Genomic DNA, 57,671 nt, shown 5'->3' with positions numbered 1-57,671 from the left:
CTCGGCATGGCGACAGCGCTCGCCGGTGCTGGCTTCGGCGCGATCTGCGGCACCTCGACCGCGTCGGCTGCGACGCTGTCCTCGACCAGCCTGCCGGCGATGATCCGCCAGGGCTACGAACCGAAGATGGCCGCCGGTGTGGTTGCGATCTCAGGCACGCTGTCGATGCTGCTGCCGACCAGCGTTGCGCTCGTGATTTTCGGCCTGCTGGCGGAAGTGAATATCGGCAAGCTGCTGATCTCTGGCATCATCCCGGCGATCCTCGTCACCATCACCATCATGGCCACGATCTATTTCCTGGTCTGGCAGGATCCGTCGCGCGCACCTGCAGCGAAGTCAGTGTCGTGGCGCGAAAAGTTCGCGCTGCTGTGGCAAGTCTCGCCGATGGTGGTGCTGTTCTCGATCGTCACAGGCACGATCTATCTCGGCGTCGCGACACCGACCGAGGCCTCCGCCTTCGGTGCGTTCGGTGCCTTCCTGCTCGCGATCGTCAAGGGCAAGATCACGCCGACCTCGCTCTACAAGACGTTGCTGCGCGCCTGCCACGGCACCTGCATGATCATCATGATCCTCGTCGGTGCCTCGATCTTCGGCTACTTCTTCACGCTCACCCATGTGACGCAGGATCTCGTCGCCTGGATCGGCTCGCTACCGACCTCGCGCTGGGTGATCATTACATTGATTTTGTGCGGCTATATCGTGCTTGGCTCGTTCATGGACCAGATCGCGATCCTGGTGCTGACGGTGCCGATCGTGCTGCCGCTGATCAAGACGCTCGGCTTCGATCCGATCTGGTTCGGTGTCATCAAGATCGTCACCGCCGAAGTCGGCATGATCACCCCGCCGGTCGGGCTGAACTGCTTCATCGTCGCCCGCTACGCCAAGCGGCCGGTGGCGGAGGTATTCCACGGCACATTCCCGCACTTCATTGCGCACCTGATTGCGATCGCGATTCTGGTGGCGTTTCCATCTATCATCCTCTGGCTGCCCTCGCAGATGGGGCGCTAAAGTTTAACGAGCCTCCAAAAGGAGACCATTATGGATTTCGCGCTCACCGATCAGCAGGAAGCCATTCGCGATGCCATCGCAAAGATCTGCGAAGGCTTTCCCGATGCCTATTGGCTGAAGAAGGACCACGACGGCGGCTTCCCGCATGACTTCCACAAGGCGCTGGCCGATGCCGGCTGGCTCGGCATCTGCGTGCCGGAAGAGTATGGCGGCTCCGGGCTCGGCATTACCGAAGCGGCCATCATGATGCGCGCGATCGCGGAATCCGGTGCCGGCATGTCCGGCGCGTCCGCGGTGCACATCAACGTGTTTGGCCTCAACCCCGTCGTGGTGTTCGGCACCGAGGAGCAGCGCAAGCGCATGTTGCCGCCGATGGTCGAGGGACGCGAGAAGGCGTGCTTCGCCGTCACCGAGCCCAACACCGGCCTCAACACCACTCAGCTCAAGACCCGCGCGGTCGCCAAGAACGACCGCTACATCGTCAACGGCCAGAAGGTCTGGATCTCGACCGCGCAGGTCGCGCACAAGATTCTGCTGCTGGCGCGCACCACGCCGCTGGAAGAGGTGCGCTCGCCGACCCACGGCCTCAGCCTGTTCTACACGGACTTCGACCGCAAGAAGATCAAGGTCCACGAGATCGAGAAGATGGGCCGCAAGATCGTCGATTCCAACGAGCTGTTCTTCGAGGATTTTGAGATCCCGATGGAGGATCGGATCGGCGAGGAAGGTAAGGGCTTCCAGTACATCCTCGAAGGCATGAACCCCGAGCGCATCCTGATCGCGGCGGAAGCTGTTGGCCTCGGCAAGGTCGCGCTGTCGCGCGCGAGCGAATACGCCAAGACGCGCGTCGTGTTCAACCGGCCGATCGGCAAGAATCAAGGCATCCAGCATCCGCTTGCGGTGAACTGGGTCGAGCTCGAGGCAGCCTGGCTGATGGTGATGCAGGCGGCCTGGCAATATGACAAGGGCTTGCCCTGCGGGCCAGGCGCGAACGCCGCAAAATATTTCGCTGGCGAAGCAGGGTATCACGCTTGCGAGCAGGCGGTGATGACGCATGGCGGCTTCGGCTACGCCAAGGAGTTTCACGTCGAGCGTTATTTGCGCGAGATCCTGATCCCTCGTATCGCGCCGGTGAGCCCGCAGCTCGCTCTCAGCTTCATCGCGGAAAAGGTGCTCGGGCTCGCAAAGTCGTACTAGGCTGGACGCGGAGGATAGTCATGAATCTCGCTCACCACCTCCTGCGTGCCGCCAAGGCAGATGCATCCGCGCCGGCCTTGCTCAAGGGGCTTACGCCGGTTGCCGACTACGGGCGGCTCGCTGCGAACGTGGCGTCGCTGGCTGCGTCGCTGCAGCGGCGCCTAGGTCTCGCCAGAGGCGGCCGTGTCGCGCTGCTGATGAAGAACGTGCCTGATTACGTCGCCTGCCTCTATGCCTGCTGGCACGCCGGCCTCGTCGCAGTTCCCATTAACGTAAAACTGCATCCGCGCGAGGTCGCGTTTATTCTCGACAACTCCGGCGCTGCCGTCATTTTCGTGACCGAGGACATGGCGAGCGTCGCTTCGGAAGCTCTGGTGCTCGCCACGACCAAGGCGCGGATCGTCGAGATCGGCTCGGCCGAGCATCGAGCTCTGGAGAATGCGGATGGCATCGCTCTCGCCGATGTCGCCATAAGCGATCCTGCCTGGATCTTCTACACCAGCGGCACCACTGGCCGGCCCAAGGGCGCGGTGCTGAGCCATCGCAATCTGCTTGCGATGTCGCTGAACTATCTGGCCGAGATTAACCCGATCATATCAGGTGAGGCGCTGCTGCACGCCGCACCGATGTCGCACGGCTCTGGCCTCTACATGGTTCCGCACGTGCTAGCCATGGGCGCACAGATCATCCCGGAGAGCGGCCGCTTCGAGCCCAACGAAGTTTTGGAGCTGACGGCGAAGCGCGAGAACATCTCCTTCTTCGCTGCGCCCACGATGGTGCGACGCCTGACGGTCGCGGCGGATGCGGCGAGCGCCGTCGCGCCCGGGTTGAAGACCATCATCTATGGCGGCGGCCCGATGTACGTCGCCGATTGCAAGGCAGCGCTTTCTATGTTCGGGCCGAAGCTGGCTCAGATCTATGGTCAGGGGGAGACGCCTATGACCATCGCCTACCTGCCGAAATCCATGCATGCCGATAGTGGGCATCCCCGCTATGAGCAGCGCCTCGCCTCGGTAGGCATTGCGCAAAGTGTCGTTCAGGTCCGCACCGTGGACGAGTTGGGACGCGACGTCGCGGCGGGCGAGATCGGCGAGATCATCGTGCGCGGAGATACCGTGATGTCCGGCTACTGGCAGAATACAGAGGCGACCGCCAATACCTTGCGCGACGGCTGGCTCTACACCGGCGACATGGGTGCGTTCGACTCGGACGGATTCCTCTCGCTGAAGGACCGCTCCAAGGACGTCATCATCTCCGGCGGAACCAACATCTATCCACGCGAGGTCGAAGAGGTATTGCTGCTGCACGAAGCCGTTGCCGAAGTCTCCGTGATCGGCCGGTCGCATCCAGAATGGGGCGAAGAGGTTGTGGCGATCGTCGTTCCCGTTACGGGGCGGGACGTGACGCGGCGCGACCTCGATCAACTTTGCAACGCGTCGATCGCGCGCTTCAAGCGGCCGAAGCACTATTACGTCACCGGCGAGTTGCCAAAGAACAGCTACGGCAAAATCGTGAAGACAGAGCTGCGCGCGCTCCTGACCGAGTCCTCCGCACGCCTTGCGCCGATGGACTAGCTGAACATGCCGGAGGATCCCACATCGATCGAATTGCCGGCCGTGTTCCAAGCGGCGACCTCGTGGTGTGTGCGCAGGCGACCGTGGAGCCTGTCACGCTGAGCGAGGCGCAGGTCCTGCCGCGGCGCACTTGCCGCCCTCCTGCTTGATGGTAGAGACGTTCTTCTGGGAGACGTTGTCTGATTGGGTCCTATTGTTCCTGAGCTGTGATCGGCAATGCGCGACGGTGTCCTCAACCAGAAGTTCGCAACACCGGGGCGTGTTTTGCCGGGGCATTGTAACGGCAGAATCGGTCGATGGAAGCAAGGATGTCATCGGCGGGTTTGGTGACGGTTTGGGATGGGCGTTGTGTCCTCTCGATGAACGTGCCGATGCCCGCCCTGGGGTAAGCTTACCTGTGAGAACGAAGAAGCGCTCGACTTGGTTGAGCCATTACGGACTTGGATCAGGTGCACATGCCAACGCGCCTTTTAGCAAGCCATCTCCAGATCGATGGCGTCTTGTGCGTGACGCAATTGTCCATGATGAGATGGACGCCGAGTTCGCGCGGTACGACAATGTCGTCAAGGAACTTGCGGACTCGGCGGTGCGCCGGCGCCCGTAGCACTTGCCAATGACCCATCCGGTCGCAATGTCGAGCCAGCGAACAGGAGTGTGGTGCCATGCTCATGCAGTCATAACTGCTTCGGGCCGCCTGGCCGAGATGCATTGGCGGAATCGGCTGGCTGCGGTCCAGCGCCTGGATCTGAGACTTCTCAACCACACACAGAACGATGGCGTGCTCCGGCTCTCGAGCGATACGAACTTGGAGGCCAAAGTGCGCGATGTCGTAGCCTCTACGTCTCAGCGTCGCCTGCCCGGGCTGCACGATAGCCACGCTTCGGTGCGCCAAGCACGATTGACGTTGCCCGCAGCGGAGCCGTGGTGTTGAGACCTTGCACTATGAACTCTGCCGATTAGAGCCCCCGCGACATGCCGAAGGCAGCGGCTATCATTATCGCTCAAGGGGCCAAGTTGCCGGGCCGTCATTGGAGGCTTCGTCGCTGTTTGGCTCGATCCTTGCAGAGCGACGCGAATATACTGCGCAATCTAGGATTGCGAACTTGTGCCTCGGCACACTAGATCGATAGAGGTAGGAAGGGTGGGGTTACGGCAAATGACGTCGCCGCTTTCCAGCCCGCTATGTTGCGCACGACTTACGGTAGGGCTAAAGGCATGCACAGTGTTGAAACTTTCCGGGACCTGCAGGTTGAGGCGACTGAGTGGCGTCACTATCTCCACGAAAATCCAGAGCTCGATTATCGATTAAGCAACACGGCGAGGTTCGTGGTCGAGAAGCTGGCTTCTTTTGGCATCGAACACATCGAAACCGGAATTGCTGAAACCGGCATCATCGCTCTGATTCATGGCACGCACGGACACGGCCCGACGATCGGGTTGCGAGCTGATATGGACGCGTTGCCACTTACGGAAGCACCAAACAAGGCTTGGTCGTCGAAGATACCCGGCAGAATGCATGCGTGCGGTCATGATGGACATACAACCATGTTGCTGGGGGCTGCGAAATATCTCGCGAGTACACGCAATTTCAGGGGAACCGTCGCTTTGATCTTCCAGCCGGCAGAAGAAGATGGTGGGGGTGATAAACTGGGCGGTCAGAAGATGGTCGAAGCCGGAATCATGGACCGCTTCCGCATTTCCCAGGTTTTTGGGATGCACAACGACCCGGGAATGGAAATCGGCACTTTCGGTATTTGCACTGGGCCGATGATGGCCGCACAGGACGATTTCGCAATTATCATCCACGGTAAGGGCGGCCATGCGGGCAAGCCTCACAACACGGTCGATCCAGTTGTTATCGCAGCACAAATTGTCGTTGGCCTGCAAACTTTGGTTTCACGCAACACGAATCCGATCGAGTCGCTCGTAATTTCTGTTACTAGATTTGAGGCGGCCCAAGCTTACAACGTCATCCCTGACAAGGTTACGTTGGGAGGGACCGTCAGGACGTTTGTACCCAATTTGAGGGATTTCGCCGAACGGCAGATGCAAGTAACAGCGGAAGGCATTGCGCGAGCATTCGGCGCAGATGTGGAATTCAAATACCGTCGATACCTTCCTGTCACCGTGAACCACGCGAAGGAGACCGATTTGGCTGTCAAGGCGGCGCGTGGTCTCGTTGGGCCTGCATCTGTAGACGACAAACTGCCCTTCAGAATGGGTGGGGAGGATTTCGCGTACATGCTTGAGGCTCGCCCAGGAGCATACATTTTCATTGGGAACGGACCTACCGCCTTTCCGCACCATCCGGCATATGATTTTAATGACGAAGCACTGCGATATGGTATCGGCTATTGGGTGAACCTCATTGAAATGGTGCTGGCTCCGTGATGGTCCTCGCAAAACTGAACATGAGATCATCCGCGGGCCGGGCGACCGGCGTGCCCCTCTAAGATTAACATAATTTCACGCCCGCTTGTCGCTTCGCCAGCGAAGACGCGCGGTGAACAGCGCTCGTGGAACTGGGCGATTCGGAAAGCCCGTTACGAACGACCAGGCTCGTTAGTCGACATAAACAATGATCGTTCTTTGGCCGGCCGATTCAGCGGATAGCGAGAAATGTGAGAGTGGCATTGCTGCAAGTTGCTGGAAGTTGGATCCGCGCAATCGTTTGCTATTTGCTTAGATCTCACCCAGAGGTCCGAGGCCGGAATACACCAAAACCGTGCCGTTTACGGGGAGGCCCCGATGAGCTCAGCCCAAACATCGGGTTGACTTATCAATTGGTGTTGGAGCGCAGCGCGCAGAATACCCCGCGGATTGGAGGCAGCAATGCGAGGCAATCTAGCAAGTATTCAGAGTTGACAGTCGCGTATCATTTTGGGCAAAGGACTCGACTAGCGGATCCCGTTCAGCTCGGCGCATCTACCGCTGTGTTCCCTGCACCTCACAACCACACGGTCGCATTGCAGGAGGTACAGTTTGTTTAGAAGCGCCGACGTCCGGCCGCAATCCCGCTGCCGCTTGGCAGGCCAAAGTCATGCCGCGTCGAACGAAGCGGCAAAGTGCTTCATAGCGACCTCCGGGAGTGCGGGCGGCGAATATCCGTGCCTTCAATCATTTGGGTTCGGCGGTACTCCCCGAGCCAGGCTTTCAGCAGCGGTTATTGAGCGTCTCATAGATGGTCGAGGCGTCGAGCATGGCACGACGACAAGCGCTTGTACTTCCGCCGCACTATCAGGCTGCTGACCAAGCCCTTAAAGGCGCACGATGAATGCGATGTTGTCGCCATTAAGGCATTGAGGAGGCGGATCTCCCCTTCAAGTGGGCCGCCATCCTTTTGTTCGGCCAGCCATGACCTCGGCTGGGTGCCGCGTCGTTTCTTTGCCGACGCGAAAACGCTCGTGCATGGGGGCGCGTCACTCGTTCGCCGAAAACGCTTCCAAACCATTGAAGCCCGAGGCAAATCCCAAGAATCGCGATGCGCCTGGAAAGCTCGCCGATAACGGCCGTAGATGCTCCGGCCTGCTTGGAGTGCAGGCGCAGGAGAGAAGAACGATCGCGCGAGGATTAAGGTTCATCAAGTCGGCAACGCTGATCGCATCGCTCCTGACAACCTCGGTTGGTTCGCCTAGCCTCTGAAAATACCGACCGATGTTGAAGACTAAAGAGTCGCAGTTGTCGATAATGAGGATCACAGCAGACTAGGTACTCCGACACCAATTTTCAAAGACTCGCTGTGCCTTCGCGGGCGTCTCAGCACTTAGCTTGCGGATCCGACATCTCTGTTATCCGGCCTCCTGCATGAAACATGGCTTATCACCATCAATAGTTACCGCCGCGGATCGCGATGTTGCTATCTATATGCCCGATGAAGCAGGTTGCCTCGCAATAGATCTGTCGAGCTACTCGCTCGCCTTCCGTGATTATCTCTATCGATCGCACTTTTGGCTCCCCCGTGATCTAGCCACCTGGAGAGCAAGCTCGCAGCAGCATGATGACGGCGTCTTGGTTCTCTGAAAGTTCAGCGGTGACGATTGAGACGTGTCATCTCCGCGTTGGATTTCGGGGTGCAGACCTGGATTTTCGATCGAGTGCACAGTGCAGACCTGCGGCAGATCGCTGCGAAAAAGATCGGCAACCATGCAGTTTTCTTAGCGGTCATTTTCGGACGCGACCAGGCCCTGCGCTCGGTGCGATTCTCCGCCGAATCATTTGCAACGCGCTATCGTGCCTTTGATGGGGCGTGTTTCGACGTTTCGTGCGTCGATCTTGAGGAGAGGTTCCGGTGAACTTGCGGCAATGGTGATCTCGCCATAGCACAACAGGGCCGCAAACGGCGCCGGAATGAGTGACCGAAGGCGGCAGCAAAAGCTAATCGGGTCAAATGAGGTCGGCATCAAACGCTGCGCGCTGTTCGCTTGAAAGGCGTCTCCTGCCAAAATGAGGCCGATCACGTGCTGTAGGCGGCGATCTAGCCGTAAAGGCTGAAATTGGACTGCCGCGCCGCAGAATTCGTCAGGAGCGCGTCGCCAGAGCAACGAACTGGCCAAATCGGAACCTGTCCCCTTGTCCGACATCCTCGGCCGTTAACTCCTCACCGTCGTGGAACCGAACCTCTTTCCGCAGAGACACGCGATAGGTGGTGCTGTCGAGAGCCTCGTGGCCTCCGCCCTGACCAGCTGGACGACGTGGTCACGCCACATCTCGCCGAGCTGTCCAAAACCGGCCTTCGACTTGCCAGGCATACTTCTTCTTTTCCCAGTGAGACGCGCGTTTCATCGGCCGGGCTGGCCACGGGCGGACATAGCTCGGCCCATGGAATCATCGGCAACGGTTTTTTGGCAAACGGCCGGTCGATCGACGGATCTTCGCTCTCGGCGCTCCTCACGCTAGGCTGCGAGCGCGGTGGCGTCCTCACCGCCACGACGATCGGCGAAGTCCTGGCGGCTCATGGCCGTGCGATGCTCTCGATCGGATCTCAGTCGCAGGGCTCTTTTGGACTTTCGAGCTGGGGAGTTGGCAGACAGGTGCGCCGGCGTTCTGGGTTCATGACCCATCAAAATCGGAGACAACGCGGCCGTTAGCCGGATTGCGCCACATTTTCCGATACTTCCTCCCAAAGAGGAACCCGCGCGCGCGACCATTGCACGCGTTGTCGATCTATTCTTCTCGTTCCTCAAGGAAGAAGCACGCCTGCTCTGGGTTTCGGAGCCGGACATTACCTACCACATGTTTGGACTTCAGCACCCTACGGCACGTGAGGTGCTCCACGAGGTCGATCGACAGTTTGGGCGAATTTTCGCCTGGTGGAGCGACAAAGGAGAGGGGGAAGGCGTACAGCTTATTGCCGCATCCGATCACGGACACGCCATCATAGGAGAAAAGGTCTCCGTATTGGACCACCTGCAGCGCTCGGGATTCAAGGTCGGCCACGAACTTACATCCGACATAGACGCTGCCATAACAGCTCAAAGGGTCGTCAACATTTGGGCCCGGGACAGAGAAGGCCATCTTCTGGAAGAGATGTATCACAGTCTTTCCGAGCAGCCATGGTTTGGCGTGGCGTTCTCACGTCAGGCTGCTGATGGCTCTCCACTTATCGCGAGCACCCTCCCGCTTGCGTCTGTCATGGCCGAACACCCACGAAGTGCAGACCTGTCGTTCGTTCTCGCCGATTGCGGAATGGTCAACCAGAGTGCTTCGCGCGATACTGTATACTACGATGGGACCTATCCAATCGGGGTCGGCATGCACGGAGGGCTTTCGGCGCAGGAGCTATCTTCATTATGCGTCCTCGCCGGCAATGCCTTCAAAAGCGGAGTGGTTGATGCCCCAACCAGCATCGTTGATTTGGTACCCACAATCCTTTCCGGCTTGGGATTGCCGTTACCGTCGACTGCGCAGGGCCGTATCATCGATGAAGCTTTTCAAGATCGTCAGGACTCAGGTCAGCCTGATGCTGAAGATGCGAGCGTCTCAGTTGCCTCTTCAGCGCGCCGGGCAACTGTCTTCCGGGAGCTCTACCGGCAACGACTTTATCTAAGGGCCGCGGCCGTAACCCGGCTGGCTCAACCGAAGAACGATCAGCCGGGCGCTGACCGGGCGCAATTGAAAGCCTGAGCCACGGACGATTTGACCTATGTATCAAGGAAAGCGCTGAGAATTTGTTCGAATATCGAGGAAGCCGTTGCCTCAAGGAGATTTCGGCCAGGTGAAAAGCTTCCGAACGACGTGGAGCTTGCTCTCGAATATGGCGTCAACCGCCACACCGTACGTTACGCCATTCGGCCCTTGAGCAGGACTTCGGCGCCGGTCTTCGTCAAAGAGAGCCTTGACTGCACCGGCCGTGTTCCAATCAAATTCGGCGAGAATGTCCTTTGCGCACCGAGAATCAGCTTCAGATTCGACTTCAAGGAGCTAAGTTCCCTGGAGCAGTTGCCTGTTGAAAGGGCTCGATCCGGAAAGGCCAAGGCGAGGAGATCAACGTCATCTGGGTCCAAAGGCTAGGCGTTTTGTCCCACTACTGCCGTCAACCCCGCCCTAATTGGTGTCAGACGACCACCTTCGCTGGAGAGTGTGTTTGCGTCCGCTGAGCCATCGCCAGCAGCTTTGGTTCCGACACTCAGCTTTCGAGCCTTGAGCATTGTCAGGCGGCGGGCAGCAGAGGCGCTCGGGAGTGTCTTGGATGGGCGCGTAACCCGTGATCCTCGTGAATCTCAGCCCCGGCCGGATGAACCAGGTGTATTGGCTTTTGCGAAGATGCGCTCGGCAGCACGAAGATCTTCCACATCATCGATTTCGTACCACCTGAGATGATCGCACCTCACGGCAGCAAACTGCAGACCCTGTATTTCCACGAGATAGGAAAGAAGCTCCTCGGTGTAGGCTTTGGTTGCGCCGGCCCTGATCATGTCGTCTAAGGTCGGCACGACCTCCGCCCGCAGAGTAGAGGCGGACAGGCGCAACAGATTCATCGTCTTGTAAAGAGGCGGCCCATTCCCAATGAGGTTTTTCGCCGTCTGTTTCAAACGAAATTCTGAAATGAAGCCAAGATCAGACAACAAGACTGCTGATCCCTGCATGAGCTCATCGAAGGGAGCGACAGCAGCCGCGTCGGGCGCTTCACTGACGATCAGCTCCCGCAACACATCTTCCTCGAAGAAGACCTCGCCCTCAAGAAAGAAATGGTCACCTGCAAGGAGCGCCTCACGCGCTAGCCAGAGCGAATAGGCGCTCCCAGTCCGTTCGTAAACAGGGGACTCGACGTAGCTGATTGAAACACTGCCAAAGCGACTGCCGCAGGCATGTTTGATTGCCTCTTTGCGATACCGACGACAATAGTCACCTCTTTCACGCCGAAACGCCCAAGGTTATGTAGCGCGTTGTTCAGGACGGGAGTGCCGTTGACTGGGATCAGGGCTTCGGGCTAAGATACGTTAGCGGCCGCGGACGAGATCCCACTTCCGCGGCAAGAATGAGTGCATGCTTGGAAGCATTCAACGGCATTTTATCGCTCATTTCATCCCGAATATGACTCCTCAAGCATCCTGATTGCCTCCGTTCGCTTCTCCGCAACCATGCCCACCCTGCTGTTTGAAAGAGAAGCGCAAGATCTGTTGTCGACCGCTATGCTGGCATCAGCGAGGGCATCCTTCCGTATGAACCGATGCTCCGCCGTGTCCAAAACGTTTACGTCGGAGCCGTTTGAGGGACCCCGCAGCAGAACCGATGAGAGGCGAGGGCGCATTGGGCATGCCTTGATGAATGCAAATTCAGGTTTCCGCCCTGCTGTCTTGGCCTATCGAGCCTGCAGATATCGCTTCTCGGACGCGGCGAGTTCATCATATCTCATAAGTGCGAATATCTCAGTGAGCGGCGCGATATGAGCTTCGATGTTTGTAACGCTCTCTTGGGCTACGATTGCATCGCAGACACGGCGCATTGCAGCTGCTGCAGCTCGCATCGAGTGATTGGCCCAAACGACCGTGGAGATGTGCGCATATCGATAGGCGGAGACTGGCGTTCGGTAGTATGTCGTCGGAACGATCACGACAGGGAGGCGGTTCTCCCAAGCGGTAGCGAACGAAAGCACCTCGTCCGCGCTGCTCTTTCGTGAGTGGATCAGGACAGCATCGGCCCCCGCATCGGCATAAGCGTGGGCTCGAACGATAGCTTCGTTTAGTCCGTGCTCGGCGATCAGCGCTTCGATTCTGGCGACAAGAATAAGAGTTTCGCCGACGACATCCTTTACAGCCCGCAAACGACCGGAAAACTCATCGACATCGGCGATCTCATGCCGCTCTCCAACGAGGGAGTTCAGCTTTGGAAAGCAGCTGTCCTCAAAGCAAACGCCCGCAGCTCCAGCCTGACGAAGCTTGCGAGCGAGAAGGCGCGCATTGTTGAAATTGCCGAAGCCGCCATCCCCGTCAACGAGCACCGGCAGCTCAGTCGAATCCACAATGCGTTCGACGCTCTCGACGAGCTGGCTCCATGACGCTTCGTTGGCATCGCGAAAGCCGAGCGAGCTGGCGATCGACAAACCGGACGCCCAGAGACCCTTGAAGCCAGATCGCTCGGCAATTCGAGCCGAAAGGCCATCATGCGCCTCCATCAGAAACGAGAGCTCACCAATTGAGCATATCTCGGCGCGAAGCTCTTCGACAGGCGATCGCCGCGCGGCTTGACGGCCTGCCGCAGGTCGATGGCCTTGTGGTTGATCCTGCATGCACAAATCCTAAAGGCCGAGCTTCGATTGACGCAAAGTCGCTGTTCATATCCTTATGTGTTGACGGCGCTCAATGACCAGCTTTGGTAGTTTATCTCGAGGCAAACGGCTTGCATGATTACCGCGTATCGACGTGAATTCGAGTCGACCTAGATCATGGGCGTTGCTCGCGCGCTCTGGCGTGACGGAAAGCAGTGAAGGGGTAACGTCAAATTCACACAGACTTTGACGCACGCATCGAGCCTACGATTGTCGTAATGCTGCTGTTGCGTTTACGACAGATGGCGAGAGCTCCTCGATATTGCTGGTTTGAGATGGCAGCTTGGCGAGAGTGGAAGCGCCAGCTTCGACGAACTTGTTCTGATTCTGCGTGAGTTTGCCTCGGGCGAGTGAATGGTATGGCATTTGCTGGTGTCGTTCCTGTTCTCTCAAGCCCAGGAGAAGGTCATGTCGGATGTCGATGAGAGAGTGGTTGTGCTATCAGAGCGGGAAGTAGAGTGTTTGAGATGGGTCGAGAACGGGAAATCATCTTGGGCAATCGGGGTCATCCTGAAGGTCAGCGATAACACCGTCAACTTTCATATCAAGAATGCGATGCGAAAGCTCGACGCGAGCACCCGGACCCAGGCTGTCGTCAAAGCGCGACGGCTGGGACTTATTTAAGCCGTGGCTCGCGGTGGGGCTAACAAGACCATGGATTGCTGTAGCGAAATGCTAATCGTTCCGCGCTGGCAGCTGTAAGTCGATGAAAAGGCGCTGGTACCATGAACGTCGCGTGCGTTTATGTCGTTGCCGACCGCAGTGGTGAGGTCCAACGCTGACGAGCGAGCCCGCGTCGCGCCGCCGGCGTACAGGCTCTCCAAAAGGCTGGATGGTGAGCCAAGCCCTGATGACGGTTCCCTGTTGCGCGCTTGCTGGTCGTCAATGGGTCGCCGCTTGTAGTCCGGTGTTTGGAGCGGCGGACGTCCGAAGTCCCGGCCAGCCAACAGCGGGGCAGACGCCCTGGGGCGGCAATGACCGTCAGCAGCCCAATTTTCAAGTGCGCTGCCCGGGGGGACGTTGCCGGAATTCCATGGCTTGCACTTCTAACCGAGTTCAAGCGGCTTCCAAGAAGCATTGGCAGCTAGCGAGCGCTCTTCGCGAGCCACAATGCCGTGTTCGAGTTTGGGGCAAGCGCGGCGGCGTGTGCCGCGCATTCAGCTGCCCCGTGAACTGTTAGCCGCAACGACTGAAGCAAAGGCAAAGCGTCAGCTGGATTGCCACCGCAGCACGCGATAGTTCTTCGCGTCATCGGAATCGTTGTTGTTCGCATATCGGAGCGAAGGCTGGGAGATCCGATAGAAAGCGACAGGATAAACGCCGCATGGTGTTTGCCGTTGCTCTTGATGGCCAACAGACTCTTCGGTAGATCACACAAGTTCACTATGGAGGTGCCGAAGTGGCAATAGGTATTGTGAAGTGGTTCAACTCGACCAAGGGTTACGGATTCATCAGGCCCGAGGATGGTAGCGCCGATGTCTTTGTGCACCTGAGCGCCGTGGAAAGGGCCGGTTACACCACTCTCGAAGAGGGAGCTCGCGTAAGTTATGAGCTCAAGGAGGGGCGTTCGGGCAAGGTGTCAGCTGAGGATCTAAGAGTGGGTTGATCCGAGCGTTCGGATGAGGTGTGTTCGATGGTCGTACAGCCTGTCTTGGAAAGATGAGGATAGCTGCGGGGGTAGTGGTTACGCGTTGTTGACGTTACCACTCCCTATCTCAGCGGAAACGACAAAGAGGGCAATGTGCGATACTCAGATATGCCATTGCGAGACGATGAAGCGCTCTTAACGCGGTCGTGCTCGTCCTCGCGGCCGAAAGGCTCTCTGCGCGCGCCGATCGACAATTATGGGGCCGGCGAAGCGTTCATCGCATCGCGAGATCTGACCCGGAAAAGTGCTCATTAACTCCGATGGTGCTCCGCCTTGGGACGTTTTCTATCGCTGGAGCGCCTGCTGAAGATGCCTCGCACATGATCGCTTGGCATCCGCCGCCCGAGATGCGGGCGATGCTTTCGGCAGTTCGGGAGCATTTGCCAATTGGAGATCAAGGGGCTCTTGCGCACGCCTCGCCTTCGACACGATCGTCCCGCAGATTGGTCTTCATCAAGCCCGCCCATAGATGAATGATTGTTCCGCGCTATCATCTTCCGTCAAATAATGAAGCTCCCGCTACGCGGGAAGGCTTGCGAGAAGCTGACGGGCTTCCGCCGGCTGCAAAAGAAGGCGGCGCGGGTAGTTGTTCCTCCGGTCTTTCCTGCGCGGTCTTCGATGATCCCAGGGCGATTGTTTGAACCGCTGCCGGCGGTGCGGCCAACCTGCCTGCGGGGGTGGAACGTACAGACGCGCGGGCATGTAGCCGACTGCGTTGCGCGTGTTTTTCTCGTGATTGGCGTTCAGCGCAAGACCTGGGTAAAGCCAGACCGGCGATATTGCGTTGCGTGAAGTCCGCCAGATCGAACTGAAAGCCGCTGGTCAGCAGCGGCAGCAGGCCAAGATCACCCTGTATCCTTCTCGGATCGGCTGACATGAGGCCGCAACCGCCGTTCGAGCCCGTTGTGACCATGTGCTTCATGCCGGTGATCATGTTGAGCTTGCCGGGGAAAAGTCCTGGTCTCTTGTGTTACCCCGTCAAGCCCTCGCTTGTGCGCAACGTATCCGAGGCGAGCAATCATGCCCGAAGAGCGCCAGGGGCTTTTCGGTAGTTTCAGTCTCGGTAGACCCCGCCTTCGGAATTCCCAGTGTCAGCGTCTTCGGATTTCTTGTCGCGCCGAGCTCCGGCCCATGCTCGGCTTGTTGGTTGTTATCCACTCATTATTGCGGCGGCGCTGCACAGAGCATGGAATTCGCATGGCTTCGCGGTACTTCGCGACCGTGCGACGGGCAATATCGATGCCCGAAGCGCGCAAGCGTTCCACAATGGTATCATCCGACAGCCGCGCGGACGGCTCCTCCGAATCAATCAGCTGCTTGATGTGGTGACGCACGGCTTCCGCCGAATGCGCCTCGCCGCCGTCGGCCGAGGCGATTGAGGTCGTGAAGAAATATTTCAACTCGAATGTGCCGCGATTTGTCGCCATGTATTTGTTGGCGGTAACGCGCGACACCGTTGATTCATGCATCTGAATGGCGTCGGCAATGGCCTTCAGATTCAGTGGCCTCAGATGCGCGACCCCATGGGTGAAGAAGCCATCCTGCTGACGCACGATCTCGGCCGCAACTTTGAGGATGGTGCGGGCGCGCTGATCGAGCGCCCGCACCAGCCACGTCGCATTCTGTAGTGCGTCAGTGAAATATGATTTTTCCCCGTCCTTGCCGCTCCTCTTCGACAGCTCAGAATAGTAGGTCTGGTTCACCAGAACGCGCGGCAAGACGTCGCTGTTGAGCTCGACATGCCAGCCGTCATCAGGACCCGGGCGGACATAGACGTCAGGCACCATGGTCTGGAGCCGCGCCGAGCCGAACTTCATGCCGGGCTTGGGATTGAGCCGCCTGATCTCGTTGATCATGTCGGCGATGTCCTCGTCGTCGACGCCGCAGAGCTTGCGCAACGTCGCGATGTCGCGCTTGGCGAGGACGTCGAGATGTTCGACGAGGGCCTGCATCGCCGGATCGTAGCGATCGAGCTCGCGGAGCTGGATCGCCAGGCATTCGCTTAAAGATCGCGCGCAGACGCCGGGCGGATCGAATCTTTGCAGCACGGCAAGAACGTCCTCGACGTCCTTTTGCGTTGCGCCAAGACGCTCGGCAGCCCCGCCGAGATCGGGCGGCAGATAGCCGGCTTCGTCGACGAGATCGATCAGGTACTGCCCGATCATGCGCTGCGCGGATGCGGTGAAGGCGACCGAGAGCTGCTCAGTGAGCGAGCCCCACAATGTCGTCTCGGCGGCGACAAAAGCTTCAAGATTGTAGTCTTCGTCTCCCGAGGCGCCGCCGCCCCATTCCGTGTAGCTGGTCGGCGCGGTATCCTCAGCGTTGCGCGTGTCCGCTTCCGCCGGCTGTTCGGCGATGACGTCACCGACGCCTGTCTGGGATTCGACGCCAGCCACCTCGCCACCGGCGCGCTCGAGCAGAGGATTGCGCTCGAGTTCTTCCTCCACGAAGGTCGAGAGATCGAGATTGGACATTTGCAGCAGCTTGATGGCCTGCATCAGCTGTGGCGACATGACCAGCGATTGCGATTGCCGGAACTCTAACCTCTGCGCGAACGACATGGAGTAAGAACCAATACTGACTGAGCTGCGGTTTCTTCATCTAGTCAGGAGCTGATCCTCCCGCATTGATGCCGCGCAAAAGCAGAGGCGAGATGGGTTTCTTGTGTGCACGATTGGAAGGACGGTTGGTATGCCGGAAGAATTGTCCAGTAATTGAAATCCTCTTGGAATGGTTGTGTCGTTGCAACATGAGGCGGATCGTCGCTCTTCCGATCACCGCCCGCATGTTTGACACTGAATGCGCTTTGGCAATCGTTCCGCGGCGGGGGGGCTTTCCCTGGTCCGATTCCCGTTTTATCGTCGTTCTTGATGGCACTGACGGGAAGCGAGTAGGCTGGCCACTTGTCCCATGAATCAATTTTCGGAACGGTGGTCCGTTGCGACCTAAGCCGGCCAAGGCAGTGAGTACGTCTTCAGCTGCGTGAATCCGCGCATCGCCTCGAGAATACCCTCCTTATAGCCGAGCCCAGATTGCTTGATACCGCCGAAGGGCGTCATTTCGGTCCGATAACCGGGGACTTCCCATACGTTCACGTTTCCGACGTCGAGACCATTGATCAGTCTGGTAACCTGATCAATCCTGTTCGAGCAAACGCCTGCGGAAAGTCCAAACTTGGTCGCGTTCGCGATTGATATGATCTGATCGATATCGTTTGGGCAACGGATGATTGGCAATACGGGGCCGAATGTTTCTTCAACAACAAGTTCGGAGGTTGCGCGAACATGATCCAGGAGCGTAGGTGGATAAAATGCCCCGTCAGGCTGGCTGCCGAATAGCCGAACCGCACCCTCATCGATGGCGCCGGCAACACGTCGAGCGATAAGCTGAGCGGCCTCTTGGCTGATCACGGTCCCGACGTTCACCAAGGGGTCGCTGGGGTCGCCCGTCACGAGCTGCCGCGTGTAATGGAGCGCACGATCGGCAAAATCGTCCGCGATCGTTTCGGCGACCAAAGCGCGCTTGACGGCTGTGCATCGTTGCCCCGAATTCTTGATTGCACCTTGGACAGCCAACTGCGCGGCACGTTCGGGATCAGCATCCTCAAGAACGATGATGGGGTCATTGCCTCCGAGCTCGAGGATGAGCTTCCGGTATCCGGCCCGCTCGGCAATGTATCGCCCGACGCAAACTGACCCTGTAAATGTGACCAGCTCCGCGTCCGGGTCGGTGAACATGGCATCTTCCAGCGACTGCGGAGTTCCCGTGAGAATTGAGAGCATCTCCTCTGGCAGTCCCTGTTCCAACAGGATCCTGCCAAGTGCCAGGGCCGTTAGTGGAGCTCGCTCGGACGGTTTGAGAACCACCCGGTTGTTTGTCGCAATGGCGGGAGCAAGTTTATGGCTGACAATATTGAGCGGATGATTGAATGGCGTGATGGCTGAGATCACACCGACAAGGGGCCTACGCATGGAAAAGATGCGTCGCTTATGAGGCGTTGTGCCGATATCACATGGATAAATCTCGCCCTCGCTCTGAACCATCGAGTGGGCGGCGAACGACCAGACGTCGTAGGCGCGTTTGGTCTCATGCAGGGCGTCTTTCAGGCAAAGACCAGTCTCCGACGTAATGAGCCGAGCAAGCTGATCTTGATCTCGTCTCACCGCGTTTGCGGTTCCGAGTAGAATATCTGTCCGTTCGCGTCGGCTCAGCTGAAGTCGAGTTCGGGCCGCGGCCTGAAAGGCTTTCCGTACATGTTCCGGTCGTGCCTGCGGCACTTTGCCGACCAGCATCCGCGTGAAAGGATTCCTCACTTCGATCGTCAGATCCGAATGGCAAGGCGAACCTGCTATGAGCATCGGATGATAGTCGTGATCGATATCAGGCATGGGATAGCTCAAGCAGGATGTGACAGAGGGATTGCTGGAATGTGCCGCGACTTCGTCGGATTGGAAGCCCTGGCCGCGGGGAGCCGACGGAAGTGGCTAATTGCTGGCAGGTTGCTTGGGAGAAGCCTGCCGATGCAGACCAGGCGCGGCAAGGCCCGTCTCGAATATGATGGCTCCCGGTGCATCACGATTTCCTTCTACTGTGCTGCAACTGGCTCGGCGCCGCGGTTGTAGAGCGCTCGCTGGAATGCGGTCTTGTTCTGAAGCGGCGAATAACGAGACGTGACGCGAGGAAGCAGTGAAGGATGTTGCCGATTGACCTTGCAAACGATGAAATGAGGGCCACGCGTACTCAAGCATTGCTGCGTCACTGCGATGAGATGATCTGACCGTTTGCAAAGAGCGGCCGTGCGATACCCGCAGGCAGAGGCAACTACGTCGAGAGATGATGTTCGCGAGGTCGAGAGCTGACCACCTGTTGAAACATAGCCTTCGTTGTCGAGCACCACGTGGATCAGATTGTTTGGACTTGCGTAGCCAATGGTCGAGAGAGCGCCCATATGCATTAAGACGCTGCCGTCTCCATCCAGTGCCAGGACGGTTCTCGCGGGCGCTGCAAGCGCGAGCCCTGCGGCGACCGCGCCACAATGGCCCATCGCGCCCTGGATATAGAGATTCAGCGGACGATCCTGGACGCGGAACAGCTCGCGAGAGATGAATCCGGACGTGGAAACAATGACGGTATCCGGGTCGATCTGCCTGCAAATCGATTCGATGGCCTCCCCAACACTGAGGCCATAGTCAGTCGTGCGAGGCGGTCGGTTTACTGCGCTGCAACTGGAAAGCTGGCCATTCCGAAAGAGCAGCGCAAAGGACGCCCCTTTTCGAATTAACTCCCCGCCACGCGCGATGGCGCGATCCGCGCCGGGATCTGTCCCGTCGAAGTCCCACCACTCAATAGAGAGCAAGTCCAAGAGAGCCATTGTCTTGGCCCCCATGATCTTGTGTTGTGGCTCGTCCGCAGGCTCGTCGGGGTGACCGCGGACTGATAGCAGGAGCAGGACCGGTATTTCGCTGACCATTAAAAATGACGTCAGCGGGTTGATGATGTTTCCGAAGCCGGAGTTCTGGAGTGCCACCACGGCTCGGCGGCCAGAGAGCACCGCGCCGGCGGCCAGGGCAACTGCACTGCCTTCGTTGGCTGCAGGGATCGCCAGGAATCCAGGCTGACGAGCCGCTTCGTCGAACAGGTCAGCAAAGTATGAACAGGGGACGCCGGAGAAAAGAGTGTACCCAGCCGTCCGGAGTTTCGACAACAGAACGTTGGTCTGAATCGGCATGTCGCACTCACAAATTGGCGAAGAGCAGCGGCAGCATCAGCGGCCGCCTCAAGCTATCCTAAATGTCAGGTGGGCTTTCGTGCGACAACGAGGCTGCGGTTGCAGATTGACTTATGGTAATCGACCTGCTGGAAGCCCGCCTTCTCAACCATCGCGCGCATGTCCTCGAAGCTGTAACAGCAACCCTCGTACCCTGTCGTCAGCAGCACGGAATATTCTGCTTCAGCAGCCGGAGAGGGCGCTCCTCCACGGTCGTCGGGGTGGCAGCTGAAAATTGCAACGCGCCCGCCGGCATCAAGAGCGTCGTAAGACTTGTTCAGGAGCAGGCGGACCTTGTCTGATCCCCAATTATGAAGAACGTGCGAATAAAGATGGACGCTTGCGCCCCTTGGCAGGGGATCAACGAACATGTCTCCAGCAATCACTCGGGCGCGATCCGGGTAAAGATTGCGATCCGTGAGGCATCGCCGCGCGAGCTGGTCAACGGGTGGCCGTTCCAAAATGGTTGCTGTGAGTGCGGGATAGCGCATGAGCAAATAGGCGGAATACACACCCGATCCACCGCCCAGGTCGAGGACAGAACTGTCGTTCGTGCAGTCAAGAAGAGTTGCAAGGTGAGGAGCAAAAACTCGTCCTCGTTCTTCCATCCCGCGTGTATTCAGGTCAGCGAACTCGTCGGTCTGCATCAGCGCGTCCCAGCTCTTCGTCACCCCACTTTCGACGTGCCAGGTGTTGGTGCCGCCATCTCGCAAAAGTTCGTAAAGTTCGCGCACCGAAGGCTTGTACTTCATCGTAGCGATATAGGATGCGACGCTATCCGGGGAGTTTCCACTCAGATAACGAACGGCCGCGGCGGTTGCGTGCAGCCGGCCGGCCTCTCTGGTGATGAGGCCCCAGGATTCGAAGAGGCGAAGCATGGTTCGCGTCGGACGGTCTCGAAGGGACAAATGGGTCCGAAGCTCCTCCTCCGTGACCGGGTGACCATCAAGGTAGGTAAAAAGATCAAGCCATGAGACTGCCGCGATATAAAGATCCGCGGCATAGGAGCTGTCGCGCCACTTGATGATCTGCGCAATGTTCGGCGCGCAGTCCAGGTCATCGGGCGAGCCTTGGGACTTCAAAGCGGTTCCAGATGATGCAGCAGATGATTGCATGGTCGCATGTCTCTTTAAATGAAAGTGCATTCAGCAGCAGATGATGTCGCTCATCAGGCCGGCAAACCTCTCATCGCTGAGAAAGCTGGGGCGGCAACGAACGACACTAAAGGCGCGGTAACTCGGGACAGACCGATCGGCAGACCGAGAACAAGGATCTCCGGTGGCATCTGAGGCCTGCGATCGGCGAATGCGCGTCCGATTCAGTATACGTTTCCATGAGGTGGAGGGCTCCTGTTTGCATGTGGACCGCTGACGGCGCCTTGTTGTAGCGCTCGTCTTAGTCTGCAGTGACACACGTCTTTACGCGCGATCAATTGCGAGCGTTGGTAGTTGACGACGAGGTGTGGAGCGACAGGCTGCCACCATCTGAGAGTGGTGCTACATTCGTCCATTTTATCCTGCGCGGCAGATAGCCGAACGCAAGCCGACGCTTTGTCTCGTTTCGAACGGTTTGTAATAATCGGTCCAATGTGCTTTTGCGTCGAGCGAGATGCAGAGTCTATCCGCCCTTGTCTTGCGTTATGAATCGCGCGCGACGTGATTGGTACGATTGTTGCTGTGTTGGCGTCCTCTACGAGCGAAGAGATCGCAAATGGTTTTGTCTGCATTGAGGTATTCCCATGTTCTACATAAATTCGGCAATTCATTCAGCCGTGGACAGCCAAGCGCCGGCCACTTGATGAACATTTTGAGTCTTCGAGCTGGATGTTGAGTGTCCTCGTCATTGTCACTCGGGTTCACGTGTTTTCCGCAATGCTCGGGCGCGGTTCCGAGTGCCGGTTCAAGAACGGGCTCTTGATCGCTCTACCACGATCGCCGGAATAGCCATGGCCTGCTAGGCGGCGGCAACGCTCGCTCGTCGAGACGCGAATTCGGCGAGTGAAGTTTTGGGGCATGGTATGGACAACAAAAGGAAAAAGTCTCCGGGGGTATTGTCGCATCTGAGGGTGATCGAGATCGGCAGCTCCGACGCAAGCAGCTATTGCGCGCGATTGTTCGCAGATTTTGGCGCTGATGTTCAGAAGATCGAGCCGCCGGGAGGAGATCGAATCCGCCGTACTGCGCCACTCACTCCCAAGGGCCAAAGCGCGTGGTTTGCATTTCTCAATTTCAACAAATCGAGCACGATCATCGATCCTGCTGAGGCGGGCGCGATCGCCCGACTAACCGCACTGATCGAGGATTGCGATGTCCTGATCGATGGTCGGGATGTTGATCCCGCGGATTGCCCGCCCATCGATATCGTTGCGATCCGTGAGCACCACCCCGGCTTGATCCATTTGGAGGCGAGCTGGTTCGGCCGTTGCGGACCCTATGCAGACTTTGCAGCAACGGACTCGACAATCCGTGCTCTTGCTGGCCTCATCAAGCTGATTGGACCGGCAGAGGGACCCCCTTCACACGCTCCAGATTTCCAGACCGGGGTTCTTGCCGGCCTTTGGGGCTTTATTGCCGCTGCTTCTTCGGTGATGGCTCGAATGCGCGGGAAACAGGGCCGGAGGTGGTCACTCAGCATCTTCGAATCGAGCCTTGCTCTTAGCGAATACCTCATCTTTGAAGCATCAGCGCACGGCGACGTCGTACGCCGTCTTGGCCTCAATCGGTTCTGGCCGGTCTTTCCGGCGGGAATTTACGAAACAAAAAGCGGATGGCTCGGCGTCACAGCCTTCACACCCGCTCAGTGGAGAGCGTTTTGCGATATGCTTGGGCTTTCCGAACTTGGAAACAATCGGGATCTGCTCCTCGGCAAGGATCGTCTGCAAGACATTGAACGGATCGAACAACAGATCGTACCGCGACTGCAAACGCGTACGGCGCAGCAGTGGTTTACCGAGGGGCTTAAACGCAAGATCCCTATCGTCCCGGTTCCCCAGATGTCTGGTCTTCTCCGGGACACCGAGAAGAAAAGCCGCGGGGCGATCGTTCCGGTTCCCCTTGGCGAAGAAGATGGCCTGACCGTCGGCTCGATGCAGCGGTTGACGTTAACGCCGCCCCGCCAAGGAGGGAGGGTACCGGCTCTGGGCGAACGGCAGGCTATCGCGAACGTACGGAGGCGTCTGCCTTCACCTTCAGCGGCCTCCGATGGCGCCGGACGGCCCCCGTTGGATGGGGTTCGGGTGATAGACTTCTCGATGGGCTGGTCAGGACCGTTGTGTACGCGCATTCTGGCCGATCTTGGTGCAGACGTCATCAAGATCGAGAGCATCCAACGTCCGGATTGGTGGCGCGGCGTTGACCGACGCCGAGCTTTCGTCGAAGACAAGATGTATGAGCGGGCACCATGTTTTTGTATCATGAACCGCGGCAAACGCGGCATGACACTCGACCTCACGCGGCCACGAGGTCTCGCTCTTGTTAAGCGCCTTTTGGCGACGGCCGATATTGTCGTCGATAATTATTCAGTCGATGTCCTGCCGAAGCTCGGATTAGGCTTTGATGTGCTCCGAGCGCTCAACCCTCGACTGGTTCAGCTGTCGATGTCCGCGTTTGGCGCCGATAGTATTTATCGCGATTGTCGCGCTTACGGCTCGACTCTCGAACAAGGCTCGGGCTTGCCGACTGTGGTGGGAAAGTCCGACATGCCGCCCGTGATGAGCCATGTTGCCTTCGGAGATGCTATCGGCGGCTTGAACGGCTGCGCCGCAATTCTGATCGCGCTGATTTGGGCCCGTGATACCGGGCAAGGACAGCTTATTGATCTTGCCCAGATCGAGTGCATGCTGCCATTTGCTGCACCCTGGCTCACTGTCCAGTCGATGGACAGTGTACCGCCGAAAAGGTACGGCAACCGACATCCGCAGTTCGTGCCTCACGGCTGCTTTCGATGCGCGGGCGAGGATAACTGGCTTATCGTAGCCGCAACCGACAACGAGATGTGGCAGAGGCTTGCCATTCTTATTGGTCGACGAGACTGGGCCATGGACGCATCGCTTCATTCTGCGGACGCCCGCCGTCACATCGAGGGCGACATCGAAGACGCTATCGAAGCCTGGACGCGTAGCCGAGATGCCGATCAGTCGATGCTCGAATTGCAGAGGGTCAAGATTGCGTCCGGCGTAGCTCGGCACCCGGTCGACCTACTTTGGGATCCCCATCTCAGCTCGCGTGCATTTCTGCAGCAAGTCGAACGCCCCTTCATCGGCGCGCATCGACAGCCATCGATGCCGATCCGCGAAGGGGCAGGACCTTATGCCATTCGTGCAGCAGCGCCGACATTGGGGCAGCACAACAGCGAGATCCTGACTTGGCTTCTCAAGCTCTCCGACAGCGATGTGGCTGAGCTCGCGCGAGAAGGCATCATCGGGACGACAATGCTATGCGAGGGAAGCTGAAGCCAAAGGGCGCGTCTGCAGGATGATCGGCCAGGTATTGGGTCCGGGAGCGGCAGTCAGTGTGATGATAACGGCACGATCTCGCGTCCTGAGAGATAGCCGTGAGCGGACGACAAAAGATTCACATGGCCGGTGCGAAAAGGTTCGCCTGACATAGTCTGACCCAGCCTGTGCCGATCTCACGGGGTGCGCGCTTCAAGCGAGCAGCTGTGGGATCCTTGAAACATATAGCTAAGCGAGCATGCCATTATGTCAGATCGATCAGGCCCAAACCGCGTTATCATCGTTCTGTTTGGGGGGCTTCGACCCGATCTTATAAGTCCATCGCGGACGCCGAACCTGGATAGACTGCGGCGCCGCGGTACTATGCTCGCGCGTCAGCGCACCATCTATCCCAGCGAGACCCGGGTTTCACTGACGAGCCTGATCACCGGCGTGACGCCGGATCGTCATGGCATTGTCGGAAACAGCTTTCTCGACCGCGTGGCCGCAGCGCCGCGCTTGATCGATACGAGCGATGACCGCCTGGTCGAGGACCTCGATGCCGCGAGCTGCGGCCATCTGGTCGGCGTGCCGTCGCTGGGCGAGATCCTTGCGACAAACGGCAAGACGTTTGCGGTTCTCGCCTCCAATTCGGCCGGGGCAACTCGCCTGCTGAGCCATAAGGCTCGATCTCTCAGCCAAGTGACGCTGTCCGGTCATTTCCCTCGTGTCTCAACATCGGCCGCAATGCTCGAAAGGGTCGAGGCGCGGCTTGGGCCAACGCCCGCGCCGACGCCTTTCGGGACGCCCGATCTTTCCGCTCAAGCCTTTGTAACATCGGCGTTGCTCGACGAGGTCTGGCCTCAAATTCAGCCCGATGTCGCAATTCTCTCCTTTGGCGAGCCTGATACCACCTCGCATTATTGCGGAATCGGCGCGACGCGGTCTCTGGAGGTGATCGGCTTTCTCGACCGCCAATTTGGCCGGCTGCTTGAATGGTGGGAATCTGAAGGGGCACCGCAGGGCGTGCACCTCATGGTGGCATCCGATCATGGCCAAGTCACAGTGCATGCGCAGGCTGATCTCTTCGACACGTTGAAGGCGACTGGCGTGCGTTGTGGCCAAGTACCGGGACCTGGGATTGAAGCGGTCGTCCTATCAGGTCAGGTTGGTGCCATCTACCTGTCGGAGCCATCCGACCGGGCCATCTGCCGCACGGTCGCGGCAATGATGGAACGGCCTTGGTGTGGTCCGGTTCTTACGGCCGCGAGATGCGGGGAGGATGGGATAGCCCCAGGTAGCCTCGCTCGCCATCTGGTCTTCGCCGATCATCCCCGGTCGGCTGACATACTGTTTTCGTATCGTGCCGACGATGGTCTCGATCCCTTTGGCTTTCCCGGCCATTGCTGGAGCCCGAATTGGCCGGTCGGGCTCGGTGTGCACGGCGGGCTGCATCCTAAGGAAATGTCCTCGCTCGCCATCCTGGCGGGCCCTCTGATCAGAAGCGGCGTGGAATCGCACGTACCTTCAAATATCTGCGATTTTGCGCCGACCGTGCTCAGCCTGCTTGGCATTTCACGGCCGTCCACGATGAGCGGACGCGTGCTCGCGGAGGCGCTTATCTTCGGTGCAAAAGATCCTCAAACCATCGAGACGGTTCATACGGCGAGAGCTGGGGGATACCGGCAGGAGCTGCGTCGCGTGCAGGTTGGCTCAACAATCTACGTCGATTCGGCAAGTGTTGTTTAACCCATCACCGAAAGGGACCGTGCGGCGAGGCGCCGGCCCCTGCAAAAAAGTCACCGATCTCCTAGCCCCGCCTCTCCGGTATCAGGACCGCAAACTGCAAGCATCAACCGTCGCCGATGGGCTAGATGGCCTCGGCTTTGGCCCTTAAAGGTCCACTCTCAGTCATGTTGGCGGATTGAAAAAGAAAGCTGTGCCGTTTTCTTTCGGGGACGCATAGCACAAGAAGGTTTCATCGGCTTTGGCAGAGCCGGGCGGCCATGGCGGGCACAGAGCGTCATGAGCTGGCCCAGCTTTTGCTCCGTCACTGGTCAAGACCTGCATGGTTCCACCTGACAAGGCTGGAAGGGGCACCATGGCCAGATGCTGAGATGACTGAAGCCTTGGACGATTCAAAACGCCCTTCACACAAGCCTGTAGCGATGAGCTCGGTTCAGGAATTGCTGCGAGCTCAAGCCCGTCGGCGACGAGCGTGCATGACATATCACACGAGGCGAAAAAACATGCCCGGTGCCAGCACCGCCAATACAAGACCCTCGATTGCCCCGAAGCCGTCAGCTGGCCGAATATTTTTCCTCGAGGTCAGCACCAACCGCATTCAGGCCATGGATCCGGATGGCTCTAATCGAAAGGTGATTGTCACCGATTGTCAGCTTCCCGACGGTCTTGCGATCGATGTCCGTGCCGGTCACGTCTATTGGACCAATATGGGTTCGGCGATCGATGTCAACGACGGCTCAATCGAACGGGCTGACATTGATGGAAGGGCTCGGACAGTGATTGTCCCACGCGGTGCGACATTCACGCCAAAGCAGATCCAACTCGATCAAAAGAACGCCAAGCTCTACTGGTGCGACCGCGAAGGAATGCGCGTGATGCGCTGCAATCTCGATGGGTCAGAGATCGAGACGCTCATCGAAGCCGGCCGAGGGGAAGTCGATCGATGGGATGCAACCAGATGGTGTATTGGCATCACCATCGATACCGAGCGTCAGCAAATGTATTGGACGCAAAAAGGTCCTGAAAATGCCGGGCGGGGCCGGATCTTTCGGGCCAACACCGACATTCCAAACGGCGAGGAACCGGCAAATCGCTCGGATGTCGAGTTGCTCTATGGCGGTCTGCCGGAGCCGATTCACCTGGAGTTCGATCAGTCAAATCGCGTCCTTTATTGGACCGACCGCGGCGATCCTCCCCGCGGCAACACGGTCAATCGGGCACGACCGGATACCGATTGTGGTCCAGAAATCCTGATCACGCACCTCATGGAAGGGATCGGCATAGCCCTCAACGTTCCAGGTAACGAGATGTTCGTCACTGACCTCGCCGGATCGATCTATTCGGCGGATCTGGATGGAAAGAACAAACGCAATTTGCTCTGGTCCCAGGGCAATTTCACCGGTATCGCATTTGCCGAAATCTAACCATCCCCTTAGACGAATGCCATGGCCTGATCCAACGAGGCCGGTGCACGCTCGCCACGCCTACGTTTGCGCGTGCGCCGATCTGCGAAGTCAGGTCCGGCGGGGCAGATGGCAGCGATTGAACTGGCACCATAGGTAGACCGCGCGCCCACGCAAATCGTCGCGGGCAAGATGCGTAAGCCGCCGAGCTCTGTGCGGAATTGCCGACCTCGCACCGGAAAGCTGGCGAGGGGTTCATGCGACGGAGGACAAGAGGACATTCAAGATGACGTTCGAGAAAAAGGTCATTCTCACGATCGCTCCAACGGGCGGAGTTGTGAAGAAATCGCAAAACCCGCATTTGCCGACGCAACCCGCCGAGATCGCCGAGGACGTGTACCGGTGCCACGGAGCAGGGGCGTCAATCGTGGCGCTGCATGCGCGCAGAGCGGACGACGGTGCGACCTGCAATCCGGAGATCTACCGGGACATCAACGCGCGAATATCGGCAAAGTGCGACATCATCATCAACAATAGCACGGGTGGTGGCATCGATGGAGACATGGTGCGGCCGATCGAGCCTGGTCTTGACGAAGTCATATTCGCAGAGCGCCTCAAAGGTCTCAAGGCTGGCGCCGAAATGGCGACATTTGACGCTCACACGGTTCTCGCCAGTTTCAACGGACGCGAGGTCTTGATGAACACCTCGCCGAGCCGGTGCGACATCATGGCAAGATGCTTTCAGGAATCGGGCATCAAGCCCGAATGGGAATGCTTTTCGCTCGCTCACCTTCTTCAAGATCCCACGCGCCTGATCAATGAAGGGATCGACAGGCCCCCATATTGGTTCAACTTCGTCCTTGGCGCCGATCGCGCAATCCAGGGGGGATTGCCTTATACGCCTCGGATCCTCGACATGCTCATCAGCAATCTGCCGAAAGACGCTATGTTTTGCGTCAGCGGGGTCGGTCGCGCCCAGTTGCCCGCAACGATTCACGCAGTGCTCGCCGGCGGTCACGTGCGTGTTGGCCTGGAAGACAATTTGTACCTTGAACAGGGAGTACTTGCCACCAATGTAGGGCTCGTCGAGAAAACGGTGCGCGCCATTCGAGACATTGGTCATGAGCCCGCCACACCAGCTGAAGCTCGCGCGGCGCTTGGACTTGCGAGACGGAATCATTCTGCACAGCCGTCCAGTTCTGCCGCTCGGGAGCAGGACGATAACTTGAGCTTGGAGGCGCCCTATCGCGCCTTGGACTAGCGATACCTTTGGTTCACGTCGTTCCGCCTTCGATTCACTGAGCCGTGCTGCTCCGGGACGAACGAGGTTGCCGGCTACGGAAGGAGAACGAGATGGCGGACTGCGAGACAAGGTCCGCCCTGGTCGTCAGCGCTGTTGCCAAAAACACGCGGCGGCTTTTAACCCTTTTGGTACTTGGCTATCTCTTCAATAACATTGATCGCAGTAGCGTCGGCATCGCCGCGCTGCAAATGAACAGTGCCATCGGCTTGAGTCCTGGCCAATTCGGCTGGGGCGCAGGAATTCTCTTTGTCAGTTATTGCGTGCTGGAAGTGCCCAGCAACATGATCATGTATCGCTTGGGAGCGCGCCGCTGGTTCGCTCGCATCATGATCACCTGGGGTCTTGCGGCAGCCTCGACGGCATTTGTGGTCGGGCCGTACAGTTTCTATCTGGTCCGTTTGCTGCTGGGAGCATTTGAATCAGGCTTCTTCCCTGGCGTGATTTGGTACCTTTCGATCTGGTTTCCGGTGCGATCACGAACGCGGGCGCTCGCTTGGTTCATGGCTGCAACACCCCTGTCCTCCCTGGTCGGCAACCCTCTCTCTGCCGGCCTACTCCAAATGGATGGACTTTGGGGACTGGCCGGCTGGCAATGGATGTTCGTGCTTGAGGGCCTTCCAACCTGCCTTCTCGGCATCCTCTGCTTCGTTCTGCTTGCCGACAAGCCGACCGAGGCGTGGTGGCTGACGCCTTCAGAGCGGGAAGCGCTGCTCCAAGAACTCGCCATGGAAGAGCATGCGAACGTCAAAAAGGACTTTTGGCCCGCAATGAAGGATATCCGTGTCTTGATGCTGACGGGCATTGTGTTCGCTTTCACGATCGGCTCATTCGGAATTGGGATCTGGCTTCCTCTGATTCTAAAGGCTCACGACATAAGCGATATGCAGGTGGGGTGGCTCTCGGCCGTGCCATATCTTTTTGTAAGCGGTGGCATGTTGGTCTGGGCCGGGCTTGTCGATCGCAAGGGGTCCAAGATCTACCATCTGATGGCTGCGTTGATGCTCGGCGCAGTTGGTCTCGTCCTTTCGGCGGTCCTCTCGTCTCTCGTGCCCACGCTTGCATGCTTAACGCTGGCTCTTGTCGGCACGATCTCTGCGCGGACGATCCTTTACACGATGCCGCAGAGCTTTCTGACCGGTGCGGCTGCTGCCGGCGGTATTGCTTTCATCAATTCTATCGGCGCCTTTGGTGCGTTCGTTGGGCCTTACATGGTCGGCTCGCTGAAGGATGCGACGGGATCCTTTAGCGCCGGCATGATCGGAATGGCCACGATCTTGGTTGTTGCGACCGTCATTGCGGGCAGAATGAGAGGGGTGGTTTGACCTTGGCGCTCGCCGAAACTGCGATCAGGTAGCCGCGCCTCATGGCGCGGAGCACATCTAAGCCATACCGGGTGATCTCGACCAGCGCGCGCACCACCGCTCCACGCATTTCGATGATGATCGCCATTGGGGTGCTCTTGTCGCTTTAGTCTCGCCTGCGCGAGGGGGAGCTCCTCGCTGCTTGACTACGACCAGACCATCATCGGCGTGGCTGAGGGCGGCGCTTGCGCCCCTTGGGCACACAGAACCGAGGTTCCGGCGCGATGCCAGGCCGCCACGCCACGTCCAGCACGACTTCGCGCAGCGCATACGCCTCCGCGACGTTCATCCCGCGCCGCTCTATCGCCGGCGAATGGCCCGCCTCGACCTCGACGTCCACCTTGCTTCGTTGCTGCGAAGCGCCGATGATCGGGTCACTTACGTGTCAAATACGGTGTCGGTGAGGAGGTCGGCAGGGGTCCGTTGCGCGATGACTTCTCCTTTCTGGACCAGGAGCGCTCTGCCGACCAGCGATGCGAGGAAACTGAGGTCCTGGTCGGCGATGATCATCGCGGTCCTTTCAAGTCGGTGGATCGACAACAGGCATTCGGCGATCTCATCGGTCACCGACGGCTGGATGCCTTCTGTCAATTCGTCAAGGAGAAGAAGCCGCGGCGACCTAACCATGGTGCGCGCGAGCGTTAGCAGTTGTCGTTCCCCGCCGCTCAAGGTGGCGCTGGGGCGGTCGAGAAGCCTCTCAAGCCGCGGAAACAGCGACATAATCTCGTTCACCGGCTTGGTATGGCCTGCGCCTGGCATCATACCTGCGAGCAGGAGATTTTCCTTGACGGTCAGGCCGGGGAATCCCGCTCCGCCCTGTGGGGTGTAGCCGAAGCCCATCCGGCTGCGCCGGTGCGCAGGAAAACCTTCGATCGCAAGGCCGTCCAGTTGGATCTTGCCGTCCTCAGCCGGAAGCAGGCCCATGATGGTCTTGAGCAAGGTTGTTTTGCCCATCCCATTCAGGCCGACGAGACCTAAGATTTCCTGAGCCGCGAGGTCGAAACTTAGTCCGCGCAAAACGCGCGTCTTGCCATAGCCAGCGCTCAACCGATCAACCTTTAGCATGGGCTGCGTCCCTCCTTCGGCCGAGGTAGATGTCCCGAACGGTTTCGTTCGCCTCAATCCTGTCCATGCTGTCCTCCACCAGCACCTTTCCCCTGTGTAGGACCGTGACCTTTTGGGCGAGGCGGGCGATGAACTCGAGATCGTGCTCGACCACGATCACCGTGGCACGGGCGTTGAGCCGCTTGATGATGTCGACCGTCTTCAGCATCTCCTCGCGTGTCATGCCCGCAGTTGGCTCGTCCAGAAGAGCAAGGCGCGGATCGCTGGCGAGCAGCATGCCGAGCTCGCACCATTGGCGATGCGCGTGCGAAAGGGTCGCAGCCGGTCGTTCCGCAAGAAAATTGTCGAAGCCGATCTCGGCGAGAACCAAATCAACGACGTTTTCCAACTCGCGCTTCGTGAGTTTCCTTCGTTGCGCGGCCAACCGTATATTCTCGCGGACGTCAAGATTGGCGTAGATGCTCGGGATCTGATTCTTGATCGCGATGCCCAAGCGGGCAATGCGGTGGGTCGGCAGGCCCTGAAGATCGCGGCCGTCGAACAGAACATGCCCGCTGGTCGGCTGGTGTTGGTGCGTGAGGCATTTGAACAATGTACTTTTGCCAGCACCATTTGGGCCAATCAGGCAGCGGATTTCGCCGACATCTACGACCAGGTCCACGCCGTCAACTGCGGCAACGCCCCCGAAGCGTTTCACGAGCCCGCGGGTTGCGAGAATGGGGACGCCGCTCATGCCGGCTTCTCCTTCCGCCTAAAGATGCGCAAACGATATGAGAGCCTTATGTTTGCCATCCGAACAATCATCGGCTGAAGGCCCTGCGGCGCCAGCAGGACGAATAAGATAATTGTCGCGCCGAAAATCAGCTCCGTGTTGAAAACCTGATTGGCACCAAGGTGGCTACTTAGAAGCTGAAAGGCGAAGCTTGCAACCACGGGGCCGACAAAGGTCCCAAGGCCGCCGGCAATAACCCACAGAACGAATTGCGAGGCTTGCGGAAGATCAAAGACGTTGGGGCTGACGAACCCCATCACCGCCGTGTAAAGCGTACCGCCGAACCCGGCAATGGCAGCACTTAAGGCAAAACCGGCGAGCTTGTAGAGGCGGATGTCGTAGCCCAAAAGCTCGCTGCGCAACTCGCTCTCGCGGACAGCCGTCATGATCCGACCGGCATCGCTCGACCGCACAAGCGCGAGCAGAACATAGGTCCCCGCCAGCGCCAGCAGGCAGATCGAAAAGGTCGCTTCCGGAGACAAGGAGGCCTGCGGATCGCCTGGCATATTGAGCGATGGGATCGCTGTGATGCCGTTAAAGCCCCCGAGCGGCACCGGCCCGATGTGAAACCAGGGATCCGCTGTCGATGTCATGAAAGAATAGAAGATCAACGTCACGCAGAGTGTGATGACGCCAAGATAGACGTCGCCAAGCCGGCTGAAAAACAAGCAGGAGCCAAGAACCAGCGAGAATATTACCGGCAGCAGGATCCCGATCAGCACTGCAAGCGTGCTGTCGCCAAAATTTGAGACCGCGATGGCATAGGCATATGCCCCGACGCCAAAAAGCACGGAATGTCCAAGGTTGAGGATCCCGAGCGTCCCCCAAACCAAGGCAAGTCCCAGCGCTGCAATCGCCATGGCCGAAAAGGCGGACAAATTGACGAGGTCGAATGGCTCCAGGACGAAGGGCCCGATCACAGCGACGGCCACGAGAGCGAACGGAAACAGCACATGTTTGATGTGGCGCAGCATGATGTTATTGCCCCCTGGTCCACAAACTGGAGACGCCGGTCGGGAACAGGCGCAAGATGATCACGGCCAAAAGTAAAAGCGAGGCTTGGCCGACGACCGGCGTTGCGAAATAGGACAGTAGCGCTTCCACCGGCCCAAGGATCGTTGCGGCTGACAGGACGCCCGTGATGACTGCCCCGCCGCCGCTGATCACCGTCACGAAGGCGCGGGCGACATAGGCAGCTCCCATATGCGGAAGCACGCCCGAGATCGGCGCAAGCAGCGCGCCGGACAGGCCGCTGATTGCCGCGCCGATGATGAAGGTGGTCGCGTAAACGCGATCGCAATCGACGCCGAGGGTCGCCGCCATGTCCGGATTCTGCATCGCAGCCCGCGCGATCAGCCCATATTTCGTCCAGTGCAGCGCCAACAAAGAGCCGACGACGAGCAGAGCCGTGATCGCGATCAGAAGCAGCTGGTAAGCGCCGATCGAGTAGGCGCCGATTGGAATATTGCCCAGCGGCGCGCTCACGCCCAATGTCGTGTTGCCGAAGATCGCTGTCACCGCGCCAATGAGGAAGAGGCTAAGTCCCCAGGTTGCCAGCATCGTGGTCACCAGATGACCATAGAGCCGCCGAATGATGAGGCGCTCGACCACAGCGCCGGTCAGGCCGACCATAATGGGCGAGACAACCAACATCGAAAGCCAAAGATTAACCCCGGCATGACTTGCAATCACGGTGGCGTAGCCGCCAAGCATGATGAATTCGCCATGAGCAAAATTGATGACGCGCATCATTCCGAAGATGACGGCAAGTCCGAGGCTAATCAGGGCAAGAAGCGCGATCGAATTGACCATCGCAAAACACAATATGACGAACTGGTCCATGATTCATCTCGGCCTTGAGGAGACGAAAGACAGGCGAATGAAGCGGCGGCGCCGCAGAATGCAGCGCCGCGCGCGTGCCGGCCCCCTAGATTTGCGGCATCAGGAATTCGGTCTGACCAGGATTGGTGAAGACGTTGCATTTGCCGCCATATGTGTCCGGCGCAATCTGCTCTTTCTTCTCGACCAGGTTCCAGACGCGGTTCTTGACCTTGATGATGTGAACGTCTTGGGTCGTATTGTGAGTGGGACCATCCGTGGTCATGACCCCGGCCGGACCTTCCCAGCGGATGCCGCTTTCGAGAGCCGCCAGAACCGCCTCACGTTCGAAGCTGCCAGCACGTTTGACGGCTTCCGCCCAAAGCATGACCCCACTGTAACCGCCGAACACTTCGCCGTTAATGTAGGGATGGTTCTTGCCGGCCACGGCTTCGACCTTGGCCAGAAATTCCTTGTTCTTGGGCGTGTCGAGTTCTTGGAAGTAATTGTAGGCGACGATCACGCCATCGGTTTCCTCCGGCGCAAGGACCTCATGCTCATTGCCCGCGGCGAATACGATCGAGATGATCGGAATCTTGTTCAGCATGCCCGCCGCGGCCCATTGCCGATAGAACGACATGGCCGGACCGCCGACGAGGCAGGAATGGACGATGTCAGGTTTAGCCGCCTGGATTTTTGCAATGGCGGCGGTGAAATCAGTGACATCCAGCGGATAGTAGTCATCGGCGAGCACCTGACCACCTGCGCGCTTGGCCATCACGTGATTCCAGATGCCGAAATTGCGGGGGGCATTGTAGTCTGACGCGATATAATAGAGCTTCTTGCCGAGATTCTTGAACGACCATTCGAGCAGCGGAACGACTTGCTGGTTGCCGCCCGTATTGACGCAGAAGGTATTCTTCTCGCAGAGCCCGCCTTCGTAGAAGGAACCGTAGATAAACGGTATCTTGTGCTTGCGCAGAACGGGACGCGTGGCCTCGCGGGCAGCGCCGCTGAGCGCACCTTGCACCATGACGACCCGATCATTCAGGATCGCTTTCTGAGCGTATTGCGGGTACTTGTTGATGTCGGACTGACCGTCATAAACCTTGAGCTCGACCTTCTTGCCGAGCAGGCCGCCGGCGGCATTGATCTCCTCGACGGCGACCTTCATACACAAATTTGAGGGCACACCATAAATATCGAGAGGTCCCGACAAATCGTGCAGGGAGGCGATGGCAACAGTGTCGGATGCCGCAAAAGCGCGACCCGGAAGTAGGCCCGCAAGAGATGCTCCCGAGACTGCCGCAGAAGCGCCGAGAAACGTGCGACGGGATAGCTTCATATGAATGCTCCTTGTTTTGAGGTGAAGAAGAGATCAGCTGCCAGCCCATGAGGCCGGCGTTTCGTTCGCGCAGGCCGCTTGATGGGCCCTCCGGCCACCAAGTCGGATGTCGCTCCCGGGCATGGCCCGGTCACGCGCTGGGCGACTTAGCTTTGCGGGATCAGGACATCCGTGGTTCGGATTAGTGAAGACATTGTATTTGCCGCCATAAGTGTCCGGTTGAATCTGAGAGGCTGCAGAAGCGGCTGCACAAGCGGCTGCAGAAGACCGCCGAACGTGCGACGGAATAAATCCATGAGAATGCTCCTTCGAGGTTCGAATAAGGAACTCAATGGCGCGAACGACGACTGCCGCCGGTGCCAGACGACGGAGAGGCAGGCGCGAGGCTGATCGGCGAGAAGCGGGATCTCGCCGCGTGCGGGATTAGCGCTCGGTCGGCTGTACCATCGGAACGACTTGGCGCTCGACGGGAAGGTCCGGGTCGTACAGATACTTCGCGCTTTGATCGAGAAAGTCGTGGGTGTGGATCACCACAGCCTCCGCGTTCAAGAATGCGATCGCATAAGCCGGCGGCTCCATGCTGCAGGGAACTCCTCGACGACGCTCGAAATCGAGCCACACTTGATGATTGAGCCCGCGCAGGGTCGAGAAGGGAATCCGCTGCCAGCTACCGGCGATCGGACGATGCACATGGCCAAAGAACAGATGGCGGATCGAGTGCCCCTGAAGGAGTTCTCCGAAGGCCTCGCCGTCGTCGAGCATCAGCTCATCCGCAGGCCGAAAATGAACCGAGAGAGGCGGGTGATGCATGAACAGATAGACCGGTTTGCCTTTGGCTTCTTCCAGGCGCGCGCGAAGCCAAGCTTGGCGCTTCGCACAATAATGACCCGCATGGCCTTCAGCGCGTTTGGTGTCGAGAAAAAGAAAGCGACCAGCCGCCGTGTCGAGTGCCGACTGGACGAAGCCGGCATCGTCGATGGGAGCATCAGGAAAGACCTCGCGAAAATTGTCGCGATCGTCGTGATTCCCCATCAGAAGCCGCACCGGCATCGGCAGGACCTCAAGTGCTTTGCGCAAGCGAAGATAGGCGCTCCTCTCGCCGTGATGGGCAAGATCACCTGTCATCACACAAAGCTTGGCGTCTGAATGGTGCTTGGCGATATCGGCGAGACAGGCGCTTAGCCGTTCACCTGGATCATTGTCGAACAGATGCTCACCTGTTGGAACCAGATGAAGGTCGGTGATTTGGATGATTTTCATTTTCGATTTTGCGAACGTGTCACGTTGTCAGGATGCAATGGCTTGATCAGCTCGGCCGGAGCGAGCGTTCCAGAGCCGACGAGACGCAATCTCAGCGCCTTGTGTCAGGGATTCGAGCTTGCGCCAGGCGATGTCGGGGTCGACACTGTGGAACGTTGCAAAACTGGCGAAGCCGCAATCCGTGCCGGCGATCACGCGCTCTCGCCCGACCAGATTGGCATATTGTTCGATGCGCTGCGCCACGACTTCGGGGTGCTCGATGTAGTTCGTGCAGGTATCGATGACGCCCGGCACGATGACCTTGTCTTCGGGCAATCGGGTTTCCCTGAACAGGCTCCATTCATGCGAATGGCGTGGATTTGCTGCTTCAAGCAACAGCGCCATCGGTCGCGCTGTGATCACGATGTCGAAGATCTCATGAAGATCGATGTCGTGATGATGCGGCGACTCGTAATTGCCCCAACATAGATGCATGCGCATCCGGTCAGCGGGAATGTCGCGCAGAGCATGATTGAGGATTTCGACGTGAAGGGCGATTTCTTTGCGGAACTCAGCAACACCCATCGGATTGGCTCGGAAATGGCGGCCGAGCGCAAGATCCGGACAATCGATCTGCAGAAGAAGCCCTGAGGCTATGATGGCATCGTACTCGTGCTTCATCGCATCGGCCAGCGCATAAAGATAGGCCTCTTGCGACGGATAGAAATTGTTTGGCATGTAATGAGCCATGATTCCGGGAGAAGATGCGTTCATGAACGCTTCGTCCACGGAAACCATATCGATCGCTTTCTTGAGGTTGGCGATATCGGTCGCAACAGCTGCTTCTCCGTGATACTGCAGCGGAGCAACGCAGGCCGGCGTCTTGATGTCTAGATTGACCCTTTTTGCGAAATTCGAAAACTCTGCCAATTCAGATAGCGCAAGGGGTTGATCAACTCCGGTCAGGCCCGTCATGCGCTCCCGCGCATAGGTCGAGTAAGCGTATTTGCTCATCTCGCCGTCGTCGACAACGCTCAAGCCGATGCTGGCTTGCTTCTTCACGACGTCAGCGACCGCTGCACTGACATCGTCAGTGAGTGACGAGCCAGCGGCGGGGTCCAATGTGCCCTTCTCTTTGGCCAGCAGCTTCTGCTCCAATGCGGGGGGGCGCGGCAGACTACCGACATGGGTCGTGAGGATCTGGTCAGTGCTTATTTTCATCGTGTATCCCTTTGTTTCAAGCGAAATTGGTTGGCCCGCCCCCTTCCCTCGGAGGGGAGGATCCCAAATTGATGGCCTGGGGTGAACGAGTGCCCGCCCGCATTCGGGGAAGCGACATAGCAAGTGCTGTTGACGCGGAAATGTCTTGATATTAGCGCAGCTAATAGTGACGCCAATGACTCTACGGGTAATTTCGCTTATCCGCGGGCTGATGCCGTTCTAACCCATCGCGAAGGCGAGCGGCGCATTGCGGTTGCCGGCGTCGCTGGCGGGTCGGTGCGAAACAACACTCCCTAAAATTCGGCAACGGGTTGTATGAATCCGATCATCCTGCGGCAGAATTGCGCGATCCCTCCGTTGAAATAACTCAGATGGCGTCATCAACTCATCGACGGCGTGGCCCTTAAATGAGGACCCGGCGTAGAGTCGATGGGGTTAACAGGCTCTTGCCATTGCGGGCTGCTCTTAGTTTGTGGCATATGCCTCGCACCAAATTGCCTCCCGATCGTGAGACGCGCTCCAGCGCGCTCACTCATCAAGGTTCACCTTCGGTTTTTACAAAGAGCGCGCCGGCTGAGACAATCGAAAGTTGAACCTTATCCTGGGTATGAGCGACGAACATTGCTCGGTGCAGACCTCTGGGGTTAGCGCCGACCTTTGCCGAAGACGGTAGATGTTTGACAATTCAGGTAACGTGTGATCTTCATTTATAGCAGCGCGACGGGTATTGTAAGCGGATCTGAGAGCTATCGCGGAGTGCCTCCGCGTGCCCAAACCAAGGCGGTATAAGAAACGTCGATTTCATTTCGTGAATGATGTCGGTCTGGCTCAAATAACGCTGCAAGCCGTCGGCACTCCAAGAGAACGCAGTTCATCTTGCTCCACATTTGGATAATGAACGTGAGCTGCATCGAGGGCACTTCCGACTTTAGAACGGTGTAAGAAGCAGTGCGGCGCAGGCTCGCGTACCCAGAGGTCTGGTGTGTCGATATGGATCTTTTGAGATCCAGCTCACAGGCCGCGCCTTGGGGCTTCACCAGGATGATCGCGCGTCCATCCGAGAGGCTCTGACTTTTGCAGTTTCAGAGCGTTATGCGGTCAGGCTGCCCGAGAGCCCAGGTCCGGAATGCGAAGAAGACTCGCGCGACAAGACCGAGAGCGTCATGAAGATCAGTTCGCACCAGATAGCAGCCTTCACAGAAGTTTTTCGGCGAAGAAGCGTTTCGGAAGCTGCGGCCGTCCTTGGCGTTACCCAGTCGGCTGTCACTCAGCATCTTGCAAAACTTGAACAACGTATGGGGACGACGCTCTTCATCCGCCATCGCAATGGGCTTGAACCGACGAAGCCGGCTCAGGAGCTATTTGCGCTGACTGATCGCGTGCGGGTTCTTGAACAACTCGTCGCGGAGACGGTTGATGCCTACAGCGACCTTTCAGCCGGGCATCTCACGGTGATCGCAAATGCTCCGCGGCCAGCGATGCCGATCATCTCCGAATTCAACAAGCGCTTTCCGGCGGTGAGAATCAGCTTCTCGCTAGTGACCTGGGAGCTTGCGAAACAACGACTTGAGCAACATGACGTAGATATTGCCATCATCACCGAGCCTGACGACATCGCCAGTCTATTCCATGTGGAGCTGAGCAAGACGCGGCTTATGGCTCTCATTCGCCGCGAGCATCCACTCGCCACGAGAGAGACGCTCAGTCTGGCCGAACTTGCTCAAGAAAGAGTCGTTTTGACTGAGGATGGCTCACTCACGCTGCGCGAAATACAGAAAGCATGCCTTGAGAACAGCATTAGCATGCCGAACATTATCAAAATGACCACCTATGCAGTTTTAAAGGAAGCTGTGCTGCATGGAATCGGGATAGGAATACTTCTCGAAGAGAGTGTGTTTCCAACAGAAGAACTCGTCTACAAACCGGTCGATGAGCTCAGCATTCATTTCAAAACCTACATCGTGACGACACCGGACAAAAGACGACTACGATCTGTCAAATCCTTCTTTGATACCGTCCAGCTTCTCTAACGATATCTATCTGATCATTTCTGAAATGAGCAGGCGTCGCGCGTGAGGCCGGTCGGCTGCGGTGCGGCGCAATCAAGTCAATCTGGTCTGTGTCGCCCCGCTCGACCATGACGACATGCTGTCATAACCTGGGCACCGCAGCAGGATCCAGAGGATCACGCTTTCCAGGATGCCACAATGTATGGGTAACTGGTTTGCTGTGCAGACCTCGAAGCCTGAGCGCGGCTTTTCGGAGGCGCTGTCGCTGGGTTGAGCGCTTAGCATGGCCGCTCCTCTCTTCGTTGCAGCACGTGCGAAATGGTCGGCCCACGAGGCGGCCGGACGCAGCTTGCAGTCTTTACCGTACCTTGAGGACGTGGCGAATGTGATACGATTAACTTTGTGATACAAGGCTGCCTCTCACCAAACGACAAACCTGACGTTACGTGTCTCAACGTCGGATATGGCGGCAGACAAGACTTGTCTACGCCCAACTCTTGCCGCATCGGCCTGAGACTGGGCTGCTAGGATGAACTCGTACAAACAAAGACGACGAAGTCTTGGAGAGTTGCGGCGGGTCGAGCAGATCTGTCGGTCCGAAGCGCAGCGTGCCCACTCCGATCTTGAACGGAGTGGGTTGTTGAACATTGCAGAGGATTGCCAGCGAGCTGCCCAAAAGATCGAAAAGGCTTCGGAAATGTCGACATGGATAGGGCCGATGATCTGGACCTTCGCGCTCGTGGCCTTGCTGCTGTTCGTTGCGCTATACCTTCCATGGTAGACATTTCGGGCTCCGCAGAATCGGCCTCGTCGAGGAACGATCGACGCCTTGTCAAACTGCACTTGGTGTGGCGAGGGGGCGCCCGTAAGACCATCGCCGTCCGCACCGTGATGAGGGAGGAGAGGCGCGGTCGCCTTTAGCTCCGCGCTCGCGACAGCCAGTTTGCTAGGATCATCACTAGAGCGATTAATGGGAAGGGGTTGGACGCGGGGATAAGCCTGGGGCTACCCGCCGACGATTCGTGGCGGGACCAATCCATCCCTCATCGAACAAATCCGCAATGGCGGGACGATACCAGTGAGATCATCGCATCGGCGTGGTCAGACGCAGCGGCATACGAAGTGCGGCCATTCTGGCCGCGGCGCCGCCGCGTCATCGCGACCCCGCTCGCAACAGGTCCTTTCCCTTCCGCATACCCCCTCAATGTGAATGTCGCGAATTGGTCGCTTCTTGCGAGGGGCTCGCTACCGGCCCTGGCGTGCGTTGTCCGCTGTCAATCCTGATTGGCGTCGAGCCCTTGCGCGCGAGGACCGTCGCGTGAAGCTGTCCGCGTCGGCAAATTCCATAGTCTGTCCTGTGTATGCGTCAGGGGGGCCACTAGAGCCTCGAATGCCGACTTCACGTCGGCGTAGGCAGCCTCCTTCAAGGCGGTCGCCACCGGATCAATCTCATCATAGGCGGTCAACGCCGTTGCATAATCCTGATAGAGCGGCATCTGGGCCTCGTTCGTCCAGCCGAGACCTAGATGGTGGAAATGCTCAGCGGGAACGGTGACGCGACTTTTATTCAGTTCTCGGAGGTTATCAGCCGACCAGTCGTGGATGGTATAGGCGTCAATCTTATCCATCATGGACCGCCAGCGAATGACACGCTCCTCCAGCGGCATGTTGATCGCTTTCGAAATGGCAGCTGCAATCTCTTCGGGATTGTTCGGGTCAATCAGCAGGGCCTCGTCTTGGCTGAATTCCTCGGCCGCCCCGGCAAACTTCGACAGGACAAGAACGCCGGGATCATTCGGGTCTTGGGCCGCGACATATTCTTTCGCTACGAGATTCATACCATCACGCAGCGGCGTGACGAGACCTATATCTGCGGCGCGGTATAGACGGGCGAGTGCAGCCTGGCTGAACGGGTCATTCGTGTAGTGGATCGCCTTCCACGCGTCCGTGCCATGCTTGGCATTGACGTGATCGATCGCATTCTCCACGCCCTCTTTGTACTTTTGATATTCCCCCACGTCCGCACGGGAGGATGGCGCGATCTGCAGCAACGAGATGCTGCCCGGCTCAGTGGTTAAAAGGTGGTTGAACGCTTCGACCCTCTTGTCGATACCCTTCGTGTAGTCGAGCCGGTCGACGCCGATGGCAAACTTGGTGCCCTCCAATGTCTGCAATAATGACGAGAGCTTTTCTTCCTCTGCCGGCGAAAGTTCTGCGACCGCAAGATGATCCGCGAATTGCTTGGGATCGATGCCGATCGGGAATGTTTGTAGCCGCGTCTGACCACGGTCCGTCGTCACGATTCCATCCTTGCCCTCAAGCTCAAAATGGACCCGCAGACAGGCTAGAAAGTTGCTGAGATCCCGGTTTGTCTGAAAGCCGAGCAAATCGTACGCGAGCATCGACTTCATAAGCTCGCGATGGTGGGGGACGTGCTCGATCATGTCGGGCGCCGGCCATGGCGTATGCAGGAAAAAGCCGATCGGTCGATCAATGCCGAGCCTATGCAGCTCGGCCGCAAGTGGAAGGAGATGATAATCATGGACCCAGAATGCGTCTCGATCCCGGACGTTGAAGGCGGCTCGCGCTATGAATGCGTTGACATTTCGATAGCTGTCATACTCGCCTTCGGCGCCCGACATGCGCTCGCCCAAGGAATGCAATGCAGGCCACAATGTCGAATTCGAGAAACCTCGATAATAGCCCGGATAGTCTGCCTCCGGCAGGTCTAGCCTTGCCACGTCGCCTGCACCGGTCTTCACCAGCGGCAATGGCCGGTCAGTCCCATCTCCGCGGCTATGCGAGGAACCTATCCATAGCGCACCGGAACGTTCAACGACCGGTTCAAGGGCTGCCGCAAGGCCGCCGGTCTGGGGTCTATTGGGGTCGAAGGGGGCAACTGGCTGACCGGATCCGGGCGGTCTTCCGGGTCGCTTGAACCGACGGCATTGGCAGGTCCTGCTGCTTCGTGTTGTCCTTGGTCCAGCGGCACGCCGTCCAGGTGCATGTCAAAAGGAGCCTGGCCCCCAGCTTCATCTTGCTTCGTAGCGCCTGAAGTTCCGGTATCGAGAGCGTCGTGGATTCGAACCATTTCGGATCTCCATCTGACGATGTTGCCGCTTGATGCATTCGCGGATCGACCGAGATATCGCCTCGGCTCCAAACTTGCAGCGCCAGCTTTCTGGAAGCTGACCAATTGCTGCGTCAGAGGGCCGCACAGACGCAGCTCGATCGGCGACGAAGGCAGCTCGAATGGGTGCGCGTTCACCCGCCAAGCAGACAAGTGCGCAACGCACTGCTCTGAGAGGTCCTTCTTGTTCGGTGAGGCAACGTGTGAAAATCGTGCAGCGCAACGCTCCTGCGTAAAAATAGTGAGGTCATGCGTCCCAAATCGGCATGAGGTCGTCTTCTTGACTGAGTGCTGCGCAGGGAGTGCTGTTACGAATGTCGCAATTGCGGCTGTCGCTGTCTGGCTCAAGACATCGGTTGTCTCAAGGGCAACAAATGAGATGCCAGAAATGGCGTGGCGCGGGAGGGGCCAGTCTTTTGCTCTGAAGATGCCGCGTGCCGTGGCATGCCGATTGCTCGAATTTGTGATGACACCGCTCGAGACCATGCTGCTCATGCAGCACGCGAGCCACCTATTGAGATGAACCGTGCCGACCTCCCAAGCCCCGAGCCAGCATCGCCAACGCCGCCATTCGGGTCACGCTTTGCAATGGCAGCCACCGTGCGCTGTCATGGACCCGCGACAAACGGCTGTCACGCAATATGGTACCCCACCAAGGCCAGACGTTATGGTTAGGGACACTTGCGTTATCTTTGAGTCACGCTTGAAGCGCTGGAAGCGGCGAGATGCCGAGTGGGAGCGTTGCAGCCAAGGGCCGGCCTTGCTTTGGCGTTTGCAAATGGTCGTGGGCTGATGCCGGACGATTGGGATCCTGAGAAAATAGTCAGGCAAATGGACGAGCTCAAAGTCGAGCTCCTTCGTGCCAAGTCGGTCGTCGCCAAATGTAAGGCAGGATTGGAGGAGTTGGAACGGAGGCTTGAGCGTCGCACACGCTCGCCGTTGAGTGATGATCGCCACCGGGATCCAGCGGCAGCCAATCCCATGCGGGGATCGGGATCGTCCGAATGGCAAAACGTGGATGATCCCATTGACGAGGAAGCTCCTCTGGCGTTTTCCAGTCGATTATGGGACCGTTGAACCACGCACGTTTGCATCGGAAGGTTTCGCGACTGACAAGCCTAGCCGCATCGCTTTACGGCCCGCACGAGGGAAGTGGCGGTCGCCCGATTTGCCGAACGTGTTGGTGATTTTGGTGCGTAGGTCGGGATAGACGCTGAGTACCACCACATCCGACAGATATGCTGAGAGCGTCCATTCTCGGCGGCCGTCCTTTTTTCCGTCTTCTACGCACGAAATTGCTGGGCAAACCCTTCTAGGCGCGTGTCCCGGAACATGTGGTTCGGGCGAAGCCGGCAAACAGCAGTCACTTAGTCCGTCAGGCATCAGGCAGAGCATTTCGGGTGCGAATGCGGTCCCCGGGTGTACCTCGTCAGCTTCTCGACAGCTTGTCCGACTACCGAATAGTCAAACCGGCTCCCCCTGGACGACAGGTTGCTGTGGTATCGCAGGCTTTCGACACATCCAATGCAGCGGCTCCGCCATCGGCCAAGGCGTCCTTTGACAATCGGCAGCCGAAGCTGGCTGATAATGTATCCATAAGCTGCCGGAGAGCGAGGCGATGACGAAACCTTTCCCCATGAATGCCTGGTATGCTGCCGCCTGGGACGCTGAGGTGAAGCCGGCGCTGTTGCCGCGGACGATCTGCGGCAAGCACATCGTGATGTACCGCAAGGCCGACGGCTCGGTGACCGCGCTGGAGGATGCCTGCTGGCATCGCTTGGTGCCGCTGTCCAAGGGCCGGCTCGAGGGCGACACCGTCGTCTGCGGCTATCACGGCCTGAAATACAATGCGCAGGGCCGCTGCACCTTCATGCCCTCGCAGGAGACCATCAACCCCTCGGCCTGCGTGCGTGCCTATCCCGTGGTCGAGCGCCATCGCTACATCTGGCTCTGGATGGGCGATCCTGCTCTCGCCGATCCCGCGCTCGTCCCCGACATGCACTGGAGTCACGATCCGGCCTGGGCCGGCGACGGCAAGACCATCCGCGTCAATTGCGACTACCGCCTCGTGCTCGATAATCTCATGGACCTCACCCACGAGACCTTCGTGCACGGCTCCTCGATCGGCAATGACGCGGTCGCCGAAGCGCCGTTCGACGTGACCCATGGCGAGAAGACCGTGACTGTGACGCGCTGGATGCGCGGCATCGAGGCGCCGCCGTTCTGGGCCAAGCAACTCGGCAAGGAAGGCCCCGTCGACCGCTGGCAGATCATCCGCTTCGAGGCGCCATGCACCATCGCCATCGACGTCGGCGTGGCACCAACAGGCACCGGCGCGCCCGAAGGCGACCGCTCGCAGGGCGTCAACGGCTTCGTGCTCAACACCATCACGCCGGAGACCGAGAAGACCTGCCATTATTTCTGGGCATTCGTTCGCAACTACCAGATCGGCGAGCAGCGCATCACCACCGAAATCCGCGAAGGCGTCTCCGGCATCTTCCGCGAGGACGAGCTCATCCTCGAGGCGCAGCAGCGCGCGATGGACGAGAACCCGGATCGCATCTTCTACAATCTCAACATCGACGCGGGTGCGATGTGGATGCGCAAGCTGATCGACAAGATGGTAGCGAAGGAAAACGGACCGCAGCATCTGCAGGCCGCGGAGTAGGGCATGGTCGGGGTCGACCGCTCCGTCTCGCAAACCGTGAAGGCGCGGCTCGCGCTATGCGCCGGGAGTCTGGATCGTTGCGAGAGCCGAGAGGGCGGCGGGCCGGAGCGATTGCGTGCGAGCGCGCCAGGCCTGCCGAACGCGATCTCCGCCTCGCACTCCCAAATCGCAGCCATCGCGACCCCCTGCCGGGGCTCGCGGTGATCAAGATTACGACCTATTGAGGCCAAGGCCATGCGCTTTATCGAAGCCTGGAGTCCCGCAACGCTCGTTTCAACGCGCGATTTATCGCCCGGCATCCGCGAATTCCTAATCAGGCCAGACCAGTTCGACGGCGCGGCCTATCCCGTCGGCAGCCACATCAATGTCAGCGTCACCATCGATGGCCTGCCCGAGACGCGGTCCTATTCGCTGGTCGGCCAAGCCTCACCGCGCGGCCTTACCATCGCGGTGCGTCTTGTCGAAGATTCCCGCGGTGGCTCACGCTACATGTGGCAACTCGCAGCCGGAGCGCGGCTCGACATCACCCGGCCGGCCTCGCTCGTCGCGGTCGATTGGGCCCGCGACAACTATTGCCTGATCGCCGGCGGCATCGGCATCACGCCGATCCTCGGCGCCGCGCAGGCGCTGGCGCGCCGCGGCGCCGACTTTACGCTGCATTATGCCGTGCGCGGCCGCGCGGACGCCGCCTATCTCGATGATCTCGCGAGCCTGCTCGGTGATCGCCTGTTCGTGCATGCCAGCGACGAAGGACAACGGCTCGATCTCGACGCGCTGTTCGCCTCGCTACCCAAGGGTACACTGACCCTGTTCTGCGGCCCGATGCGCATGCTCGATGCCGCGCGCCAGGCCTGGATTGGCGCGGGCCACCCGCTTTCCGATCTCCGCTATGAAACCTTCGGCTCCAGCGGCACGCTGCCGACTGAGGCCTTTCGCGTGCGCCTGAAGGGCTTTGATATCGCGCTCGAAATCCCGCGCGAGCGCTCGATGCTCGATGTCCTCAACGCCAGTGACTATGAGGTGATATCCGACTGCAAGCGCGGCGAATGCGGTCTCTGCGCCATCGATGTCGTTGCCGTCGACGGCGAGATCGATCATCGCGACGTATTCTTCAGCGATCACCAGAAGAGAAGCAATGCCAAGATCTGTGCCTGCGTCTCCCGCGCGCGGGGGACGATCACGGTGGATACGCTGCTGCGGGCGGATGCTGTGTGAGACGAAGTCTCGTCCGGGATCGTCAGCTCTTCACGTCCTGCTGAGCGCTTTATGAAGCGGTTAGATGATGAAGCGATCTCTCACAAAGCTTCGCTTCGTGCGTCAATGTGGGGGCGGCCGTGCGGGTGCTCGGTCTCGGCTATTGCTGTGTCTTATAAATGTCATCTTGCGCGGGCCAGTGGCGCGCGCGCCGGCTCGATCGGACAGCGATCCATGCCTGTCCGCAACCGGCAGATGCGCGTGACAAAGTACGAGGAGGTCGATGCCAAAACATTTTCGTAATTGGGCCATATTGTCCATACTCTCCATGCTTCTCCTCCCCGCCGCGAAAGCGCAGGACCGCCGGATTATCAGCGAACCTGTTGCACCTCATACGGTGTGCGACCGTCCCGTGCCGTCTGGGAAGCAGGATACCGCAATGTTGCAAGATGCTATCGACCAATGCCCTTCCGGAGCCGCCGTATATTTGGGGCGTGGCGAGTTCCGATCAGGCCCGCTTGAGATGAAATCGGGCGTGACCCTGTGGGTCGGACGCGGTGCGAGGCTGATCGCCGTCCCGGAACCTGCTGCTTACGACAAAGGTCTCGGACAATGCGGTCGCATTGCGGACAAGGGCGACGGTTGCCGGCCATTCATCAGCTTTTCCAAAACGCGAGGCGGCGGCATCTACGGGGAGGGCATCATCGATGGTCAGGGCGGCACATTGATGGCCGGCGGTGCGGAAACATGGTGGCAGCTAGCGCGGCGCGCCCAAGCCGAGGGCGGCAACCAGAACGCGCCGCGCTTGATCCAGATCGATCATGCGCAGGACATCACGTTGTCTGGTGTGACCCTGCGCAACGCTCCAAAGTTTCATGTTGCGATGAATCAGGGCGTAGGCGCCACGTTTTGGGGCATCACGATCGACACACCTGCGGATGCCCGCAATACTGACGGCATCGATCTTGGCGCGAGCCAGGACGTGACTATCACCCACAGCTCAATTCGTACGGGCGACGACAATGTCGCAATCAAGGCTGGCGACAACGGCTCGACCAGTCATATCTCGATCATCGATAATTATTTCGGCTGGGGCCATGGTATGTCGATCGGAAGTGAAGTGAATTCCGGAGCCAGAGACATATTGGTGCGTAATCTGACATTAGATGGTACGACGTCGGGCCTGCGCATCAAGAGCGATGTGAGCAGAGGCGGTCTGGTCGAAGGCGTGACTTATGAGTACGTGTGCCTGAGGGGCAACCGATGGCCGATATCGTTCGACGCAAAATATGATCCGCACGCTCAAGGCACGAGGATTCCGGTCTATCGGCAAATCGTTCTCCGTCATGTCCATGGCGACACTGGTGTGTTGCTGGTGCGCGGCCTAGACGAAGGACATGCGCTCGACGTGACACTCGAAGATGTCAGATTTGCCAAATCTGCGAACTGGCAGGTTGAACATGCCAACGTCCACGCAAACCGCTCCGACGTAGCGCCACCGCTGCCGGGGCGAGCTGCAGAACCGCTGCAGCGCTCGTCGGAGATATGTTCCAGGGCATTCCACGACGTCAACCGGTAAACGTTACAGGTGGTCGCCCTTGTTCGAAGACTTTGCAGGGCGGCCCTTGTGAAGGCACCTTGTAGGTTATGGTTTGCCGTAAAAATATGTTGGCTGGGTGCGGCGGCTGTTCTGTTGAGATCACTCTCTCACCTGCGCCAACAATACTGCTGAATCAACCAATGCAAGATCACCCGAGGATTGCCGTTCGCCGCGCTGTACTTCTGGCAGGATGCCTTTGCGTCCCGTCGGCGTACGCCCAGCCATTGTTGGTGTCGCAGACCAAAAATGCGGACTATCACTCCGTGCAGCAAGCCATCGACGCATTGCCGGCGGAAGGGGGAGAGGTCCGCCTCGCGCCCGGTATCTATCGCGAGAAGGTCATCATCTCCAAATCTGGCGTTCATCTCTTCGGGATGGGTGGCAATCCAGAGGATACCCTCATTGTATATGGCGACGGCGCCATCAAAGTAGGAGGAACCGTCCGTTCGGCGACGTTGAGTGCCACCGGCGATGATTTTCGGCTCGAAAATCTGAGCATACAGAACGACTACGCCCGCAATCCGGCCAATCCACCCTCGCAAGCCGTTGCACTGTCCCTGACCGGAGACAAGGACGTCGTCAGGCGCGTCCGTCTTCTCGGCGCCCAGGACACCTTGTTTGCCGGCAACGGTCCAAACGGCAGAATGTCACGCCAGTACTTCTCGAATTGCTACATCGAAGGGCATGTCGATTTCGTGTTTGGCAATGCCAAAGCGTGGTTCCGGGAATGTGAGTTGCACGGCATCGCCAACCAAGCGGTTGTCTTCACCGCGCAAAGCAAGGCCGCTCCCGATGAGGACAGCGGCTATGTTTTTGATCATTGTAGCCTAAGTGCCGACCCCGCCGCGCGTGTCATCGCGCTTGGTCGGCCGTGGCGGCCATACGCCACAGTGGTGTTCCTGTCGACGAAGATCGATGCGCAGGTCGTTGCGGAAGGCTGGCGCGAATGGACGCCCGGCAAGACCAACTCGTTGAGCACGAGCTATTACGCCGAATACAGATCTTTTGGAGCCGGAGCGAACCCCTCAGGGCGCGAACCATACTCCCATCAACTGACCGATGGCGAAGCCGAGAAATGGTCGCTAAAACTGTTCTTCGGGGGCGTCACAGATTGGCTGCCAATGGAACGATATTCAGGGAACGCAAAGCGAAGGTGACGAGACAACGGCGATCGTTGGATAAATAACGGGAGAGTTGCGGATATGACGGCGGCGCGGGCCGTCACACCTCACCGACATGCGCTCGGCACTCTATTTGCGGTATTGAAAGCCCCATCAGATGATTCCTCAATGAGCAGGGGCAACGCTCCCTCGTACGGCGTGCGAGGACCGAGATCTTGATGGACGCAATGCTCTTTGTAGACGACGATCAAGTCCTTGCTGCCCGCCTGACTGCGATCGTCAGACCGCTTGTGATAGGTGAGTGACATGGGGGCGCCGCAGCCCCGCGATACGTCAGCACCGGCCGCGCACCATTCATCGAGCTGTGGTGTCGATCGTTGATCCGACGACACGAGCGAAGACGCCTTGGCGGGACGCTTTGGCGTTGTAATCCATACAACAAACCGCGTGTGGCGCGAAACACTTGTACTTCCGTGTTGCCTTTCGAATATCGAGGGACCCGGCGTATACAATTCCTACTGAAGCCTCGAAGATCGAGCCTCCGGCCGTAGCGAACAAGCCTTAAGGACAAGGCAGAACCATTTGGCATGTCCACGAACTCCCAGCTCAGCCGCTGCGCCCGCCACATGCTCACGGTCTTGCCGCATTTTTGGGTCTTGTCCTGATCATGCGCGGAACGAAGCGAACCGCTCATCACGTCGATTGTTCGCCATGCTCGGCCGAAAGGCGTTGTTCAGGGAAGTCGAGCTGCCAGCGAGCGGGAGCAAGGCTCCGACTGGCTCCGTCTTTCTTTGCGATCCGCCGTTCAGGCCCCACTGAGATGTGCTGGCTAGGTGTCGCGCGCCACTGTCTTTAGGTAATGGTAGGCCTTGATGATCTCGACCAGGCGATCCCCCCCGGAAGATTCACCGCCATTGACATCGGGATGGTGCCGCTTAACGAGCTCCTTGTACTTCGCCTTGATATCCCCGAGCGTCGCATTGGCATTCAGGCCCATCACCTGCAACGCTTTGCCCTCGGCATTAAATGTCTTGCGCGCCTCGGGCTTGGCCTTCGCGCGCGGGCGGGCACCGGCGCGTCCGTTCAGTTCGACGAGCGTGCAGAGGGCATGCCAGTCATCCTCGAAATTGGCAGTGCTGCCGGTCACTCCGTGGGCGCTGATGTTTTCGCCCATCTTCCAGGTCGGACGATGGCCAGTCAGCGCATCCTTCTGGTAGCGCGCGACCGCTTCGGCGTCCATGCCAGAGAAGTAATTGTAGGACTGATTGTATTTGCGAACATGACCGATGCAGAAGTGCCAGTAGTCGCGCGGATTGCCGCGGCCTTTAGGCGCGGGGTGGGTAGCCTTGTTCTGGCAACCAGGCCATTCGCATCGCGCCGCGGTCTGAGAACCCTGTGCTCCCTGCTTATTGATGCGAATAGAGGCAAAGATCTCGGATGTGTCGATCAACATGACCTGGCTCCGTTGGGGGAGCGGCAATGAGCAGCGCCGCTTGGCAGTCACGTCATAGCAATCGATATGCCACGCTTCGCGAGCTTGGTTTGGACCACAATCTCTTTGCGCTTCCAGTACCTCTCAATCGCCATTTACTGTCGGGTTCTGCACACGGTCGCCTTGAACGTGATAGATGTTGTGATTGAGTGGTGCAGATGCGTTCCTTCTGAAGGACGAGCGTTTTGCTCGATGCCGCCGCTTGCAGATCACGTCGAAGAAAACCCCGCTCATGGGCTCTGCGTGCAAAGGAAAAGGCAGCTTTCTTAGTCGAAAACTGGCGTGCTCACGTGCATCTTCCTGGGTGGTGCGGGTTGACGCACTTCGCGAATTGAAACCTCCCGGCGGATTTTTTCGGGTAAGCGGAGAACAGTGATCCACTATTTTCTTCGGCGCTCGAAGGTAGATCTTGTCTGCGTATTCTCGCCCTACAGGACGAAGGGCCGTTTTTGGCAGCAGGCTCTATCTCCAATTGGAAAGAGAGGGCCTCTCTTCGTGCGGCTTGCTCGGACTCGTGGCGTCCAATGGGGCGACGGCAGGGAGTGCTTCGGTAACATTGTCATCTGGGGCAATATGAGCGGGCGGTTCCGGATGGCGTTTGACAGCCTAGGAGCCGGTCTCACGATCGTGCAAAAGCAACCAGCGGCCCGAGATCACGATTGTCGGCAGCTTGGAGCGCTGCGATGTAGGCCCTGCGTGCAGTGCCGGTTTCTTGCAGGTCGGCTCCACCCTATGTGAAGCGTTGCCCGCCAAGTTGCGTGATCAGCACATCAGCAGCCAATCGCGACGATAAGATATAGCATATTATTGGTCGGAAAATCTATAAGTTAAATCTTATAAACCATCAGCGCCCTGATATGGGATATCTTATTTGCTGCAGCCCAGATTATAAGGCGTATCCTTTTGAACCTGGCGGCCCCGGCTCTGGAATGTGATAGTTAGAAGCAAAAGGATCGCTGCGGTTGCTTTGCGAAAGGATGTTGGCCGCGCACCCTTCTTCCTGCAGGCTCTCTGATCCCGTCGGGCATAATAGCCACGGTCGGCATGCAGCATCGACCCGAATTTGAGACGAGACGGCAGTTTCCTAGTAAGTCGAACGTCGTGGTCCTCGCCTCCGCAAATCACGCCAGGGTGCTCCGGAGAGGCAGTCGTTTACCCGGGGAATGACACCCGGCTTGTTCGGCAAATGGGCTTGATGGCAATGAATTCATAATCGATGAGTTAGCGACGCATGATTCGAGCCCCCAGTTCGGGCGTGTGAATCACGGCAGCCCGGCCGAAAGCAAATGCTCCGAGCCCGGTCCTTCTCATCCAAACAATCGATTTTACAAGTTCGCGCTGCGCCGGTTAGGAAGCTGCCACGACTTAAGATTGTGATATGTGTCGGAGAGACGCTAAGCATGGGGTGGCAGATCGCAAAACATCGTGGCGGGACTTCGTTCGCAGTTTCGCGCAGCGTAGCTCGAGGGTCTTCATCGCTGTAGCCTTCGAAACGGCCGCATCAATTGCGATGTTGTTCATCCGCGCGAACGAACTGCGATCGCTGGTGCCGCGGTTGATCCAACTCCTCATAAGATGCTTCGCGAAACTCGTTGCGTGCGTCATTGTCTTGAGCAGACATGCATCGGACACAACAAGTCGCGACTAAGATCGACTCGTTCCATCTTCTTTTCATGCAATCAACAGTATCGCTGTGCAAGATTGGAAGCATGACGCCTGGCGCAGTGCCGTTACCGTGCCTTTGCAACACAGTGGTCGCGGCAAAAATACGACATCACCGTCGTTTTCCGTTGCAACCGAATGACGCTCGGTAACTTCTGAGAGAACGCGATTAAACCATTGTATGATCTCTTTATACGCTTCTATGGAATGTTTCTACCCCGATATGAATGGGATAAAAGCGGCTCTTCGATAGCTTGCGTACACGGCAGAACCGTCGCGCTGAATGGATGCTCAGGTGCGATGGCCAGCCAATGAAATGCTGCAGAACAGGACACGGAGCATTTGTTGTAACAGCACCGACCGCCACCCGCCGGAAAGAGGCGACGGCAACAGTGAGTGGCGGCAGATACAGGATCTGGAGTACTCAACTGCCCGCTTGCCGCGACACGAGCGGCCCCTTTTGCTGAGCCGCCGTCATTCGGAAACAGCGGTACCCACTACAGCATCAAACAGCCCCGTCCCGCGTAACGCACTGTTCCATAAGGTTGCTGAATTGTTCATTGCATATGAAACGCTCGCAGGTATCCCGCTGCTTTGCAATACCAGCGCCAACTCTCATGGACGCGGTCTCTTCCCAATGTCGCATCCGCCTGCAAATCGGATCGTATCGAACGCATCTGGTGCAAAGTCCTGCTTTGGACCAAATCGGCATCCGATCGATAAAGAAAGATCGGACGCATGTCGAGCGTAGCGATCGATGTTGCCGATGTTAGCAAGTCATATCGGGGCAAAGTCGCTGTCAACGGGCTGACCTTCACTGTTGCGAAGGGAGAGTGCTTCGGGCTGCTTGGACCGAACGGCGCGGGCAAGAGCACCATCGTGCGTATGCTCCTCGGCATGGTGATGCCGCAGGCCGGCAGGATTGCGGTGCTCGGCAAGCAAGTGCCGGTACACGCACGCTTGGCGCGCGCAGGCGTAGGCGTGGTCCCGCAGTTTGACAATCTTGAAAACGAGCTCACCGTACGCGAAAACTTATCGGTCTTCGGCCGCTACTTCAGCATGAGTGCGCGTGCCATCGAGGCAGTTATCCCTTCACTGCTTGATTTTGCCCGCCTCGAGAGCAAGGTGAATACGCGCGTGTCTGACCTATCCGGCGGCATGAAGCGGCGGCTGGTGCTGGCCCGTGCGCTGATCAACGATCCGCAACTGCTTGTTTTGGACGAGCCAACGACCGGGCTTGATCCGCATGCCCGCCATTTGATCTGGGAGCGACTGCGATCGCTCCTTGGGCGAGGGAAGACAATCCTGTTAACGACGCACTTTATGGATGAGGCCGAGCGATTGTGCGACAGGCTGTGCGTGCTTGAAGACGGGCGCAAGATCGCCGAAGGCGCGCCTCACGCGCTCATCAGAGAGCAGATTGGCTGTGACGTCATGGAGGTCTATGGCGGCAATCCGCAGGTATCCATTGAGCTGATCGCGCCTTACGCACAGCGCATTGAACAGAGCGGCGAGACCATTTTTTGCTATGCGCGAGGTCTGGAGCAGGTGCGTCAGACATTGCGGGGGCGTGCGGGCTTGCGCCTTCTGGAACGTCCACCGAACCTCGAGGATGTGTTCTTGCGGCTCACAGGACGCGGGATAGAGATATGATGAGAACGAATTATAGCGCGGCCTTACCCGCCAATGCGGTCAACTGGCTCGCAGTGTGGCGTCGCAATTACCTGGCGTGGAGGAAAGTTGCGCTTGCATCGCTTCTGGGCAACCTGGCAGACCCCGTGACCAATTTGATTGGTCTTGGCTTTGGCCTCGGATTAATCGTCGGTCGCGTCAACGGTACGTCATATATCGATTTTCTGGTGGGAGGCATGGTCGCGACCAGCGCAATGACTTCCGCAAGCTTCGAGACCATTTATGCAACCTTCGCCCGCATGCACAGTCAACGGACCTGGGAGGCGATGCTGTGCACACAGCTTACGCTCGGCGACATCCTGCTCGGTGAGGTTGCATGGGCGGCTAGCAAGGCCTTGTTGGCCGGCACAGGAATTACAATCGTTGCAGCGGGAATGGGCTATGCTGCATGGCCATCCATGCTCTATGCGCTACCTGCAGTGGCGCTCACGGGGATTGTCTTCGCGAGCTTGGCGATGGTCATCGTGTCACTGGCGCCGAGCTACGACTATTTCGTTTTTTACCAGACACTCATCCTGACACCGATGGCGTTCCTCTGCGGCGCGGTGTTCCCGATCGCCCAGTTGCCCGCCGGCCTGAAGCTCGTAGCAAGCCTCTTGCCCTTGGAGCACTCGATTGAACTCATTCGTCCGGCAATGCTTGGCCGGCCAGCCAGCAGCGTCGGCATACATGTTGGTGCGCTCTGCATCTACGCGGTGGTGCCATTCTTATTGTCGGTTGTGCTGCTTCTCCGGCGCCTTATGCGCTGAGGGCGCCGCGGTGGCACGTTCAAGGAATGCATGGTCGGTGAGTTCGGGTTCCAAGAAGCGCGCCTAATGATGGTCTGGTGCATGCAGCGGCCTGCTGCTGAGAGGCGGCCGGCCTCAATGTGGCCTTCTTACCATAAACGGAGAGTATGATGCTGTGTCTTGGTTTAAGCGGTGGATTGGATAAGGTTTACGAATGTCGGCCCGAGCTTCCAAGCACATTTCTTCACGACGGTGCCGCGGTGCTCGTGCGCGACGGACGTGTGATAGCGGCGGTTGAAGAAGAGCGACTCAATCGGGTCAAACATTCCAATAAATTTCCAAGCCTTGCGATTCAGTACTGCCTCGATACCGCAGGTGTCCAACTCAAGGACGTCGATCGGATCGCGTTCTATGCGACCGAAGCCTACTGCAAAACGATGCTGGAGCGCCTGTTTGTTCCCCAACCATCCGAGGCTATTCCTATGGATGCCAGGCTTTTGTTGAGGACAATGCTAGGACAAGAGTGCGGCACCGAAGTTGATCCGTCCAGGATCTCGTTCGTAAGTCATCATCGGGCGCACGCCGTTAGTGCATTCGCAATGTCTGGATTTGAGCAAAGTCTGGTACTTGCAATCGATGGCGGCGGCGATTTTCAGTCGGGTTTGGTGGCCATCGGGTCTGGAACCGAAGTCAATCTGCTCGAGAGCTTCCCGGAGAGACACTCATTGGGGCTGTTCTATCTCGAGGCCATCCGGTATCTCGGCTACGGTTTGTTCGATGAGTACAAGGTGATGGGACTTGCGCCTTACGGTGATCCCGCGCCATATCGCGAGCTGTTTGAACAGTTCTACGAACTCTCTGAGAACGGGTGCTATCGGCTCCATCTAGACCGCATCGGTCCAGCGTTGGTCCGCAATATTCAGGTCCGGCGAAAAGGAATGCCAATCACCCAACAGCATCGAGATGTTAGCGCATCATTGCAGGAAGCGCTTGAGCGAATCGTGTTCCATATACTTCGACATTATAGAGACCTTACTGGCATGAAGCGGCTCTGCTTGGCCGGAGGAGTGGCCCACAACTGCACCGTGAATGGCAAGCTGCTCTATTCAGGGCTGTTTGACGATATTTTTGTGCAGCCGGCGGCTCACGATGCCGGCTGCGCGTTGGGCGCAGCGCTGATGGCGTCTCAGGAGGAGGGGCGACCTGCGGCGCGCGAGCGGCTCCAGGATGTCTATTGGGGACCCGATCTGGGAGATGCCGTGGAACAGGAATTGAATGCGTGGGCTGGGCATCTCCACATTGAGCGCAGTGATGACGCGGCGGGCAGGGCGGCCGAATGGATGGCAAACGGCGCCGTGATCGGCTGGGTGCAGGGGCGATCGGAGTTCGGGCCGCGCGCCCTGGGTAATCGCAGCATTCTCGCCGACCCCCGACCCGCTTCTAACAAAACTCGCATAAACGCGATGGTCAAGAAGCGCGAGGGCTATCGGCCATTTGCGCCTTCCGTATTGGAGGAGGATGCCGCAGAATATTTCGATCTCCCGGCGGGTGCGAGAGAATTTCCTTTCATGAATTTCGTGGTTCGTGTGCGTCAGTCCAAGCGCGACTTGCTGGGCGCCATTACCCATGTCGATGGCACTGCACGGCTGCAGACAGTGTCCCGACGGTCAAATCCGACCTATTGGGGCCTTATCGATGAGTTCAAGAAGCGGACGGGCATTCCAGTTCTGCTCAATACGTCCTTTAACAATAATGTCGAACCGATCGTGGACTCGGTCGCCGACGCCGTCGCCACATTTCTGACCACTGAACTCGATGGCCTTGTCGTCGGCCCGTTTCTAGTCAAAAAGCGGACGGTAACGCTTGAAGACTGGACTTCGCTCGCGGTTTCACTGCCGCCTTATGTATCCCTGCATCGCGTGCGCGCTCATACAGCACGAGATTGCCAAGAGACGGTGTGCGAGATCCGGACGGCGTTCTCCGGCGGTGGGGCAGTGCGCATTTCAGATGTATTGTTTGATTTGTTGATGCGGATCAGAGGCGAGTCCGTTCTCCGCGACCTCTTTGAGTCTATGATGGTGGACCACCACGAGCGTGGAACTCTCGTCGAAGCACTGAGAGGACTGTGGGAGCAACGCCGGGTCCAGCTCCGTCCTCCCTCACGCGCTACTCACCCGGAGTGAGTCTCATCAGCTCGCTGGCCAGCATAAGCGGGCTCATCTGGACCTGGAGATAGCCTCGCAACCTATAATCACGGCACGGTGGATCGTCGGCTCTTATCGAGATGTAGCTTCTCGGACGATGCGACACCGTGGGTCGCTTTCCGTTGGCCAGCGCCTTTGCGCGCTATGCTTGACTTGTTGTACCACGCATCATCGAGTTCCATTCGAATGATCCGAGCCGCTGATCCTGCTCGGTGAGCCGCCCAATCGCCGTTGTCTTGACCGCTTAGAACTTTCTCGCGATCCCCTGGCGATGTCGAACGCGCCGTTAGCGCGTCGATGAAGGGCCCGCACAGCCGTGCTCATCATCGCCAAACTGAGTAAATCTGAGGTTCTGCAGCGACACTCGTCAGCTGATCGACAGGTAGGCCTTGTAACGGCAATGGCGACGCTACTCCGTTGACTGCGGACTTATCCGGTCAGCGAAAGACAGCAGGCTCGCGAGAGGATCGATCCATTTGCCGCGGTCGAGCGCGTGTGAAGCTGT

At 58.3% G+C, this 57,671-nt stretch carries 40 protein-coding genes and 6 pseudogenes (1 of these 46 running past the window's edge); 24 read left to right on the top strand and 22 right to left on the bottom strand.

Annotated elements, in window-relative coordinates; all coding sequences use genetic code 11:
• The 4 genes from P6U31_RS29645 to P6U31_RS29630 form a co-directional block, all read left to right on the top strand.
• A protein-coding gene (locus P6U31_RS29645; RefSeq protein ID WP_407185262.1) for a TRAP transporter large permease crosses the window boundary here: on the top strand, window positions 1-1,008 show its 3' portion. 282 nt of this gene lie to the left of the window's left edge; the window shows 1,008 of its 1,290 coding nt (coding positions 283-1,290); its start codon lies beyond the left edge, outside the window; its stop codon occupies window positions 1,006-1,008.
• A gap of 30 nt (window positions 1,009-1,038) precedes the next feature.
• Window positions 1,039-2,205: an acyl-CoA dehydrogenase family protein gene (locus P6U31_RS29640; protein ID WP_407185261.1), complete on the top strand. Its 1,167-nt coding sequence runs from the start codon at window positions 1,039-1,041 to the stop codon at window positions 2,203-2,205.
• Between the two features lie 20 nt (window positions 2,206-2,225).
• Window positions 2,226-3,779 (top strand): class I adenylate-forming enzyme family protein, encoded by a 1,554-nt coding sequence (locus P6U31_RS29635; protein ID WP_407185260.1) that lies wholly within the window; start codon window positions 2,226-2,228, stop codon window positions 3,777-3,779.
• Between the two features lie 1,215 nt (window positions 3,780-4,994).
• Window positions 4,995-6,170, top strand: coding sequence for a M20 aminoacylase family protein (locus P6U31_RS29630; protein WP_407185259.1), 1,176 nt, complete (start codon window positions 4,995-4,997; stop codon window positions 6,168-6,170).
• Window positions 6,171-7,070: 900 nt separating this feature from the next.
• Here the strand turns inward: P6U31_RS29630 and P6U31_RS29625 are convergent.
• Complete coding sequence (locus tag P6U31_RS29625) at window positions 7,071-7,247, bottom strand: hypothetical protein (protein ID WP_407189980.1); 177 nt, start codon at window positions 7,245-7,247, stop codon at window positions 7,071-7,073.
• A 602-nt stretch (window positions 7,248-7,849) separates the two neighbouring features.
• Here P6U31_RS29625 and P6U31_RS29620 point away from each other — a divergent pair.
• A complete protein-coding gene (locus P6U31_RS29620) occupies window positions 7,850-8,071 on the top strand; it encodes a hypothetical protein (protein ID WP_407190084.1) in 222 nt (73 codons plus the stop codon).
• Here the strand turns inward: P6U31_RS29620 and P6U31_RS29615 are convergent.
• Window positions 7,991-8,359, bottom strand: a complete 369-nt coding sequence (locus P6U31_RS29615; RefSeq protein WP_407185258.1) for a chorismate-binding protein — start codon at window positions 8,357-8,359, stop codon at window positions 7,991-7,993. The two genes, P6U31_RS29620 and P6U31_RS29615, sit on opposite strands and share 81 nt — an antisense overlap.
• 111 nt (window positions 8,360-8,470) lie before the next feature.
• Here P6U31_RS29615 and P6U31_RS29610 point away from each other — a divergent pair, with 111 nt between their 5' ends.
• The 3 genes from P6U31_RS29610 to P6U31_RS29600 all read left to right on the top strand — a co-directional run bounded on the left by P6U31_RS29610 (window position 8,471) and on the right by P6U31_RS29600 (window position 10,289).
• The gene (locus P6U31_RS29610; RefSeq protein WP_407185257.1) at window positions 8,471-8,866 is read left to right on the top strand and encodes an alkaline phosphatase family protein; all 396 of its coding nucleotides are present in this window, start codon (window positions 8,471-8,473) and stop codon (window positions 8,864-8,866) included.
• A 145-nt stretch (window positions 8,867-9,011) separates the two neighbouring features.
• Window positions 9,012-9,902 (top strand): alkaline phosphatase family protein, encoded by an 891-nt coding sequence (locus P6U31_RS29605; protein ID WP_407185256.1) that lies wholly within the window; start codon window positions 9,012-9,014, stop codon window positions 9,900-9,902.
• Between the two features lie 12 nt (window positions 9,903-9,914).
• The gene (locus tag P6U31_RS29600) at window positions 9,915-10,289 is read left to right on the top strand and encodes a GntR family transcriptional regulator (RefSeq protein ID WP_407185255.1); all 375 of its coding nucleotides are present in this window, start codon (window positions 9,915-9,917) and stop codon (window positions 10,287-10,289) included.
• Between the two features lie 209 nt (window positions 10,290-10,498).
• On the opposite strand, the pseudogene P6U31_RS29595 reads toward P6U31_RS29600, so the two are convergent.
• Window positions 10,499-11,288 (bottom strand): annotated as a pseudogene (locus tag P6U31_RS29595) (phosphocholine cytidylyltransferase family protein).
• A 292-nt stretch (window positions 11,289-11,580) separates the two neighbouring features.
• Window positions 11,581-12,507 (bottom strand): phosphoenolpyruvate mutase, encoded by a 927-nt coding sequence (aepX, locus tag P6U31_RS29590; protein ID WP_407185254.1) that lies wholly within the window; start codon window positions 12,505-12,507, stop codon window positions 11,581-11,583.
• 471 nt (window positions 12,508-12,978) lie between these two features.
• On the opposite strand from aepX, the pseudogene P6U31_RS29585 reads away from it, so the two are divergent.
• Both P6U31_RS29585 and P6U31_RS29580 read left to right on the top strand, forming a co-directional pair.
• Window positions 12,979-13,170, top strand: a pseudogene (locus P6U31_RS29585) (helix-turn-helix transcriptional regulator); the annotation flags it as partial.
• Window positions 13,171-13,945: 775 nt separating this feature from the next.
• A complete protein-coding gene (locus tag P6U31_RS29580; protein WP_407185253.1) occupies window positions 13,946-14,152 on the top strand; it encodes a cold-shock protein in 207 nt (68 codons plus the stop codon).
• 532 nt (window positions 14,153-14,684) lie between these two features.
• On the opposite strand, the gene P6U31_RS29575 is transcribed toward P6U31_RS29580, so the two are convergent.
• The 5 genes from P6U31_RS29575 to P6U31_RS29555 form a co-directional block, all read right to left on the bottom strand.
• Complete coding sequence (locus tag P6U31_RS29575) at window positions 14,685-15,128, bottom strand: hypothetical protein (RefSeq protein ID WP_407185252.1); 444 nt, start codon at window positions 15,126-15,128, stop codon at window positions 14,685-14,687.
• Between the two features lie 157 nt (window positions 15,129-15,285).
• Entirely contained in the window at window positions 15,286-16,755 is a 1,470-nt protein-coding gene (gene rpoN / locus P6U31_RS29570) for an RNA polymerase factor sigma-54 (protein WP_407185251.1), read from the bottom strand.
• Between the two features lie 384 nt (window positions 16,756-17,139).
• A complete protein-coding gene (gene phnY / locus P6U31_RS29565; RefSeq protein ID WP_407185250.1) occupies window positions 17,140-18,582 on the bottom strand; it encodes a phosphonoacetaldehyde dehydrogenase in 1,443 nt (480 codons plus the stop codon).
• Window positions 18,583-18,779: 197 nt separating this feature from the next.
• The gene (aepY, locus tag P6U31_RS29560) at window positions 18,780-19,922 is read right to left on the bottom strand and encodes a phosphonopyruvate decarboxylase (RefSeq protein WP_407185249.1); all 1,143 of its coding nucleotides are present in this window, start codon (window positions 19,920-19,922) and stop codon (window positions 18,780-18,782) included.
• A 65-nt stretch (window positions 19,923-19,987) separates the two neighbouring features.
• Window positions 19,988-21,076, bottom strand: a complete 1,089-nt coding sequence (locus P6U31_RS29555) for a methyltransferase (protein ID WP_407185248.1) — start codon at window positions 21,074-21,076, stop codon at window positions 19,988-19,990.
• A gap of 902 nt (window positions 21,077-21,978) precedes the next feature.
• On the opposite strand from P6U31_RS29555, the gene P6U31_RS29550 reads away from it, so the two are divergent.
• From P6U31_RS29550 to P6U31_RS29530, 5 genes are all read left to right on the top strand, one after another.
• The gene (locus P6U31_RS29550; RefSeq protein WP_407185247.1) at window positions 21,979-24,411 is read left to right on the top strand and encodes a CaiB/BaiF CoA transferase family protein; all 2,433 of its coding nucleotides are present in this window, start codon (window positions 21,979-21,981) and stop codon (window positions 24,409-24,411) included.
• Window positions 24,412-24,660: 249 nt separating this feature from the next.
• Window positions 24,661-26,142: an alkaline phosphatase family protein gene (locus P6U31_RS29545; RefSeq protein ID WP_407185246.1), complete on the top strand. Its 1,482-nt coding sequence runs from the start codon at window positions 24,661-24,663 to the stop codon at window positions 26,140-26,142.
• Between the two features lie 500 nt (window positions 26,143-26,642).
• Window positions 26,643-27,563 carry a 3-hydroxyacyl-CoA dehydrogenase gene (locus P6U31_RS29540; RefSeq protein WP_407185245.1) on the top strand — a complete coding sequence of 307 codons (921 nt, stop codon included), beginning with the start codon at window positions 26,643-26,645 and terminating at the stop codon, window positions 27,561-27,563.
• A 265-nt stretch (window positions 27,564-27,828) separates the two neighbouring features.
• Window positions 27,829-28,803, top strand: a complete 975-nt coding sequence (locus tag P6U31_RS29535) for a 3-keto-5-aminohexanoate cleavage protein (protein WP_407185244.1) — start codon at window positions 27,829-27,831, stop codon at window positions 28,801-28,803.
• Between the two features lie 92 nt (window positions 28,804-28,895).
• Entirely contained in the window at window positions 28,896-30,167 is a 1,272-nt protein-coding gene (locus tag P6U31_RS29530; RefSeq protein WP_407185243.1) for an MFS transporter, read from the top strand.
• Here the strand turns inward: P6U31_RS29530 and P6U31_RS29525 are convergent.
• From P6U31_RS29525 to P6U31_RS29490, 8 genes are all read right to left on the bottom strand, one after another.
• Window positions 30,136-30,294 (bottom strand): hypothetical protein, encoded by a 159-nt coding sequence (locus P6U31_RS29525; RefSeq protein WP_407185242.1) that lies wholly within the window; start codon window positions 30,292-30,294, stop codon window positions 30,136-30,138. The two genes, P6U31_RS29530 and P6U31_RS29525, sit on opposite strands and share 32 nt — an antisense overlap.
• A 290-nt stretch (window positions 30,295-30,584) precedes the next feature.
• The gene (locus tag P6U31_RS29520) at window positions 30,585-31,271 is read right to left on the bottom strand and encodes an ABC transporter ATP-binding protein (protein ID WP_407185241.1); all 687 of its coding nucleotides are present in this window, start codon (window positions 31,269-31,271) and stop codon (window positions 30,585-30,587) included.
• Window positions 31,258-32,004, bottom strand: a complete 747-nt coding sequence (locus P6U31_RS29515; RefSeq protein WP_407185240.1) for an ATP-binding cassette domain-containing protein — start codon at window positions 32,002-32,004, stop codon at window positions 31,258-31,260. Before P6U31_RS29515 ends, P6U31_RS29520 begins: the two co-directional genes overlap by 14 nt.
• Window positions 32,001-33,017, bottom strand: coding sequence for a branched-chain amino acid ABC transporter permease (locus P6U31_RS29510; protein WP_407185239.1), 1,017 nt, complete (start codon window positions 33,015-33,017; stop codon window positions 32,001-32,003). Before P6U31_RS29510 ends, P6U31_RS29515 begins: the two co-directional genes overlap by 4 nt.
• A gap of 4 nt (window positions 33,018-33,021) precedes the next feature.
• Window positions 33,022-33,885: a branched-chain amino acid ABC transporter permease gene (locus P6U31_RS29505; RefSeq protein WP_407185238.1), complete on the bottom strand. Its 864-nt coding sequence runs from the start codon at window positions 33,883-33,885 to the stop codon at window positions 33,022-33,024.
• Between the two features lie 85 nt (window positions 33,886-33,970).
• Window positions 33,971-35,206, bottom strand: a complete 1,236-nt coding sequence (locus P6U31_RS29500) for an ABC transporter substrate-binding protein (protein WP_407185237.1) — start codon at window positions 35,204-35,206, stop codon at window positions 33,971-33,973.
• A 423-nt stretch (window positions 35,207-35,629) separates the two neighbouring features.
• Complete coding sequence (locus P6U31_RS29495; RefSeq protein WP_407185236.1) at window positions 35,630-36,466, bottom strand: phosphodiesterase; 837 nt, start codon at window positions 36,464-36,466, stop codon at window positions 35,630-35,632.
• Window positions 36,467-36,493: 27 nt separating this feature from the next.
• Window positions 36,494-37,666, bottom strand: a complete 1,173-nt coding sequence (locus P6U31_RS29490; RefSeq protein WP_407185235.1) for a cobalamin-independent methionine synthase II family protein — start codon at window positions 37,664-37,666, stop codon at window positions 36,494-36,496.
• 1,163 nt (window positions 37,667-38,829) lie between these two features.
• Between P6U31_RS29490 and P6U31_RS29485 the strand changes: the two genes are divergently transcribed.
• Window positions 38,830-39,696 (top strand): LysR family transcriptional regulator, encoded by an 867-nt coding sequence (locus tag P6U31_RS29485; protein WP_407185234.1) that lies wholly within the window; start codon window positions 38,830-38,832, stop codon window positions 39,694-39,696.
• A 1,253-nt stretch (window positions 39,697-40,949) separates the two neighbouring features.
• Here the strand turns inward: P6U31_RS29485 and P6U31_RS29480 are convergent.
• Window positions 40,950-42,488, bottom strand: a complete 1,539-nt coding sequence (locus tag P6U31_RS29480; protein WP_407189979.1) for a trehalose-6-phosphate synthase — start codon at window positions 42,486-42,488, stop codon at window positions 40,950-40,952.
• Between the two features lie 1,935 nt (window positions 42,489-44,423).
• Here P6U31_RS29480 and P6U31_RS29475 point away from each other — a divergent pair.
• The 4 genes from P6U31_RS29475 to P6U31_RS29460 all read left to right on the top strand — a co-directional run bounded on the left by P6U31_RS29475 (window position 44,424) and on the right by P6U31_RS29460 (window position 49,424).
• The gene (locus P6U31_RS29475; RefSeq protein ID WP_407185233.1) at window positions 44,424-45,473 is read left to right on the top strand and encodes a Rieske 2Fe-2S domain-containing protein; all 1,050 of its coding nucleotides are present in this window, start codon (window positions 44,424-44,426) and stop codon (window positions 45,471-45,473) included.
• Between the two features lie 234 nt (window positions 45,474-45,707).
• A complete protein-coding gene (locus tag P6U31_RS29470) occupies window positions 45,708-46,688 on the top strand; it encodes a PDR/VanB family oxidoreductase (RefSeq protein ID WP_407185232.1) in 981 nt (326 codons plus the stop codon).
• A gap of 262 nt (window positions 46,689-46,950) precedes the next feature.
• Window positions 46,951-48,246, top strand: coding sequence for a glycoside hydrolase family 28 protein (locus tag P6U31_RS29465; RefSeq protein WP_407185231.1), 1,296 nt, complete (start codon window positions 46,951-46,953; stop codon window positions 48,244-48,246).
• Window positions 48,247-48,530: 284 nt separating this feature from the next.
• Window positions 48,531-49,424, top strand: coding sequence for a pectinesterase family protein (locus tag P6U31_RS29460; protein WP_407185230.1), 894 nt, complete (start codon window positions 48,531-48,533; stop codon window positions 49,422-49,424).
• A gap of 793 nt (window positions 49,425-50,217) precedes the next feature.
• On the opposite strand, the gene P6U31_RS29455 is transcribed toward P6U31_RS29460, so the two are convergent.
• From P6U31_RS29455 to P6U31_RS29440, 4 genes and pseudogenes are all read right to left on the bottom strand, one after another.
• Complete coding sequence (locus tag P6U31_RS29455; protein WP_407185229.1) at window positions 50,218-50,841, bottom strand: J domain-containing protein; 624 nt, start codon at window positions 50,839-50,841, stop codon at window positions 50,218-50,220.
• Between the two features lie 988 nt (window positions 50,842-51,829).
• Window positions 51,830-51,993, bottom strand: a pseudogene (locus P6U31_RS29450) (IS5/IS1182 family transposase); the annotation flags it as partial.
• Window positions 51,968-52,098 (bottom strand): annotated as a pseudogene (locus tag P6U31_RS29445) (IS5/IS1182 family transposase); the annotation flags it as partial. The pseudogenes P6U31_RS29450 and P6U31_RS29445, both read right to left, overlap by 26 nt.
• Before the next feature lie 893 nt (window positions 52,099-52,991).
• Window positions 52,992-53,082: pseudogene (locus P6U31_RS29440) on the bottom strand (carbamoyltransferase N-terminal domain-containing protein); the annotation flags it as partial.
• Between P6U31_RS29440 and P6U31_RS29435 the strand changes: the two are divergent.
• The 4 genes and pseudogenes from P6U31_RS29435 to P6U31_RS29420 all read left to right on the top strand — a co-directional run.
• Window positions 53,081-53,265, top strand: a pseudogene (locus tag P6U31_RS29435) (nodulation protein NodU); the annotation flags it as partial. The pseudogenes P6U31_RS29440 and P6U31_RS29435 sit on opposite strands and share 2 nt — an antisense overlap.
• 15 nt (window positions 53,266-53,280) lie before the next feature.
• Window positions 53,281-54,195 carry a nodulation factor ABC transporter ATP-binding protein NodI gene (gene nodI / locus P6U31_RS29430; RefSeq protein ID WP_407185228.1) on the top strand — a complete coding sequence of 305 codons (915 nt, stop codon included), beginning with the start codon at window positions 53,281-53,283 and terminating at the stop codon, window positions 54,193-54,195.
• Window positions 54,195-54,983 carry an ABC transporter permease gene (locus tag P6U31_RS29425; protein WP_407189978.1) on the top strand — a complete coding sequence of 263 codons (789 nt, stop codon included), beginning with the start codon at window positions 54,195-54,197 and terminating at the stop codon, window positions 54,981-54,983. The genes nodI and P6U31_RS29425 overlap by 1 nt, the downstream gene beginning before the upstream one ends.
• Window positions 54,984-55,132: 149 nt before the next feature.
• Window positions 55,133-57,145: a carbamoyltransferase gene (locus tag P6U31_RS29420; protein ID WP_407189977.1), complete on the top strand. Its 2,013-nt coding sequence runs from the start codon at window positions 55,133-55,135 to the stop codon at window positions 57,143-57,145.
• Window positions 57,146-57,671: the final 526 nt, after the last annotated feature.

Source organism: Bradyrhizobium centrosematis, assembly GCF_045571495.1.
Taxonomy (GTDB): Bacteria; Pseudomonadota; Alphaproteobacteria; order Rhizobiales; family Xanthobacteraceae; genus Bradyrhizobium; species Bradyrhizobium centrosematis.
Note: the sequence above shows the minus strand (reverse complement) of the source record. Positions and strands in the feature narration are given on the sequence as shown.

What these genes read in the sequence shown, in the direction of transcription:
- P6U31_RS29640 (WP_407185261.1), top strand. Translation starts at nt 1,039, where the DNA reads ATGGATTTCGCGCTCACCGATCAGCAGGAAGCCATTCGCGATGCCATC.
- P6U31_RS29635 (WP_407185260.1), top strand. Translation starts at nt 2,226, where the DNA reads ATGAATCTCGCTCACCACCTCCTGCGTGCCGCCAAGGCAGATGCATCC.
- P6U31_RS29630 (WP_407185259.1), top strand. Translation starts at nt 4,995, where the DNA reads ATGCACAGTGTTGAAACTTTCCGGGACCTGCAGGTTGAGGCGACTGAG.
- P6U31_RS29615 (WP_407185258.1), bottom strand. Translation starts at nt 8,359, where the DNA reads ATGTCGGACAAGGGGACAGGTTCCGATTTGGCCAGTTCGTTGCTCTGG.
- P6U31_RS29605 (WP_407185256.1), top strand. Translation starts at nt 9,012, where the DNA reads ATGTTTGGACTTCAGCACCCTACGGCACGTGAGGTGCTCCACGAGGTC.
- aepX (WP_407185254.1), bottom strand. Translation starts at nt 12,507, where the DNA reads ATGCAGGATCAACCACAAGGCCATCGACCTGCGGCAGGCCGTCAAGCC.
- P6U31_RS29575 (WP_407185252.1), bottom strand. Translation starts at nt 15,128, where the DNA reads ATGATCACCGGCATGAAGCACATGGTCACAACGGGCTCGAACGGCGGT.
- rpoN (WP_407185251.1), bottom strand. Translation starts at nt 16,755, where the DNA reads ATGTCGTTCGCGCAGAGGTTAGAGTTCCGGCAATCGCAATCGCTGGTC.
- phnY (WP_407185250.1), bottom strand. Translation starts at nt 18,582, where the DNA reads ATGCCTGATATCGATCACGACTATCATCCGATGCTCATAGCAGGTTCG.
- aepY (WP_407185249.1), bottom strand. Translation starts at nt 19,922, where the DNA reads ATGCCGATTCAGACCAACGTTCTGTTGTCGAAACTCCGGACGGCTGGG.
- P6U31_RS29555 (WP_407185248.1), bottom strand. Translation starts at nt 21,076, where the DNA reads ATGCAATCATCTGCTGCATCATCTGGAACCGCTTTGAAGTCCCAAGGC.
- P6U31_RS29550 (WP_407185247.1), top strand. Translation starts at nt 21,979, where the DNA reads ATGGACAACAAAAGGAAAAAGTCTCCGGGGGTATTGTCGCATCTGAGG.
- P6U31_RS29545 (WP_407185246.1), top strand. Translation starts at nt 24,661, where the DNA reads ATGTCAGATCGATCAGGCCCAAACCGCGTTATCATCGTTCTGTTTGGG.
- P6U31_RS29540 (WP_407185245.1), top strand. Translation starts at nt 26,643, where the DNA reads ATGCCCGGTGCCAGCACCGCCAATACAAGACCCTCGATTGCCCCGAAG.
- P6U31_RS29535 (WP_407185244.1), top strand. Translation starts at nt 27,829, where the DNA reads ATGACGTTCGAGAAAAAGGTCATTCTCACGATCGCTCCAACGGGCGGA.
- P6U31_RS29530 (WP_407185243.1), top strand. Translation starts at nt 28,896, where the DNA reads ATGGCGGACTGCGAGACAAGGTCCGCCCTGGTCGTCAGCGCTGTTGCC.
- P6U31_RS29525 (WP_407185242.1), bottom strand. Translation starts at nt 30,294, where the DNA reads ATGGCGATCATCATCGAAATGCGTGGAGCGGTGGTGCGCGCGCTGGTC.
- P6U31_RS29520 (WP_407185241.1), bottom strand. Translation starts at nt 31,271, where the DNA reads ATGCTAAAGGTTGATCGGTTGAGCGCTGGCTATGGCAAGACGCGCGTT.
- P6U31_RS29515 (WP_407185240.1), bottom strand. Translation starts at nt 32,004, where the DNA reads ATGAGCGGCGTCCCCATTCTCGCAACCCGCGGGCTCGTGAAACGCTTC.
- P6U31_RS29510 (WP_407185239.1), bottom strand. Translation starts at nt 33,017, where the DNA reads ATGCTGCGCCACATCAAACATGTGCTGTTTCCGTTCGCTCTCGTGGCC.
- P6U31_RS29505 (WP_407185238.1), bottom strand. Translation starts at nt 33,885, where the DNA reads ATGGACCAGTTCGTCATATTGTGTTTTGCGATGGTCAATTCGATCGCG.
- P6U31_RS29500 (WP_407185237.1), bottom strand. Translation starts at nt 35,206, where the DNA reads ATGAAGCTATCCCGTCGCACGTTTCTCGGCGCTTCTGCGGCAGTCTCG.
- P6U31_RS29495 (WP_407185236.1), bottom strand. Translation starts at nt 36,466, where the DNA reads ATGAAAATCATCCAAATCACCGACCTTCATCTGGTTCCAACAGGTGAG.
- P6U31_RS29490 (WP_407185235.1), bottom strand. Translation starts at nt 37,666, where the DNA reads ATGAAAATAAGCACTGACCAGATCCTCACGACCCATGTCGGTAGTCTG.
- P6U31_RS29485 (WP_407185234.1), top strand. Translation starts at nt 38,830, where the DNA reads ATGAAGATCAGTTCGCACCAGATAGCAGCCTTCACAGAAGTTTTTCGG.
- P6U31_RS29475 (WP_407185233.1), top strand. Translation starts at nt 44,424, where the DNA reads ATGACGAAACCTTTCCCCATGAATGCCTGGTATGCTGCCGCCTGGGAC.
- P6U31_RS29470 (WP_407185232.1), top strand. Translation starts at nt 45,708, where the DNA reads ATGCGCTTTATCGAAGCCTGGAGTCCCGCAACGCTCGTTTCAACGCGC.
- P6U31_RS29465 (WP_407185231.1), top strand. Translation starts at nt 46,951, where the DNA reads ATGCCAAAACATTTTCGTAATTGGGCCATATTGTCCATACTCTCCATG.
- P6U31_RS29455 (WP_407185229.1), bottom strand. Translation starts at nt 50,841, where the DNA reads ATGTTGATCGACACATCCGAGATCTTTGCCTCTATTCGCATCAATAAG.
- nodI (WP_407185228.1), top strand. Translation starts at nt 53,281, where the DNA reads ATGTCGAGCGTAGCGATCGATGTTGCCGATGTTAGCAAGTCATATCGG.
- P6U31_RS29425 (WP_407189978.1), top strand. Translation starts at nt 54,195, where the DNA reads ATGAGAACGAATTATAGCGCGGCCTTACCCGCCAATGCGGTCAACTGG.
- P6U31_RS29420 (WP_407189977.1), top strand. Translation starts at nt 55,133, where the DNA reads ATGCTGTGTCTTGGTTTAAGCGGTGGATTGGATAAGGTTTACGAATGT.